The sequence below is a fragment of the Kitasatospora sp. NBC_00374 genome (assembly GCF_041434935.1).
Taxonomy (GTDB): domain Bacteria; phylum Actinomycetota; class Actinomycetes; order Streptomycetales; family Streptomycetaceae; genus Kitasatospora.
This window is the reverse complement of the sequence record NZ_CP107965.1, coordinates 171513-227579: the sequence shown is the minus strand read 5'-3', so window position 1 is coordinate 227579 and position 56067 is coordinate 171513. Positions and strand designations below refer to the sequence as shown.

At 71.5% G+C, this 56067-nt stretch carries 64 protein-coding genes (2 of these 64 running past the window's edge); 60 read left to right on the top strand and 4 right to left on the bottom strand.

Annotated features, from left to right (window positions below; all coding sequences use genetic code 11):
• The 40 genes from OG871_RS40595 to OG871_RS40400 all read left to right on the top strand — a co-directional run.
• Positions 1-299, top strand: partial view of a hypothetical protein gene (locus OG871_RS40595; protein ID WP_331727500.1) — the 3' portion only. It extends 178 nt beyond the left edge of the window; 299 of the gene's 477 nt are visible here — the last part of the coding sequence; the start codon falls outside the window, past its left edge; its stop codon occupies positions 297-299.
• Between the two features lie 328 nt (positions 300-627).
• Positions 628-795, top strand: coding sequence for a hypothetical protein (locus tag OG871_RS40590; RefSeq protein WP_331727497.1), 168 nt, complete (start codon positions 628-630; stop codon positions 793-795).
• A gap of 394 nt (positions 796-1189) precedes the next feature.
• The gene (locus OG871_RS40585) at positions 1190-3421 is read left to right on the top strand and encodes a hypothetical protein (RefSeq protein WP_371503570.1); all 2232 of its coding nucleotides are present in this window, start codon (positions 1190-1192) and stop codon (positions 3419-3421) included.
• A gap of 140 nt (positions 3422-3561) precedes the next feature.
• The gene (locus OG871_RS40580; protein WP_331727491.1) at positions 3562-3918 is read left to right on the top strand and encodes a hypothetical protein; all 357 of its coding nucleotides are present in this window, start codon (positions 3562-3564) and stop codon (positions 3916-3918) included.
• 143 nt (positions 3919-4061) lie between these two features.
• On the top strand, positions 4062-4463 hold the full coding sequence (locus tag OG871_RS40575; protein ID WP_331727489.1) for a hypothetical protein: 402 nt from the start codon (positions 4062-4064) through the stop codon (positions 4461-4463).
• An 82-nt stretch (positions 4464-4545) separates the two neighbouring features.
• The gene (locus tag OG871_RS40570; protein ID WP_331727486.1) at positions 4546-4899 is read left to right on the top strand and encodes a hypothetical protein; all 354 of its coding nucleotides are present in this window, start codon (positions 4546-4548) and stop codon (positions 4897-4899) included.
• A 53-nt stretch (positions 4900-4952) separates the two neighbouring features.
• Entirely contained in the window at positions 4953-5309 is a 357-nt protein-coding gene (locus OG871_RS40565) for a hypothetical protein (protein ID WP_331727485.1), read from the top strand.
• Positions 5310-5394: 85 nt separating this feature from the next.
• The gene (locus tag OG871_RS40560) at positions 5395-5562 is read left to right on the top strand and encodes a hypothetical protein (RefSeq protein WP_331727482.1); all 168 of its coding nucleotides are present in this window, start codon (positions 5395-5397) and stop codon (positions 5560-5562) included.
• Complete coding sequence (locus OG871_RS40555) at positions 5559-6692, top strand: hypothetical protein (RefSeq protein WP_331727480.1); 1134 nt, start codon at positions 5559-5561, stop codon at positions 6690-6692. The genes OG871_RS40560 and OG871_RS40555 overlap by 4 nt, the downstream gene beginning before the upstream one ends.
• 82 nt (positions 6693-6774) lie before the next feature.
• Positions 6775-7431: a hypothetical protein gene (locus tag OG871_RS40550; RefSeq protein ID WP_331727478.1), complete on the top strand. Its 657-nt coding sequence runs from the start codon at positions 6775-6777 to the stop codon at positions 7429-7431.
• A gap of 160 nt (positions 7432-7591) precedes the next feature.
• Complete coding sequence (locus OG871_RS40545) at positions 7592-8419, top strand: hypothetical protein (protein ID WP_331727476.1); 828 nt, start codon at positions 7592-7594, stop codon at positions 8417-8419.
• A gap of 81 nt (positions 8420-8500) precedes the next feature.
• The gene (locus OG871_RS40540) at positions 8501-9409 is read left to right on the top strand and encodes a hypothetical protein (protein ID WP_331727473.1); all 909 of its coding nucleotides are present in this window, start codon (positions 8501-8503) and stop codon (positions 9407-9409) included.
• 109 nt (positions 9410-9518) lie between these two features.
• Positions 9519-10439 (top strand): hypothetical protein, encoded by a 921-nt coding sequence (locus OG871_RS40535; protein ID WP_331727472.1) that lies wholly within the window; start codon positions 9519-9521, stop codon positions 10437-10439.
• Positions 10440-10521: 82 nt separating this feature from the next.
• Complete coding sequence (locus OG871_RS40530; RefSeq protein ID WP_331727469.1) at positions 10522-11034, top strand: hypothetical protein; 513 nt, start codon at positions 10522-10524, stop codon at positions 11032-11034.
• 140 nt (positions 11035-11174) lie between these two features.
• The gene (locus tag OG871_RS40525; protein ID WP_331727467.1) at positions 11175-11723 is read left to right on the top strand and encodes a hypothetical protein; all 549 of its coding nucleotides are present in this window, start codon (positions 11175-11177) and stop codon (positions 11721-11723) included.
• Positions 11724-11787: 64 nt separating this feature from the next.
• Positions 11788-12447, top strand: coding sequence for a hypothetical protein (locus OG871_RS40520; RefSeq protein WP_331727465.1), 660 nt, complete (start codon positions 11788-11790; stop codon positions 12445-12447).
• 118 nt (positions 12448-12565) lie between these two features.
• The gene (locus OG871_RS40515; RefSeq protein WP_331727463.1) at positions 12566-13012 is read left to right on the top strand and encodes a hypothetical protein; all 447 of its coding nucleotides are present in this window, start codon (positions 12566-12568) and stop codon (positions 13010-13012) included.
• A 165-nt stretch (positions 13013-13177) separates the two neighbouring features.
• Positions 13178-14005, top strand: a complete 828-nt coding sequence (locus OG871_RS40510; protein ID WP_331727462.1) for a methyltransferase domain-containing protein — start codon at positions 13178-13180, stop codon at positions 14003-14005.
• 194 nt (positions 14006-14199) lie between these two features.
• The gene (locus tag OG871_RS40505) at positions 14200-15681 is read left to right on the top strand and encodes a DNA cytosine methyltransferase (protein WP_331727459.1); all 1482 of its coding nucleotides are present in this window, start codon (positions 14200-14202) and stop codon (positions 15679-15681) included.
• Between the two features lie 58 nt (positions 15682-15739).
• The gene (locus OG871_RS40500; RefSeq protein WP_331727456.1) at positions 15740-16060 is read left to right on the top strand and encodes a hypothetical protein; all 321 of its coding nucleotides are present in this window, start codon (positions 15740-15742) and stop codon (positions 16058-16060) included.
• 87 nt (positions 16061-16147) lie between these two features.
• Positions 16148-16894 (top strand): hypothetical protein, encoded by a 747-nt coding sequence (locus OG871_RS40495; RefSeq protein WP_331727454.1) that lies wholly within the window; start codon positions 16148-16150, stop codon positions 16892-16894.
• 111 nt (positions 16895-17005) lie between these two features.
• On the top strand, positions 17006-17368 hold the full coding sequence (locus tag OG871_RS40490; protein WP_331727452.1) for a GNAT family N-acetyltransferase: 363 nt from the start codon (positions 17006-17008) through the stop codon (positions 17366-17368).
• A gap of 84 nt (positions 17369-17452) precedes the next feature.
• Entirely contained in the window at positions 17453-17821 is a 369-nt protein-coding gene (locus OG871_RS40485; RefSeq protein WP_331727450.1) for a hypothetical protein, read from the top strand.
• A gap of 167 nt (positions 17822-17988) precedes the next feature.
• Positions 17989-18822 (top strand): hypothetical protein, encoded by an 834-nt coding sequence (locus OG871_RS40480; protein ID WP_331727447.1) that lies wholly within the window; start codon positions 17989-17991, stop codon positions 18820-18822.
• Between the two features lie 37 nt (positions 18823-18859).
• On the top strand, positions 18860-19108 hold the full coding sequence (locus OG871_RS40475; protein WP_331727444.1) for a hypothetical protein: 249 nt from the start codon (positions 18860-18862) through the stop codon (positions 19106-19108).
• Positions 19105-19827: a hypothetical protein gene (locus tag OG871_RS40470; protein WP_331727443.1), complete on the top strand. Its 723-nt coding sequence runs from the start codon at positions 19105-19107 to the stop codon at positions 19825-19827. The genes OG871_RS40475 and OG871_RS40470 overlap by 4 nt, the downstream gene beginning before the upstream one ends.
• A 102-nt stretch (positions 19828-19929) precedes the next feature.
• Positions 19930-20391: a DUF6197 family protein gene (locus tag OG871_RS40465; RefSeq protein ID WP_331727442.1), complete on the top strand. Its 462-nt coding sequence runs from the start codon at positions 19930-19932 to the stop codon at positions 20389-20391.
• A gap of 194 nt (positions 20392-20585) precedes the next feature.
• Positions 20586-21101, top strand: coding sequence for a hypothetical protein (locus OG871_RS40460; protein ID WP_371503568.1), 516 nt, complete (start codon positions 20586-20588; stop codon positions 21099-21101).
• Positions 21102-21203: 102 nt separating this feature from the next.
• The gene (locus tag OG871_RS40455; protein ID WP_331727438.1) at positions 21204-22022 is read left to right on the top strand and encodes a hypothetical protein; all 819 of its coding nucleotides are present in this window, start codon (positions 21204-21206) and stop codon (positions 22020-22022) included.
• Between the two features lie 79 nt (positions 22023-22101).
• Complete coding sequence (locus OG871_RS40450; protein ID WP_331727435.1) at positions 22102-22596, top strand: hypothetical protein; 495 nt, start codon at positions 22102-22104, stop codon at positions 22594-22596.
• A gap of 97 nt (positions 22597-22693) precedes the next feature.
• A complete protein-coding gene (locus OG871_RS40445) occupies positions 22694-23020 on the top strand; it encodes a hypothetical protein (protein WP_331727434.1) in 327 nt (108 codons plus the stop codon).
• A 204-nt stretch (positions 23021-23224) separates the two neighbouring features.
• Positions 23225-24031 (top strand): hypothetical protein, encoded by an 807-nt coding sequence (locus OG871_RS40440; RefSeq protein WP_331727433.1) that lies wholly within the window; start codon positions 23225-23227, stop codon positions 24029-24031.
• A gap of 2 nt (positions 24032-24033) precedes the next feature.
• On the top strand, positions 24034-24486 hold the full coding sequence (locus OG871_RS40435) for a hypothetical protein (RefSeq protein ID WP_331727432.1): 453 nt from the start codon (positions 24034-24036) through the stop codon (positions 24484-24486).
• Positions 24487-24710: 224 nt separating this feature from the next.
• Entirely contained in the window at positions 24711-24878 is a 168-nt protein-coding gene (locus OG871_RS40430) for a hypothetical protein (protein WP_331727431.1), read from the top strand.
• Positions 24879-25471: 593 nt separating this feature from the next.
• Positions 25472-26854, top strand: a complete 1383-nt coding sequence (locus OG871_RS40425) for an SMI1/KNR4 family protein (RefSeq protein ID WP_331727430.1) — start codon at positions 25472-25474, stop codon at positions 26852-26854.
• Positions 26855-27089: 235 nt separating this feature from the next.
• Positions 27090-28241 carry a site-specific integrase gene (locus OG871_RS40420; protein WP_331727428.1) on the top strand — a complete coding sequence of 384 codons (1152 nt, stop codon included), beginning with the start codon at positions 27090-27092 and terminating at the stop codon, positions 28239-28241.
• Positions 28238-30832, top strand: a complete 2595-nt coding sequence (locus OG871_RS40415) for a hypothetical protein (protein WP_331727427.1) — start codon at positions 28238-28240, stop codon at positions 30830-30832. Before OG871_RS40420 ends, OG871_RS40415 begins: the two co-directional genes overlap by 4 nt.
• Positions 30829-31464 (top strand): hypothetical protein, encoded by a 636-nt coding sequence (locus OG871_RS40410; RefSeq protein WP_331727426.1) that lies wholly within the window; start codon positions 30829-30831, stop codon positions 31462-31464. The genes OG871_RS40415 and OG871_RS40410 overlap by 4 nt, the downstream gene beginning before the upstream one ends.
• Before the next feature lie 165 nt (positions 31465-31629).
• Positions 31630-32067, top strand: coding sequence for a hypothetical protein (locus tag OG871_RS40405; RefSeq protein WP_331727424.1), 438 nt, complete (start codon positions 31630-31632; stop codon positions 32065-32067).
• Positions 32068-32252: 185 nt separating this feature from the next.
• Positions 32253-33125, top strand: a complete 873-nt coding sequence (locus OG871_RS40400) for a hypothetical protein (RefSeq protein ID WP_371503566.1) — start codon at positions 32253-32255, stop codon at positions 33123-33125.
• A 24-nt stretch (positions 33126-33149) separates the two neighbouring features.
• Here OG871_RS40400 and OG871_RS40395 read toward each other — a convergent pair whose 3' ends face one another.
• Entirely contained in the window at positions 33150-34631 is a 1482-nt protein-coding gene (locus OG871_RS40395) for a hypothetical protein (RefSeq protein WP_331727420.1), read from the bottom strand.
• 142 nt (positions 34632-34773) lie between these two features.
• Here OG871_RS40395 and OG871_RS40390 point away from each other — a divergent pair, with 142 nt between their 5' ends.
• The 18 genes from OG871_RS40390 to OG871_RS40305 all read left to right on the top strand — a co-directional run bounded on the left by OG871_RS40390 (position 34774) and on the right by OG871_RS40305 (position 51178).
• Positions 34774-35361 carry a hypothetical protein gene (locus tag OG871_RS40390; protein ID WP_331727419.1) on the top strand — a complete coding sequence of 196 codons (588 nt, stop codon included), beginning with the start codon at positions 34774-34776 and terminating at the stop codon, positions 35359-35361.
• A gap of 87 nt (positions 35362-35448) precedes the next feature.
• Entirely contained in the window at positions 35449-35949 is a 501-nt protein-coding gene (locus OG871_RS40385) for a hypothetical protein (protein WP_331727418.1), read from the top strand.
• A 103-nt stretch (positions 35950-36052) separates the two neighbouring features.
• The gene (locus OG871_RS40380) at positions 36053-36778 is read left to right on the top strand and encodes a hypothetical protein (RefSeq protein WP_331727416.1); all 726 of its coding nucleotides are present in this window, start codon (positions 36053-36055) and stop codon (positions 36776-36778) included.
• Between the two features lie 129 nt (positions 36779-36907).
• Positions 36908-38422, top strand: a complete 1515-nt coding sequence (gene dndC / locus OG871_RS40375; RefSeq protein WP_371503563.1) for a DNA phosphorothioation system sulfurtransferase DndC — start codon at positions 36908-36910, stop codon at positions 38420-38422.
• Positions 38423-38445: 23 nt separating this feature from the next.
• The gene (locus OG871_RS40370) at positions 38446-38793 is read left to right on the top strand and encodes a hypothetical protein (RefSeq protein WP_331727415.1); all 348 of its coding nucleotides are present in this window, start codon (positions 38446-38448) and stop codon (positions 38791-38793) included.
• A gap of 84 nt (positions 38794-38877) precedes the next feature.
• Positions 38878-39591: a hypothetical protein gene (locus tag OG871_RS40365; protein ID WP_331727414.1), complete on the top strand. Its 714-nt coding sequence runs from the start codon at positions 38878-38880 to the stop codon at positions 39589-39591.
• A 78-nt stretch (positions 39592-39669) separates the two neighbouring features.
• Positions 39670-40386, top strand: coding sequence for a hypothetical protein (locus OG871_RS40360; RefSeq protein WP_331727412.1), 717 nt, complete (start codon positions 39670-39672; stop codon positions 40384-40386).
• Between the two features lie 244 nt (positions 40387-40630).
• Positions 40631-40978, top strand: a complete 348-nt coding sequence (locus OG871_RS40355; protein WP_331727410.1) for a hypothetical protein — start codon at positions 40631-40633, stop codon at positions 40976-40978.
• Between the two features lie 132 nt (positions 40979-41110).
• Positions 41111-41833, top strand: coding sequence for a hypothetical protein (locus tag OG871_RS40350; RefSeq protein ID WP_331727409.1), 723 nt, complete (start codon positions 41111-41113; stop codon positions 41831-41833).
• Between the two features lie 19 nt (positions 41834-41852).
• Positions 41853-42506: a hypothetical protein gene (locus OG871_RS40345; protein WP_331727407.1), complete on the top strand. Its 654-nt coding sequence runs from the start codon at positions 41853-41855 to the stop codon at positions 42504-42506.
• 234 nt (positions 42507-42740) lie between these two features.
• Positions 42741-44450: a hypothetical protein gene (locus OG871_RS40340; RefSeq protein WP_331727406.1), complete on the top strand. Its 1710-nt coding sequence runs from the start codon at positions 42741-42743 to the stop codon at positions 44448-44450.
• A gap of 378 nt (positions 44451-44828) precedes the next feature.
• Positions 44829-44978: a hypothetical protein gene (locus OG871_RS40335; protein WP_331727404.1), complete on the top strand. Its 150-nt coding sequence runs from the start codon at positions 44829-44831 to the stop codon at positions 44976-44978.
• A gap of 139 nt (positions 44979-45117) precedes the next feature.
• Positions 45118-46143 (top strand): phosphoadenosine phosphosulfate reductase, encoded by a 1026-nt coding sequence (locus OG871_RS40330; RefSeq protein ID WP_331727403.1) that lies wholly within the window; start codon positions 45118-45120, stop codon positions 46141-46143.
• Positions 46144-46291: 148 nt separating this feature from the next.
• A complete protein-coding gene (locus OG871_RS40325) occupies positions 46292-47320 on the top strand; it encodes a hypothetical protein (RefSeq protein ID WP_331727401.1) in 1029 nt (342 codons plus the stop codon).
• Between the two features lie 191 nt (positions 47321-47511).
• On the top strand, positions 47512-48144 hold the full coding sequence (locus OG871_RS40320; RefSeq protein ID WP_371503562.1) for a hypothetical protein: 633 nt from the start codon (positions 47512-47514) through the stop codon (positions 48142-48144).
• Between the two features lie 181 nt (positions 48145-48325).
• Positions 48326-49603 carry a hypothetical protein gene (locus OG871_RS40315; protein ID WP_331727397.1) on the top strand — a complete coding sequence of 426 codons (1278 nt, stop codon included), beginning with the start codon at positions 48326-48328 and terminating at the stop codon, positions 49601-49603.
• Between the two features lie 195 nt (positions 49604-49798).
• Entirely contained in the window at positions 49799-50719 is a 921-nt protein-coding gene (locus tag OG871_RS40310) for a replication-relaxation family protein (RefSeq protein WP_331727394.1), read from the top strand.
• Positions 50720-50749: 30 nt separating this feature from the next.
• Entirely contained in the window at positions 50750-51178 is a 429-nt protein-coding gene (locus OG871_RS40305; protein WP_331727392.1) for a hypothetical protein, read from the top strand.
• A gap of 167 nt (positions 51179-51345) precedes the next feature.
• On the opposite strand, the gene OG871_RS40300 is transcribed toward OG871_RS40305, so the two are convergent.
• The 3 genes from OG871_RS40300 to OG871_RS40290 all read right to left on the bottom strand — a co-directional run bounded on the left by OG871_RS40300 (position 51346) and on the right by OG871_RS40290 (position 54050).
• Complete coding sequence (locus tag OG871_RS40300) at positions 51346-51603, bottom strand: hypothetical protein (RefSeq protein ID WP_331727391.1); 258 nt, start codon at positions 51601-51603, stop codon at positions 51346-51348.
• Positions 51604-51786: 183 nt separating this feature from the next.
• On the bottom strand, positions 51787-53496 hold the full coding sequence (locus OG871_RS40295) for a hypothetical protein (protein ID WP_331727390.1): 1710 nt from the start codon (positions 53494-53496) through the stop codon (positions 51787-51789).
• Positions 53496-54050 carry a hypothetical protein gene (locus tag OG871_RS40290; protein ID WP_331727389.1) on the bottom strand — a complete coding sequence of 185 codons (555 nt, stop codon included), beginning with the start codon at positions 54048-54050 and terminating at the stop codon, positions 53496-53498. Before OG871_RS40290 ends, OG871_RS40295 begins: the two co-directional genes overlap by 1 nt.
• Before the next feature lie 928 nt (positions 54051-54978).
• On the opposite strand from OG871_RS40290, the gene OG871_RS40285 reads away from it, so the two are divergent.
• Both OG871_RS40285 and OG871_RS40280 read left to right on the top strand, forming a co-directional pair.
• Entirely contained in the window at positions 54979-56061 is a 1083-nt protein-coding gene (locus OG871_RS40285) for a hypothetical protein (RefSeq protein WP_331727388.1), read from the top strand.
• On the top strand, positions 56058-56067 hold the start of the coding sequence (locus OG871_RS40280) for a hypothetical protein (protein WP_331727387.1). The gene runs 329 nt beyond the window's last position; the window shows 10 of its 339 coding nt (coding positions 1-10); its start codon is at positions 56058-56060; its stop codon lies off the right edge, out of view. The genes OG871_RS40285 and OG871_RS40280 overlap by 4 nt, the downstream gene beginning before the upstream one ends.

Below are 56067 nucleotides of genomic sequence, written 5' to 3'. Positions count from 1 at the left end.
CGACGGACGAGGGTTGGTGGCACAACCTGTACGTGGCGTTCGGGGACGACCCGCGCGAGTACTTCGCTGGGCAGGCGTGGCGGGGAACCGTGGAGGAGTTCATCTCGCGTCGGTCCTACGACGACATGTTCGGGTTCGACCTGCGGAGCCGGTTCTTCCCCGTCGCCGATATCAACCCGTGCCGCTGCCGCTACGGCAGCGACCGCCGCTGCCGGTGCGGGCACCAGCTGGACAAGAACGGGTTCTGCGCAGCCGAGGAGGAGGTGTGGCGGGCGCTCTACGGCCCCGATTCGATCTGACGGACGATCCCGTCCCTGACGGCCCGTTGTTGAGCGGGCGGTCAGGGCCGGGACCGCCGGCCGCGGTCTGTTCGCCGGCCGCTGCCGCGCCCTGCCGGGCCCCGCGTTGCCGGTGCTGGCCAGCTCGACACGATGCCATATCTCTGGTAATATTTCTCATGTCAGGCCGGGTGGGACGACCGGAATGCCTGAACCGCTACAGGAAGGAAGTACGCCATGAGCTTCGATGGCTGGACCATCCCGCAGGGCCCCCCGACCGCCCAGTTCCATCTCCTCCTCACGGCGGTGGGCCCGGAGGGCTCGCCGATCACACTGTCCAAGGTCGTGGATGTCGAGTACCGGGAGAACGACGATCCGGTTCATCAGCGGGTACACCGAACTCCCCACCCACCAGGAGCTCTACGAGCGGGCCATGGCCGACTTCCAGGCGGCCCATCCCGGAACGGGCCGCCCCGCCGTGCTCCACTTCTCCGCCCACCCCAACCGCCTCACCTGAGCGCCGGGGGACCGGCGGGGTGCCGAACCCGGCCCGCTCCCCCGTCTCGCGGTACGGAATCTTCGAGGACAGCGGCGCACCGCGCCGCCCCTGTCCCGCCCTGACCGTCCCGCAGCATCGCCGGTTCGCACCAGGACCGGAGCCGGGCACACCTCTCCTTTTGATGGCGAGGTGTCCGGGCCACGCTGCGGGACCCGGACCGGCCGGGCACGACGTGCGACCGGTTCTGCGCCCAACGACTCGCTTCCCGTGCCCGGCCGGTCCACCCCCACCGCCCGGACAGCTGACCAGCACCACAACGACACACACCCCGGCATGCCGGATGACCCGGCCGGCGGGCGGCTCCCGCCCGGCCTTCGAACCGCACGTCACCGCCGCAGAAAGGCACCCCACCGTGAACACCCCGAACGACGCACCCACCACCGAGCATCCCCTCCCCCGCAACGCCGCCCGGCTGGCCGAACGCGCCGCCGGCGGCGGCTGGAAGGTCACCACGGAGACGGCCCCCACAAGCGCGAGCGTCACCCTGAAGGCTCGTGTCAAGGACGGCCGCGGGTCCCAGGCCGTCGAGATCTTCTGTCTGTGGGAGGCCGACAAGGCGAACGGGCTGCGCTGGCGGTACGGAAGCCTGCGCAAGGACGGCCGGCCGATCGCCGACCCGTTCGGCTGGCGGGACGTCGGCCATCTGTTGGGCACCTTCGCACCGGGCATGATCGACATGACCCGTGAGGAGACCGACCTCACCCACCACGGCCGCGAGACCCTGTGGTGGCAGCACGACGCCCGGGAGCAGGCCGCCGCGGCGGCCCGGGAGGCGTCCGGAGTGCGGCAGGTCCACAGCCGGCTCCAGGAGCAGCAGGCCGCTGGCGTGGCGTGGGCGGCGCACGCTCTGGCGTCCGTCACAATGGAGCTGGGCCGTGCCGACGATGCGGCGCAGGCCGCCCAGACGCTGTCCGCCGAGGCGCGGTCAGCCGGCGCCCGCCAGGCGTTCGAGCTGGCCGAGGAGGCGCGGGTCCTGGCCGAGGTGTGCGCGATGGCCGCCCAGAAGGCCCGGGCGGTCGCGCTGGGCGCGGAGGCCGACGCGGAGTGCGTGCCCTACGTCGCCGCACAGCAGGCCGCGGACGACGCCGAGGAGACCAAGTGGCGTGCGCAGCACCCCGACGGCGGCCCGGAGGAGTTCGCTCTGGCGGTCATCGAGGCGTACGAGGTGCCCGCCCGGGACTTCGCCCGGTGGTGGACCGAGAACAGCCGGCCGGGGTGGACCTTCCTGCAGGGGTGGGACGCCTTCCGGCCGGGCGGCGACCCGCGCGCCGAGCTCGGCGCGTACGCGGCGTTGGAGGAGGAGACCAACCGGGCGGTATACGCGCTCGGCCTGGCCGCCGCCGCCCTGCTGCGAGACGGCGACGACGCCCAGGCGCAGCAGGAGCGGGCGCGGACCTTGGAGGAGGAGTCGCTGCGCGGGCGGGCGTTGTACGAGCCGGGAGCGCGGCGGCGGACCGGCGAAGGCCACCAGGTGGCGGTGCGGGTGTGGTCGGCGCTGGTCGGACGCGGGTGGAACGTGTGGCTGTCCCTGGACGTGCTCCAGGACCTCGTGATCCTGGAGCGGTGGGAGAAGGCCGGGGCCGTGCAGGAGGTGGGGGCGCTGCGCCGGCTGCTGCTGGTCGACCACGCGCTGCGGGCCCGGCAGACCCGGCACGCCGCCGTTCGCGACGCGCTGAAGGCCGAGGAGAGCGCCCGGTACCGGGCGGCGGAGAAGGTGTACGCAGCGGCCCGGGAGGCCGGGGAAGACCAGGAGTCGGCCGAGTGGGCCCGGCGCGACGCACTGGCCCGGCTGGGCGCCGATGCGGCCGGCCGCCAGGAGGACGGGCGCGGCCGGTTCGCCCGTGGCGCGCAGGTGTGGGTGGAGCCGGACGCCGACGAGGCGGGGGCGGTGCGGTACGCGAGCCGGATCGCGGCATACCTGGGCCAGGGCCGCTTCCGGGTGAGCGGCCCCGTGGGGCTGGTCGCGCGGGAGGTGCCCGTGCACCGGATGTCCCCGGCCCAGGCCGAGGAGGCGGCGGCCGACCGGGCTCGGCAGGAGCGGGACGACGCCGAGCGGCGCGAGCGGCGGACGGCCGCGGCGGCCGAGGAGGCCGAGCGTGCGGCCCTGGCGAAGGCCGAGCGGGACGCCGTCCAGGCCCGGCTGGCGGCGCGGGAGCGGGCGGCCGCCGGGACCATGGCGCCGGTTGCCGAGGGCGGGCAGTGGCAGCCGGTCCATCCGGTGCCGCGGTCGGTCGGCGAGCTCTGGGCGGCGGCGGCCCGGGGCGGCTGGCGGATGACGTGCCGTACCGGCACCGACGGGCGGATGCTGGTCGTGCGCATCAGCGGGACGACCGGTCAGGGCCGGTGGGTGTTCGAACTGCTCTGGCTGGGCTTCGACGGCCGGTACGGCGTCAGCCAGCATCACAGCCTGGCCAAGTGGGCCGACGGCCGGTCCGGCCCGCGCGGCGGGCGGATCAAGCCCACCGTCAGCGATGTCCTGTCCGTCATGGCCACCGAGACGAAGGAGGGGGCGGCGGCGCAGCTGGGCGAGCTGGTCGGCGGTGCCGGTCGGGTGGAGGTGACCGGCCGGGGGGTGCAGGCCTGACGGTACGTCGGGGGGTCGGCCGCACACCCCCATGGGTGCGTTTTTCGTGGTATTCTTTTTCTTGTCGGAAGGTTCGCCCCGGATTGACCCTCGGGGCGGACCTCCGTGAAGATCACAAGAACTCCGAAGGGTGCGTGACCATGGCTGCTGCCGCCGCCTACTGCACGAACTGCTCCGCCATCACCGCCGTCGACAACCCCGCCGGGCCCCTGCACTGCCCGCACTGCGGGGGCGCCGACCACGCCACCATCACCCCCGCCATGGTCGGCGCCGCCCAGGATCTCGCCGACACGGTCGGCGACGGCTACCTGCTCTACGACGTCAGCGACAGCTCCGCCGGACTGACCTGCGGCGAGGCGGAGGCGTTCTGCGCGTTCCTGCGCGCCTACGGCCGCGAGTCGACCGCCGACAGCCTCCTGCTGGACCACGCGGGACACGACGACGAGGGCGACTCCCACGGGATCGACGCCGAGGGGAAGGTGTTCATCAGGACGTGACCGAGCGGCGCGGGCGCGGCGGCAGGCGCCGCGCCCGCACCAGGGGGCCACACCCCGAAAATGCCATTTCCGTGGTAGTATTTCTCTAGTCAGGCCGGATGGCGGCCGGCAGGGATCGAACCGTTCCGAGAGGACGATCAACCGTGACGAACCCCCGCGACCCCTGGCCGTGGTCCGACCGCAAGGCCGAGTACCACAGCCTGTTCCCCGCCGCCGTGGAGACGGTGGCCGAGATCCTGGAAGTGGCCCAGCCCGGCACGGGAAGCCAGCTCCGCGACGCCGGTGTCGAACCCGCTCCCACCCCATGGCCGGTCGGCGATGGCCCCGCTCCCGAGACCGCGGCCGGGAAGCTCATGGAGCTCTGGAACAGCCTCCCCGCCACGTGCATCAGCCTCCCGAATCCGGAGCAGCGCGACGCCCAGCACCTGGTGGGACTCCTGAATCAGGCCGTGTGGCACGCGAGCCACGGGGAGTGGTACGAGGCGGGCGAGAGCCTCAAGAAGGCGTTGCGCAGCGCCTGGATCGTCACCGGGTACCGGTACTGACGATCCGGCTCCCAGGCCGCCGCCGGAGCCACCCGGAGCCCGGCGGCGGCCCTCCCATCCCCTTCTCGGCAAGGACACCGTCATGCCCCTGAACACCACCACCATCACCCTGCACGTCGTCAGCGCCAGCGACCTCGACCGGTTCGTCGAAGAGGTGTACGGGACGCCCTACTGCACCCACGCGGCTCTGGAGGCCCGCAACGGGGACGACCACGCCGCCGACGCGGTCACCGAGCACCGCGGCTTCGAGGACCCGGAGGACCCGACCTCCCCGCTGGTGAGCCGCCCCGGGCTCGACCCCTACGACCAGGAGAAGCTGACCGCGTGGCAGGCCGGACGGCCCGGCCAGGACCCGCGCCCGGAGGTCGTCCTCAGCGACCTGGCCTGCAAGGGGCTGATCCCTCCCGGCCGGTACCTGATCCAGATCCGTTGGTAGCTCCGCCGCCACCCGCCGCCGGCCCTACGGCCGCCCAGCAGCACAAGGACTCCATGCACGTCATCATCAACGCCGGGTCCGGGCCCGTCCCCGACACCGACCGCACCACCGCCGCCGCCGCCGCCGAGAACATGACCCAGTTCGTCGCCGACCTGGCCGGCCTCGGAACCACCGTCGCCGTCTGCACCGCGACCCCGGATGGGGACTCCGGAGACGGCCGCTACGCCTTCCGGCTCGACCTGGCCGACGGACGGGCCGTGGACGTGGAGATGCCCGGCATCCCCCTCGACCAGGTCCGGTACATGGGGGCCGCCGGACAGGACATCTGGGACTTCCCGCGCCTGTACGTCGACGGATCTTCCTGGGTCTGGCGGTACGCGCTCGGCGCTTGCGGCCCCGCCGAGGACTGACCGCCCCGCTGGTCGGCCACCCGGCCCGCCGCACGAGCGCTTGCCCGCGCGGCGGGCCCAACTCCCATTCCTTCAAGGAGACTTCGTGAGCACCCACTACGTGAATCGCGACATGTCCGTGTCCAACCTGGGCAGCATCGCCGAGGCCGGCGACGTCGCCGCCCTGATGGAGGCCGCCCTCCGTGGCGACGGATACCAGGTGATGGCCACCGCCGAGCCGGGCGCCTTCCCCCACGAGGCGGGCACCCGGTGAGCGCTGCGGAACACGGAAGCCGGCCGGAACCGCCGGTCGGCGACACCCCGCCGGCGCAACTGGGCGACGAGGCACTGTCCGCCGAACTCCGGGCGCTGGACGACTACCAGCACGGCCCGGGAGGCGGACGCGCAGTCCCCTGGGAGATCCTCAGACAGATCGGCAACCGGCGGGGCGCCCTCACCCGGGAGCAGACCCGGCGCGAGCACGAACGCGCCAAGGCCGCGCGGGCCGCCGCCGAGCACGAACGGCTGCTGGCCCGCCAGGCGCGCACCAGGATCGGCCGGCGCGACGCGGACGGCCGCCGCCCGGTGGCCGTCGACGGGCGGCCCTGCGGCCAGGTGTGGCGCAGCGGCCATGGTCGCGACTGGTGGTGCCTGGTGGACGGCGCGCAACAGCGGACCCTGTGGGGCAGCCAGTGGGAGGCGGCCGACGCCGTGGTTCAGGCGGTGGACGCGCGGGAGGCGGCTGCCGTGCAGCGGCAGCGGCGGGCGGCGGCGCCGCCCGGGTGGGTTGCCGCGGCGGCGGGTGAGGTGTTCGAGGTGCTGGACGTCGTACGTCTGGCAGGTCCGGAGAACGGCCCGGCGTGGGGCCGACCGTGGCGGGTGACCGGCCGGGAGGAGCACCGGGACGGACGGGTGTCGTTCCGGCTGGAGCTGGCCGACGTGGACCGCCCCTCGGAGGGGACTGTGCTGTTCGGGGATCGCCTGCCCCGGTTCGCCAGACCCTCCGCCACCGCGCTGGCCGAGCTGCCGCCGGCCCCGTTCCGGGTGCTGCACCCCGAGGAGTACACGGAACGGCGGTTGCTGAACGTCGGTGACGAGCTGTCGTCGCTGTCCCGCGTCGAAGGCTGCGCCGAGGCCGCCAGGCGAGCCCTGGTGCTGCTGGCAGGCGTGGAGGAGGGGCGTAGCGCGGACCCGGCGGCGGACATGGGCGAGATCGCCGGCTTGGCCGAGGAACTGGCGCGGATCGTGTCCGACCCGGCCCATCCGGATGCCTGGTCGGGAAGGTACGACCGGGCGAATGCGGAGCATGCGGCCCGCTGGGCGAGGCGGGCGTCGGGGCGGTTCGCGGAAGGCGGCCGGGCGCTAGCGAAGGAGTACAGGGAGTGGCTTCACCAGCCCCATTGATGCTTTATTTATGGTAGTCTTTCTCTTGTCCGGGCGGGTGGCCCCGCCGGGATATCGGACCGCTAACCGAGGAGAGCACCGCATGCGCTACACCATGACCTGGGCCGACCCGCTGACCGCCGAGGAGGAGGCCGAACGGCTGGAGATGCAGGAGGCCGTCAACACAGCGACCAACCCCAGCGCGATCCCCGACGGACCGGAGCGGGAAGCGGCCAGGGCCGCATGGGAAGACGCCTGGACCGCCTACGGCAGGGCCACGCCCCACCTCTTCTACCTGAACACCCGGTCCATGGACGGGGTGCTCACGATCATGGACCGGCTGGGGATGCTCACCGAGCAGGACCACCCGGACTTGCCCCGCCCCGGTGACTTCGGCCTGACCGAGGACGACATGGACGACCTCGCGGGCAACCTCGCCCCTGACGAGAAGGGGGGCGCGGACGCCAAGGGCAGCGGTCAGGACGACGATCCGCTGACGGAGGCCCGCGAGCGGTTCAAGCGGGCACAGGACGAGGTCACCGACGCCGAGCCACAGCCCGTCACCGGCATCCCCTGGCACAAGCTGCGCAGCAACGACGGCTGGCTCGTGACGCCGACCCAGATCGGGGCCGCGCTCGCCGCATGGGAGGCCGCCGACGAGCAGGAGCGCCAGGAGGCCACCGGGGAGCACGACCGGTTCCCCAGGTGGATCGAGTGGATGGGCAAGGCGAAGGAGCGCGGCGGCTTCCGCGTCTTCTGAGCCGGTCACCGGGCCGCCCACGCGGCGGCCCGGCCCGGCGCCCCTGACCCTGCCCCTAACCGCACGGCGGGCACGAACTCCGCGAGGCCAGCCGAAGGGTCCGTCGCGCCCCCGTGCCTGCCCGTGGTCCGCTAACCCATCAGGAACTCCGGAGTCTTCTGTGGACACCACCTTGCCCATCCCCGGCCTTGAGCTGGACCAGCCCTCGCGAGCGGACTGGCCCGCGAAGCTTCTGTCGCAGAACAACACCGACGTCTGCCGCCGCCCCGACGGGAGCGAGAAGCCCCGGGTCTTCACGTGGACCGTCCCCGCCTGGTGGGTGCGCCTCAGCACCGGGAAGTACTTCAACACCTGCCCCGAGGCGGGGGTCTGCGGGCGCAGTTGCTACGCGTTTGGCCGGGGCAGCTCGTACAAGCGCTTCCCGAGCGCGCGGACGCGGCACCTGCTCAACCTCGAACTGGTGCTGACCGAGCCCGAGGAGTGGGAACGCCGCATGAAGGCGGAGCTTCGGGGGCGTAGCTTCCGGGGCGGGAACGTCTGGGTCCGTATTCACGACGCCGGCGATTTCTGGTCGGACGAATACGTGCTCAGTTGGCTGGCCATCGCCAAGTCCGCCCCGCACGTGCGGTTCTACTGCTACACCAAGGCCATCGACCGGTTCCGTCGGCTGGTGCTCCCGAAGTGCCCGCCGAACTTCCTGTGGTGCTTCAGCCTGGGCGGCACCGAGGACGACCTGATCGACCGCCAGAACGACCGGCACGCCGACGTCTTCCCCACCGTCGAGGCGCTGGAAGCGGCTGGCTACAGCGACCAGAGCGACTCAGACCTGCTGGCGGTACTCGGCTCCCCGAAGGTCGGCATCCCCGCCAACCGCTACCCCGCCATGAAGGGCACGGCTTCCTTCGGCGAGCTCCAGCGGCAGGCGGAGGAGAAGAAGCGAGCCCGGGCGGCCGAGCGGGCCGGGCGGCTCGCACTCACCGCCGCGTAACGGACCCGGGCGGGGCGAGAGCAGCGCCCCGCCCGGGCCGCGCAGTGCCACCCCACGTCCCGCCCCACGGAGAGCGACCTCATGACCATCCACCTGACCCGGGGGGCCGCGGCCGACCCCCAGCCCGACGCGGCGCCCCTGCATGGGGCGGGAGGATTCCCGGCCGGCCGCCGCGAGCGAGGGACTGCACCACGGCGCACCGTGTTCTACCTCGGCGGGCCGCCGCACTGGGCGCAGGACTCCCAGGTACCGCTGATGATCTCCGCGAACGCCCTGATGAACCGCCAGGTTGGCGGCCCGCGCTCCCCCATGGCGCGATGCCGGTACGCGCTGGACTCGGCCGGCTTCAGCCAGGTCGGCAAGCACGGTGACTACCTGCTCGACCCGGACGAGTGGGGTGGCATGGTCTACCGGCTCATGGACCGCTTCGGCGCGCCGCCGGAGTTCGCCAGCTGCCAGGACTTCATGACCGAACCGCAGATCACCGCGCGCACCGGCTTCACCGTGGCGCAGCACCAGACGTTCACCGTCGACTCCTACGTGTACCTGGTGGAGCAGTTCCCGGCGGCGCCGTGGGTGCCCGTGCTGCAGGGGCAGCGGGTCGGGGAGTACCTGGAGCACTGCGCGATGTACGAGGCGGCCGGGGTCGACCTGGCGGCGCTGCCGCTGGTCGGCGTCGGATCGGTGTGCCGCCGGCAGGGCACCCGCGAGGCCGGGCACATCCTGGCCGAGCTGGCCGGCCGGGGCCTGGCCCTGCACGGCTTCGGCTTGAAGCTGTCGGGCCTGCGGGCGTACGGGCACCATCTGGCCAGCGCGGACAGCTACGCCTGGTCGTACGGGGCGCGGCGCCGCCGGGTTCGGCTGCCGGAGTGCACCCACCGGGCGGCGGACTGCCGGACCTGCCGGCGGTACGCGTTGCTCTGGCGTGATCGGGTCCTGGAAGCGCTGGACGCGCCGAAGCAGCTCACGCTGTGCACCACCCCCCACTGATTCCTTATTCGTGGTATTCTTTCTCATGTCAGCCCGGGTGTCTACCGGGTATCGTCTTGCGGCCCACGGGCCCCGCCCCATCACCTCACCCCTTCAAGGAGACGTCCGGATGAACTGGGATCTCACCCCCGGCACCCACATGAGCCGCGCCGAACTGCACCGCCGCTTCGGCGGCCGCATCCACCCCCGGATCAGCCCCTCCAAGTCGAGCCCGAACGTGCTGCTGTTCACCACCAGCACGGCGGGCAGTCGGTTCGACGGCTGGACCGGCCAGCACGTCCACTTCCGCGGCGAGGGTGCCGACGGCACCGACCAGAAGCTCGCCCAGGGCAACAAGTCCGTGCTCAGGCACGTGACGGAGGGGCGCGCCCTGCGGCTGTTCCGCCAGCCCGAGACGGGCCCGACCGGCACGGTCGAGTACCTGGGCGAGTGCCGGATCGACAGTGACAGGCCGTTCGTGTGGGCGGAGGCCCCGGGCGATCCGCACCGGCCGCTGGAGGTGCGCCGGGCGCTGGTCTTCCAGCTCCTCCCCTTGGGCGAGCCGCCGCGCGGCCTCCCGACGGCGGCCCCGGCCCGCTTGGAGCGCACGGTCACCGCGATCAGCGCGACGGCGCTCGCCAACCACCTCTCCCGGGAAACCGAGGTCCCCTCCCGGCAGGCGGCCGGGAACCTGATGATCCGGTACGCGGCGTTCCTGCGCTGGACGGAGTCCGCCTCGATGGCGCACTACCGGATCACCACCGGCCACAGCGTCACGCCGCTGTACGTGGAGTTGCTCAACCTCACCCGCAACGAGCTGGTGGTGCCGCTCGCCAGCTGCGCGCGGCCGGGCGTGTGGGAAGCGCTGGGAAGGCTCCGGGACCAGGCCCGCTACTTCGAGACGAGCCCGCGCGGCGCGCTGCTGCTGCCCGGCGCGCCCGATCCCGATCTGGCCGAGCTGCTGCGCGGCCAGGACGTGACGGCCGTCTGGCCGTGCGGACCGCTCGACTTCACCCGGGCCGACCCCAAGGCGGCGGACGCCGGGCTCTGACCCCCGGGCCGGGTGCCGCCGCTGATCCCTGCGGAGCCCGGCCACCCCACCGCATCCACCACCCAGCAAACAGGGAGGGCTCATGGGAGCCGCCGACTTCACCGCCTACCAGACCGGCACCGACGCCGCGCAGGCCTTCCGCGACGCGGTCGAGCAGGCGCAGTACGAGTACGGCCACAGGGGCGGCACCGGCACCATCGCCGAGAAGGACGGGTACCAGGTCGTCAGCGACACGCCCCAGTCCATGGACGAGGCCGAAGCCCTGGCCGCACGGATCATGTCCGACCACGACCACCCGTTGCAGGACAAGTGGGGGCCCGCCGGCGCCATCCCGGTCCTGACCGGTGAGCGGCAGGTCACGGTGACCATCCCCTTCACCGCCGCCGGCTACAGGACGACGGCCGAGGCGGCGGCCGCCGTTCTCGCCCAGGAGGGGAAGCTCTTGCCCGGCGAGGACGTCGCGTACGGCATCACGGGCGTCTACGAGACCTGTCCGCGCACCGGGCGGATCCGAAAGGGATTCCTCACGGTCCCGCTCAAGGGCGGACCGCTGGAACACCGCGGCTGGCTGTTCTTCGGATACGCCTCCCACTGACCCGCACGCAGCCCTGCCGCCCCCTCGGGACTGGAGGGCCGACACCCCACCATGAATGCGTTATTCATGGTAGTATTCTCAATGTCGGATCGGTTGGCTGCCGGACGACGTCGAACCGTCTTCACCAGAGGAGATGAACCGTGACCACAGACACCAACGAGACCCCCAACCCGCCCGTGCTGGACCGCAACGGCGTCGCGATCGAGTCCGGCGCGGTGGTCTGGCTCCACGGCACCGAGCAGGGCCGCGTGCCCGCCATGGTGACCGGGTGGGACAAGGCCACCGGCCATCCCCGCGTGGCGGTGGCCGACCCCGCACAGAACGTCTGGGAGGTCACCGTCGCCGACCCGCAGAGGCTGGAGATCATGGCACCGGACCCCCGGATCGCGGAGGCCGAGCACAACGGCGAGCCGTCCGATGCCTGGCTGATCCTCGACAAGCACGACCAGGTGCTCGGCCGCACCGTCGGCGAGCGGATGGAGGACGCCCGGAGGGCCGCCGAGCGCCTGCCGAGCGTGCGGCACGTCGCCGGCCGCGACGGCGGGTTCGCGCTGCGCCGCCTGAGCGAGAACAAGCTGACCGCCGGTGACCGGTCCCGGCTGGAGGCGTACCGCGAGGCCCTGAAGACCGCCGGGGCAACCCGACCGGTGGGCGAGGCCGTGTCCGTACCGCCGCAGCCGCGCGCGTAGCACCCCGGGTGGCCGGGCGGTTCCCCGCCCGGCCACCCACCCCAGATCGCGGAAGTGAGACCAGATGACCGAGGCCGAGGAAGCCGAGCTTCACCGCCGCTTCGACGCCCTGGGGCGGGATCTGGCGGCCGCGCTCGACACCGATCCCACCAAGGAACCGGGGTGGTGGCACCAGGTGCAGCGATGGGTCTACGGGGCCGTCACCCTGTACCACCCGACCGGCCTTGCGCTGCGACTGGAGCACCGGCAGTCGACCGAGGCCGCCCGCGGCCGGCTGACCGTCCACGGAGTGACCCCCCGGGGCTGGTCGGGCAGGAGGACCTTCGAGATCGGTGTCTCGATCCGCCGACCGCCGGGCGACATCGCGCGGGAGATCCGCCGGCGGCTGCTGCCGGAATACACGGCGGCCATGCCCGGGGCTCTGGCCGAGGTCGCCGAGGCGGAGCGCCTGCGCCTGGCCCGCATCGAGGCGATGCGCTCGCTGATCGAAGCACTGCCGGCCCTGCACACCTACGACTGGGACAGCGAGCAGAGCGCCGGATCGTTCTACCCCGACCCGTACCACCGCCCGCAGCGCGCCCACGCCAGCGGCACGGTCCGCGTGAACCAGTCCGCCGACTCCGCCGATCTCAAGCTGACCGGCGTACCGCTGTACCTGGCCCGCGCGATCCTGGCGCTGCTCCGGCGCCCGGACGCAGCCCCGCCGGACGACCCGCCGACCTGAATCCAACACGGCCAGCACCTTCCGGTCTCCCCCGCGCCGCCCGCCGGGGAGACCGGCCCAACTCCGAGGACCCGCGGCCGCTCCGCCAGCCTCCCGCCCACGAACCCGAGGAACACTGATGCAGACCCCCCTTCTCTCCGGTCCCGTTCCCGCGCTCTTCGCCGAGTCGTCGTTGCGCTCCGCCCCCGCGGGCACATCAGCCGCCATGGCGCAGGATGCCGACGACGAATCGGCGGAGGAGCAGGCGATGGGGACCGACGTCGCCCCCGGGCGGCCCCGCACCAGCGCCGTGGTGCGCCGGGTCGGTCCTCCCGCCGCCGGCACGAGCTCCGTCGACTTCCCCGAGCACCCCGGCCTCAAAGGAATGCTGCGCTACCTGGGCCACTTCCCTGCCTGCCTCTACGAGGTCACGGACCACCTCGACCAGCCCGTCACCCCGGACCCGGTGGCCGGGGGCCTGGAGGCGGTCACGGCCCTCGCCCGGCACTACGGGCTGCCGCTGGACATCCAGGTGATTCCGCGCGGACCGCGCGGTCACGCCTCTGCGGCACGCGGGACGGCCTGACGATCCTGCAACGACTGGACGCAGGCCTCCCGTGGCGCCCGGCCCGCCTCGAAGGGGCTATTCCAGCCCCACTGATGCCTTATTCGTGGTAGTCTTTCTCATGTCAGGCCGGATGGCTCCCGGTAGGCGATCGGACCACTCACCCCACACGGAGGGACCCCACCCATGTCGAACCTGCCCAAGGACCTGGCCAAGTTGCACCGTCAGGCCCAGGCCCTAGTGGACCTCGACCGGCCGCTCACCTGGTCGGAGCGGGAGTTCGTGATGGAAAACTGGCAGGCGTCGGAGGAGGCCGCCCACGGCCTGGACGGGGCGTTCTTCACTCCGACCGGGCTGGCCGTCGACATGTCCGTGGAGGTGAGCGGCCCGGAGGTTCAGCGGGTCCTGGACCTGTGTGCCGGGATCGGCCGCCTGGCCTGGGCGTCCATCAACGACATGGGCGCCCCCGATCGCGAGATGGTCTGCGTCGAGCGCAACCCGGAGTACGTGAGGGTGGGCCGCAAGGTGCTCCCGGAGGCCCGGTGGATCTGCGCCGACATCTTCGACCTGCCCGAGGACCTGGGCCGGTTCGACATGGTGATCAGCAACCCGCCGTACGGCTTCACCGAGCGCAGCGGCGACGGGCCGGGAGTGACGAGCCGCAGGTTCGAGTACCACGCGCTGGCCGTCGCCGCCGAGGTGGGGCGGTGGGGCGTCTTCCTGATCCCGCAGCAGTCCGCCCCCTTCCGCTACAGCGGCAAGCAGCGCTACGAGGAGGCGCGCAGCGCGGAGTACGAGCAGTTCGAGCGGGACACCGGCCTGTGTCTTGAGATGGGGTGCAGCATCGACACCTCGTTTCACCTGGACCAGTGGCGCGGGGTGTCGCCCGCGACCGAGATCGTGGTGTGCGACTTCACGCGCACTCCCCGGACGGCCCCGGCGCCGGTCCCCGCTTCGGCGCTGCGGGGCCGTCAGGCCACGGCGGCGGTCGAGGCGGTGGCGACCCTCTTCTGACGCACTCCCCGGGGCCTGCCTCTCTGGCGGGCCCCGGGGCCGGGCCGACGGCGCGTCAGGAGGCGTCGCACCCGTGGCGCAGGCAGCGGCCAGGGCCGCCGGGCGATCGGATGCCGCATCCGGGCCGACTTTCTTCCGCCGTTCGGGCTGCTTCCCGTTCGGCTTCGGACCGCTCCGCACTGCAGGGGACTTCCATGGATCAGCTGTTCTTCCCGCTCGCGGAGCCCGCCGCGGCGAACGTGGTGACGCCGTACGTGGCCGGCGACGACGGCGACGACTGGCTCAACAAGCACGGGCACCGGGTGCACCTTCGCGAGGAGGCCGGCGGGGGTTGGTCGTGGGGGTGCCGGGCCTGCGGCCTGTCGGGCCTGGGAGGCGACCGGGACGAGGCGTTGGGGGATGCGGAGCAGCACGGCGGGTACCTGGAGAAGCTGACGAAGGCCCCGCCGGAGGCGGAGGCGCTCAGCGCCGAGGAGCGTGCGGTGCTCGCCGGCCCGTGGCCGGTGCGGTGGCTGCGGAAGCGGATGCCGGGCGATCCGATCCGTGTGATCAACTTCTTCGCCGGGTGCGGGGGTTGGTGCGTCGGCATTCGGCGAGTGCTGGGCGTCGAGGTAGACATGGTGTGCGTGGAGATGAACGCGGACGCCTGCGCGACGTCGCGGGCGGCCGGATGCACGGCGATTCAGGCCGACGTGCGGGATCTCGACCCCGGCCACATCGCGCTGCGGGACACCACGGGGGTGATCTTCAGCCCGCCGTGCGTCGACTGGGCCCTGGTGGGCAAGCGGCTCGGCCATCTGCCGGAGAACCTGCGCATCCTGACGAGGGCGTTCGACGACGTGCGGGAGGCGGCGGGCAACATCCCGGCCACCGGCATGCCGGGCCAGCCGATGACCTACCGTGCGCCGTCCCTGCTGTCGTGGGCGGAGGTTCGGGAGTCCCTGGCGGGGATGACCACCAAGACTGCCCAGCTGATGCTGGAGATCCCGATCTGGACCCTCGGGCTGCAGCTGGCCGGCGCCGAGCTGGAGTTCGTGTCGGTGGAGCAGTCGGCCCACCTGCCGGAGGAGATCCGGATGGAGGTGTGGTGCGACTTCGAGCTGGCCGGGTGGCAGTTCGCGCAGTGGACCGTGCTGGACGCGGCCGACTACGGCAGCCCTTCCCACCGCCGGCGGCTGTTCCTGGCCGCGTCCCGGTCGGCTACTCCGACGCTGCCGATCCGTCCCGAGGAGCCGATCGTGACCGGGGCGCCCGAGGCGCTCGGGCGCCCGGTGGGCCTGGAGGTCACCACCCGGGGAGCCCGTAAGACGAGCGGCGGCAACAAGTTCGTCCTCAAGGCGGGGCAGCCGATCCCCGGAGTGACGTCCAAGGTCCGCAGTTGGGACGTGGGCGAGCACGGTGGCCGGTTCACTCTGCGGGAGATCGCCCTGCTGGTGCAGCTTCCGGGCGACCATCCGGGTGTCGGGTCCCGGTCGAGCGTTGCCCAGCAGGATGCCGACATCGTGGCACCCGGCTGCTCGGCGGCGGTGTGGGGTCACCTGTTGGGGGTGCCGTGGGTGCCGGGGTTGCGGGCGTACCTGGCGGAGCAGTACCCGGCCGTACACGGCGTCGGCCGGGCCGGGGTTCCGGTGCAGCGGGGGGCCTCCAACACCCCTTCAATGCCAACTTTGTGGTAGTCTTCTTCCTGTCAGGCCGGATGGCTACCGGCCGGACCCGAACCGCCTGGAGGCACACATGAGCACCCCCGAAGGCCCCCTGACCATCAGCGCCCTGCGCGCGACCTTGGATCACCTGATCCGGAAGGAGAAGTTCAGCCCCCACACGCCCGTGGTCCTGTCGGCCGACGCCGAGGGCAACCGCTTCGCGCCCGTCAGCGGCTGGAACGACGCCCTGTACGCCGAAGGCGAGACCTACAGCCTGCCGGGCTCCGAGGGGAGCAAGAAGGAGGAGGAGATCGGGCACGTCCCCCCGAAGGACGCCCGCAAGGCGGTCGTCCTGTGGCCCATGGACATCTTCCCCGGCTTCGACCCGTTTGCCGCCCCCGCGAAGGACTGACCGCCCGCCGCGCCGGATCCGGCCCCGCCCGGGGCCGGATCCGGCGCCACTCCGCCGAAGCCAGAGCCACCACTCCGAGGAGGAGACATGGGCGTACTGCGCCTTTCGACCGGCCGCATCGTCGGCTACCGCCTCAGCGGCCGGGACTACCCGGTCACCATGGCCAACGCCCAGCGGGCGCGCAACGTGGCCCACTGCGTCGAGAGGTTCGGCCGCGACAGCAACTTCACCGCGTACGAGCTGAAGAGGTTCGGCGACGAGACCGGCATGGAGCCGTACGGCCGGTCTACCTGGTGGGTCGTCCGCGGCATCAACCGCTACCTCAGGGGCGAGGCCAACGCCGTCGAAATGGCCATCACGGTCACCGAGGCCGAGGCCCCCGTGCCAACGGTCAAGCGGCCGGCCGCCCGGGCCTACGACGCGCTCACGGAGGCGAAGAAGAACTACGAGCCGACCCGCCGGATCGCGGAGGCGGCAGACTTGGCGGTCACGCGCGGCGGGGGCCGCGCCCTGGAAGGCGCGAGCAAGACCCTGGGCGTGGAGCGGGCAGCCGAACTCATGGCGGCCCTGGAGGAACACGCCCGCCAGGCCAGGGAAGCGGCTGGCGCCACCCGGGCCCTGTTCATCAAGGCCTGCGACGCCGCCGACGAGGCGCACCGGGCGGCGGAGCGTCTGGACGTCATCAAGGAGGGGTGGGCCGCAGAGCGCTCCCTGGGCCTGGTGGAGCAGGTGACGCGGAGCGCCGCCGCAGCTTTCGAGCAGCTTCACAAGGCCGAGGGCATCCAGCACCAGCTGCGCCATGAGGCCGATCGCTGGGGAAGCCGGGTCCGATAGCGGACAGGGGCGCGGGCGTGGGCTCCCATCCCCGATGAATGCGTTATTCATGGTAGTATTTTTCTTGTCAGTCGGGTGGCTCCCGAGAGCAGTCGAACCGCAGGAGAGAGCATGAGCATGTCCACCATGGCCGCACCGCACCGCCTCACCAGGGCGGCGGCGGGGCCCGTGCCGGAGATCGTCTACCGCAGCGTCCGGCACGCGCCCAGCCGCCTGACCGAGGGGCTCGCCCCTGCCAGCGTCTACGCGGTGACCGCCGAGACCGCCGACGGACGGCTGGTCGGCCGCCTGCTGTGGGACCATCACGACGGGATGGTCTGGTGGGTCGGCGTCGAGCGCGATTGGCGCCGCCAAGGCATCGCCACGGCGATGTGGCAGATCGCCCACCGCAAGGCCGACACCGTCGGCTGGACCCGCCCGGTCCACAGCACCTCCCTGCTCCCCGACGGCCGAGCCTGGATCGCCTCCCTGTGAAGCCCCCGGGCGGCCCGCGCAGCGCGGGCCGCCCGGCCCGCACTGTCCGCCGAGGGCGGGCACCCCCATCCCGATCGGAGTCACATGTCGATCACCGCCGAGATGGTCCTGGCCGCGCTGGCCGAGTTCGCCCGCCCCGATGTGGTCCACAGCCGCTTCGAACAGGGCGTCAACTGGGCGGCGTCCGCCGTCCGCCGGGCCTTCGCCGAGAGCCGCCTCCGGGACGGCGCGGAGCGCGACCTGGAGGCCGTCGAGACACTCCTGCGGGCCTGGCTGGCCAAGGGCCCCGACCAGGACAGCGACGACTACGACCGAGGCTGCGAGTACGGCCAGCAGATCATCAGGCTGCTCCTGGACCGCGACCCGGTTCACGTCTTCCGTGAACTGGACGACGCCGCCACGAACGCCGTCCTCCTCGCCAAGACGCTCTACCCCGACTGGGCCGGTCCCTGACCGGAACTCGGGCCGCCGGTGCCATGCCCCGGCGGCCCGAACCCGAGGTGACGACTCCCATGCCTTCGCCGCCCGCCCCGCCCACGAAGGGTTCTTCCAGCCCACCCGCTACCGGTTCGCCGGCCGCGCCCGGCCCCCCACAACCGGCCCCCGAACGGAACCCCGTCATGCCACTGCACCTCCCCGGCCCCGAGCCCGTCCGCCCCGCGGGCGGCTGGAACCGCTTCTCCCTCAACGCCCACATGACCACCCCGGACGCACAGTGCGCGCTGTGCCCACGGAGCTGGGCCGCCCTGCTGGACAGCCGCCGGGACACCCGGCTGTGCGCGTGGGGACCCTACGGGTCGTGCGTCGCCGCGACGGCGGCCCCCGACTGCACCGCCTGCCCGGTCTTCGCCGCCCGCAACGACCCCGGCCGCTCCGTCGAAGCCGGCGGGGACCACGTCTTCGTTCGCATCGACCGGCGGATCGCGGGCGAGATGTTCACCGCCTTCCCCGTGGACCGGATGTGGCTGACCGCCGGCCCCGGGGACGCGGACTTCCGCACCGGCGAGCCCTGGACATGGGACCAGGTTTCCCGGCTCACCGCCTGGACCGTGGGCCGCCGTGTCCTGGACGAGACCGGCGAGGGATTCTGGCTCCACCGCACGCCCACCGGCCCGACGGCGCCCGCCGATACGGCCACCGCCCCGGAGGAGAACGCCGGGCAGATCCTCTGCCTTGCCCTGTCGGCGCAAGGCCACGCGGCCGCCGTCATCCCCACCGGCGGCAACTGCACGGCGGTGGCGGTCACGGTCCCCGGCGGCGAGATCCTCGCCACCGACGACGCCTGCGCCGACCACCAGGCCGCCGACCACGACCGCTGGTTCGCCGCCTTCTACCCCGACCACGATCCGGGCGACAGGACCGACGTCTACACCGGCATCGGAACGCTGGACGCCCACCAGGACGCGGCGGCCTGCGCCGCCGTCATCGCCGACTGGATCAGGGCGAACACCTGACCCACCCGGACCTCCCGCTCCGCCGACCAGGAGATCAATGCCTGCCACCTGCGCATCCGCCGCCTACACCACCCGACCGGGGGCCTGCCCCTCCCCCGCCACCACCCTGCTGACCATCACGTTCGCCGAGCGCCGCACCCAGCGGTGGGCGATGTGCGACCGCCACACCGCGGGCGTGCACGAGGACCTGGGCGACCCGCTGTTCGCCTACCTGCGCCACACCTCGGTCACCGAGACCCCGATCGAGGCCGTCAGCGTCAACGCCACCGAACAGGAGTGCCGATGACCAGGACCCGCGACCGGGGCGGCGACAGCACGCCGCCGCCCCGGGCCGTCCGCGGCCAGCTCGCCGTGCTGGAGACCTGGCGACCCGGCCAGGGCGGAGCGGGTGACAACGCCGACTACCAGCCCGTCACCGTCGCTTCCGTGCGGGCCGACGGCCGCCCCACCGCGTTCGTCCTCCCCGACGGGCGCACTCTCGCGGTGGACGAGCTCACCCACCCCACCGTTGTCCTGCTGACCACCCCCGGTGCCTACGACCCGCACGCCGCGCTCACCGCTGCCCGGGCCGACGGCGCCGGCGGGATGTTCACGGCCATGGGCGACGTCGACGAGCTCTTCAAGCGCTACCCCGCCGCCGCACCGGCGCCGGCTGGTGCGGCCGGTGAACCGGCCGTCCTGGTGCTGCACCGACCCGCCGCCCCCTACGCACCGGCCCCCTGGAGCGTGCTCCTGCCCGGCCGCCACCGCATCGCGCTGGCCACCGGGTGCGGCACCAAGGCCCGCGCCCGCACCGTGGCGGCCTGGCTGGAGGCCACGGGCCTGGATTTCGCCGACCGCGACGCCGCGCTGAAGGCCAGCGACCTGCTGATGGAGTTCTACCGGGAGTGGGAGGCGTGCGTCCATGCGGCACTGGCCGGCACCGCCCCGTGGCCGGACCGCACCCCGGCGCGGTTCACCGGCATCCTCGCCGCGCTCTCGGACGCCGCCCGCACGGAAGCGTGAGAGGGGTAACCCACCCATTGGTGCGTTATTCGTGGTATTCTTTTTCTTGTCAGGCCGGGCGGCTCCCGGCAGGCATTCGAACCGTTCACCGCAGGAGGAACCATGTCCCGCCGTACCCGTATCACCCGAACCCAGCTGGTCATGGAGCTGACCGCCCGCCGTCTCCAGGAGAGCGGACTGCACCAGGGCGCAGCGCTCAGCGACAAGGAGTGGGAGTCCTACCCGCCGTCGACCTTCGCGCCGGGCGAGCCCTGCTCGGTGCTGCACGCCTTCGACCGCGCGCAGCGGAAGGTGGCCGGGCGGACGATCCGTACCAAGGGGCGGCAGCTCGGTGTGATCACGCCGCGTCGCTCCGCCCACCACCCGGGGGAGTTCTCGGAGGCGCTGCGGGTGCTGTCCGACCACCTGGCGGAGGAGCCGATCACCCCGGCCGTGTACGGGCCGCTGGGCCTGAGCGAGACGGACTACCGGCGGACCGTCATCGCGAGCTGGAGCAAGACGGAGGGGCTGACGGCCAAGGCGGCCGCCCAGGCCATCCGCTCCGCTGTCGGCAGCCACCGCTGATCTTCCTCGTGGATCGGATTGAGATGACAGCGCATGCGGGGGAATGCCCCACGCCGTGGAAGACGCAGTTCGCCACCGTGTCGGCAGCCGGGCGGACCATTCGCAGGTTCGTCCATCACCTGAGGACCTATCCGTGCGTGTGCGGGTGGCTCCACTTGACGAGCAAGGTCATCGAGCCTGCCAGTTCGCTCCCGGTGACTGATCAAGTCGCGGCGCTCGGGGACGTGGAGTTCGCGACGCTGGCCGTCCAAGACGTCCAGCAGGCGGTGACGCCGGTACAGGCCGGTGCGCTCCGCGCCCCGGTCAACGTGGACCGGTGGCTCTGCGCGCTGACCCAGCTCCTGACCGGGCTGGAGGTCCAGTTCGAGAACCGGGCTGCCGACCTGTCGCCGGAGGCGGAGGCGTGGCGCAAGCGGTCCACGGCCTTCCGTTCGGCGGTGCTTGAGCGGATCGGGGAGGCATCCGGGCTCGTACGCGAGATCCGGCTCGCCGAGGCGGCCGAGCCCGCCGGGCGGGGGGCGGGCGAGAGCGTGGCCGAACTGCGCGCGCTGGCCGAGCAGCAGGCGGTCAAGCGCCTGGCCAGCGCCTACGGCTCCCAGTTCAACGCGCTCCTGATTGAGGAGTACAAGGCGCTGGGGCTGGCCGTGCCGCGACGTCTCAGCCGCCGCCAGGCCCGTGACGCCGCCGTGACGGTCTCCGTCTCCTGGTGACCGGCCCGCCGTCCGGCCGCACGCGCTTCGGCGTGCGGCCGGGCGAGGCCGGGAACGACGCGCCCTCCACCTGTTCCACACCACGACCGAAGGGGCCTGACCATGGCCGACCCGACCTACTGCGATCCGATGTCCCTGGGGTGGCTTGCCGCCGATGCCGCCGCCGAGCTCCCCAGCCGCCACGGCAGCTGGGAGGCCAACCCGGCTGGCCTGAACGCCGCTGGGCAGTACCAGGCGGTGCTGCACGACAAGATCCGGCGGCTGCTGATCACCGCCGTTCCCGAGGGGATCGCCGTCAGCTCCTGGCCCTACGGCGGGGAGTCGCCGGCGGGCCTGCCCCCGAATCCGGCGGGCGTTCTTCCGACGCGGCACGTCACCGCGCTGAATCTGGCCGCAGAGGCGGCCCGCAGCCACCTCGCACCGGCGGCGGGGACGAGGATGGCGGCGGACCGGACCAGGCTCCGCGAGGCCCTGACGGTATCCGAGCTTCTCGGCCTGCTGCCCGAGGAGGCACGTTCCTCGGCCGCCTTCCTGCCGCGCAGCGACGTGGTCGAGTGGGAGCACCGGCCGGGGGTGAGGCCGACCGTCCAGGCCTGCGCGCCTGGCCGGGTCCTGCTGGAGGTCCGGGCCCGGCTCGCCGCCGTGGAGAGGGCGCTGCGCGTCGCCCTGCCGCCGCAGGACCCGGCGGTACACCGGTTCACCACTCCGGGGGCCTACGTGCGTGTGGTGAACGCCTTCCCGGTGCTGACCCCGTACAGCCAGTGCGAGCCGGGCACCGACCTGCTCACCGGCCTCGGTGTCGGCCGGACAGTCGTCAACGTCTTCCTGGCCGACAACGCCCCGGACTCGGACGACACCGAGGCCGGTCTCGCCGTCGAGGCCGACCTCGACCTGGCCCTCATAGTCCTCGGGCAGCTCTAGCCGCCCGAGCTCCCCCGTCCCGGCGGCGAGCCGCCGACCGCCGGGACACCCTCCCCCTCAGAACGATCACTGGAGCAGCGTGACCGCGCAGACCATCACCTTCGACCCCGCCTCTCTCGACGCCTTCCTGACATCGCCGGCGTTCGCCGCCGTCCTGCCGGATCTGGAGACCGAAACGCTGTGGCACTTGTCGTCGCTGATCCCCGACGAGGAGGACCGGCGCAGCGTGGCGTCGATGCACGAGGTCCTTCGGGACGAGCTGGGGTGGCTGTACGGGGATCCCGACCCGTCCGGTGTGAGGCTGGAGCGGATAGAGGTGCCGGCCATTTCGTGGGACGACGGGCTGTGGTGGGAGCCCGAGTTGGCCGAGTTGGTGTTCAGCGACGGGACGAGGCTGGAGGAGGACCTGTCGGACCTGCTTCACGACGAGCTGTCCTCTCTGGCCTCCAACGAGCGCCCGACGGACCTGAACGAGGTGTTCACCTTGGCCGTGCCCGTACCGGATGCGGCTGGTACGGAGGCGGGGGCCGCTGGAGCCCGGGTAGAGGACTGTCAGGGCGAGGGAGGGGCGTAGCACAGCACATTGATGCGTTATCCATGGTAGTATTCTTCTTGTCGGCCAGGGTGGCTTCCTGGTGGCAATCGAACCGCTTCCAGGAAAGGACCACATCATGTCCATCCGACTTCTCGTTGTCGCGGTCGACCCGGCGGACTGCGGCTGCACCGAGTGCATCATCGGCGAGTACGTGCCCCTGCGGTATGCGACTGCGGATCAGATCGTCCGCCTGCTGAAGGGCGAGCTGGTCAACAACACCTCCACCGAGTTCACGGTCGAGGTGAAGTGGTCGCTCCCCGGCGACTTCCGCCCCACCGAGGCGCGCGTGGACTCGGTCCAGGTGACGGCGCATCTCGGTGACGACGTCCAGACCTGGGAGATCGGCCCGTACCTGCCGATGTACCGCTCGCCCAGCTTCACCGACCTGTTCGAGGGCCGGTAGGTAGGGCCTGGTCCGCGCCGCCGGTTGCCAGACGACCGGCGGCGCGGACCGCCCACCGCCCACCCACTGCCTGATCCCGCCCCGGCTCAGCCCGGCCGGTCAGGCCGGACCGGCCAGCCCGCCGAGGGCTCTCGTACCTCGGCGCATCGGCCGGCACTCCGACAAGCCGCCCCGTGCGGCCCCTCCCACGCCTGTGAGGCTTCCATGCAGTACACCGAGGCGCAGTTCCTGTTCACCGGCGCGACGGTCCTCCACGAGCTCACGCCGCTTCGCGTCACCGAGCTCACCCGGTGCGCGGGCGGCGACCTGGCGGCACTTCTGGTCCCCGCCGACGGCGGTCCTGCCGGTCGCGCCGCTCGGCTGCACGTCTTCGACCCGGAGGACACCGTGTCGCTGAGCACCGAGCACACGGTCCGCTGGACCGTCCACTACCGGGAACGCTCGCACCGCCGCTCCGGGTACACCTCAACGGAGCTGAGCGCCCCGTACACCGTCCGGAGTCACTGGCCGTACAAGACGCCGCACATGGTCGTGACGCGGCTGGTCGAGCATCACCGGACCATCGCTGCAGTACCCGTCGCCCTCGCCGACCTGCCCGGCCCGGGCGTGCCCCGCGAGGTCACCCCCGAGGGCGGCAAGGTCTTCTACCGGCGGCTCAACGGCGGGCCCAGTGTCCTTGCCACAGGCGACGACGTGCGCTTTCACCTGACTCACATGCAGGACGTCCACGACGGCGAACACCGCCGCCAGAGGCGGCTCCCGGTCCACGACCCGCAGATGAGCCGGTGCCGGCTGTGCGTGCTCCACCCTTACGAGCTGACCGTGCTGCGGGTGACGGTGACCGGATCGAACCACGACATCGACGTCGAGGACCTCCCGGACTGCCAATACGCGCTCGACCCCGAAGCGTCCTACCGGCGGGTCACAGGACAACCGGTGGCGCAGCCTCCCCAGCCGGCCACGGGGCGCCCGCAGGCCAGCGCCTTGTCATTCTCCAGCGAAGGGCACTGACCATGAGCATCGAGGCAACCGGGTTCCCCTGGACATCTAGAACCCCTTCCCCGCCCGTGCTGTACGTCCACCTGCACCTGCCGACGGGTGCATCGGGCGCATCGGAGATCTGGGCGCTTCCCAACGGTGCGCCGACCGCCGGCCACGGCTACCGACTCCTGCAGCCGGACACGCCCGCCCCGGACGAGAGCGATCGCCCCTGGTCGGTCCGCACGACGGACGCGGTCGACCGCGCCCTGGCTGCGCACGGCTGGGCGGCAGTTCCGCGCAGGGAGGCGCGCTGCGCCCTGTCGGCCAGGTTCGGCCTGGAGCGAGAGGACGGCATCCTGCAGGCAGTCCGGGGCGAGGAGACCGTGTGGCAGTTCAGCGAGTTCGCTGCGGTCGCCTTCGCACTGCCCATCCCCGGCACCCGAGAGACGGCGCAGGCCGGACCCGGACACGGCGGCCAGCCGTGACGGGCCGGACCCCCGGCAACGGGGAGCAGCTGCGGCTAGACCTGCTGGACCCGGCGTGGTGCCAGCGGTGGACCGATCGGCGCCCGGGCTGGCGGCGCACCAGCGAGGGCGGGTTCGACCCGGGCCTGTACCGGTGTGTGCCTTTGGAGGCCGGACCGGCGCGGCGGTTCGTGGAGCGGCATCACTACAGCGGTTCGTGGCCGGCGGTGAGGATGGCGTTCGGAATGCAGCTGCGCACCGCTGAGCCTCGGGTGGGCGAGCCGGACGGCGGCCGCCTGGTTGGTGTGCTCGCGCTCGGGGTGCCGATGTCGCGGGCGGTGCTGACGCGGGTTTTCCCGTCGTTGGTTCCTTCTGTGCACGCGCTCAACGCGTTGACTCACTCGTACCGCTAGCCGATGGAGCGCTCAGTGAGTCAACCATGCTGACGGTAGGTTGACCGACTGGCTCATGGCGGGACAGCACGCCGAATATGTAGGCCAACCGACAGAATCGACTGACCTGCTGTGATGTCCGAATCGACTGACCTGCTGTGATGTCCGATCCGCGGGTCTCTGTTCCCGACGACCTGATGATGAATTCCCTGGCCCTCACTCGTGGCTTGACCAAAGGGTCCTGCCCGGTGGAGAAGTCCGGTGACGAGAATGGGCGGCCTTGTCCGCCCGCCTTGCGTCAGCGGATCGGTAAGGGAGGCCCTGACCGTGGTCGCCCCGGTCCGCCCTGCTGCCCGTCGTCAGAGCGCCAGCCGACGACCGTTGCCGTTGCCGGACCCGTTCAACCGCCAGGGCAGCAGCGGCCGATGACAGGCGGCAGTGGTGCAATCCGGGCGCGGCAAGGTTGGCCACCGGCCGCGGTAGGGACAGCGGCCGAACCGGCGGGGTACGACTTTCTGGGCCGCCTCTGTCCCGTGCTCGCCTGTCGGTGGGGTTGTCGCAGGTGGCGGGCATAATCGCCGACATTGCGATCACCGCACCAATCGGAGGCCGACTTGTCCTCGCTGTACGACTTCGAGACCTGGGAGCCGCTGCTGCGGCTCCTGCGGACCGCGCACGCGCAGGCGCTTGCCGTGCCGGGCGGCCAGGTGTCGGGAAACATCGGCCGCGGCTCGTACAGCGTGCCCGTGAAGTGGCGGTACCCGCCGCCCGGTCGGGCCATGCTGCTGTCGGACAACCAAGAGGAGCACGACGCGATCGAACGAGTGCGGGACACGCTCGCCGGGGCCGGAGTGACCGACATCGCCTTCACCGTGGAGATCCCTCCGAACGGAGCGGCGGTTCTGCGGTTGTTCGATCGCAGTCCGGCAGTCGATCCCGGCATCGGCAGCAGTGTGGGCGCGCTGACCCTGGTCGAGGGCGCCGTCCCCGAGCCGTGGCGCCGCCTGCCCGAGCCCGCAGCCGGGGCCCGGCCGGCCCCGGCCGTGGACGCGGCACTGCTGGAACGGACACTCCGCGAGCGGATACCCGACGCGATCGGCGCCACCGAGGAGGAGATCGCCGCCGCCGAGGAGAGGCTTGGCCTTTCGCTTCCCGAGGAGGTCAAGGCGCTCTACCGGGTGACGCGCGCACGGTGGGAGGACTGGCAGGACGACTACGAGGCAGGGGAGCGTGTCCTGGGCGCGGTCGGCTTCGAGCTGGGCTCCCTGGAAGACATCGCCGTCGCCGACCTGTCCTATCGTTCGTACTTCCGCTGGGAGCATGCGGCAACGGGGGCAGTCCTCACGGGACCCAACGACGCCGTACAGGACCTGGTCGGTTCTCCGGGGTGGATCGTTCTCGGCGGCACCGGCGGAGGGGACATGGTTGCCGTCGACCTGACGCCCGGCCCCCGCGGCCACCTCGGCCAGGTGATCGTGCTCGACCACGAGCAGAGCATCGGCGCGTCGCTGTGGGCCGAATCGCTCACCGACCTGGTCCTCGGCCCCGAACGGAACTGGTACACCGGACACAGGTGGGACAAGCGGCCGGTCACGGCCATCGTCCACGACCAGAGCATCGGGAGTATCGAGGCCGCCGCCCATCCCGCGCTGGAAGTCCTGAGAATCGGGGCGTGGAGTGGAGAACCACTCAGCCTCGCCCCCGTCGTCGGGCTGCCCCGCCTGCGCACGCTCTGCGCCTACCCCGGCACGCTTGCCGACCCGCTGGAGATCGCTGCGCTGACCGGACTGGAGTTCCTCGAACTCGCGCCCGGGGACTGGCGGGTCCTGCTCGACGCCGGAGCAGTCCCGCGCAGCCTTTCGGCTGCCTCCATCCAGACGTTCGGGAGAGAGGACCCGCGGCCCATCGTGGCCCTGGCCGACGAGATCCTCGCCCTCTGGAACCGTCCCTTGATCACCGAGACCGTTGTCAACGGCGACCTCGGCCCCTCGTCATAGCCCACCTGACCAGCGGAAACGCCATTGCTCCGTCACGGTCGCGTGAGGGACCAACGGCGTTCCTTCACAGGAAAACGGCTGGTCAACTCGACATAGTGTCGGGTTGACCAGCCGCATTGGGTCGGTTGCCCTATGTACGAGATGGGGGCTCCTACCATGTTGTGGTGCTGGAGGTCCTGAGATTCCCCTTTCCGAGAGTCTGTCCCGGCAGTGCACGTACTGTTCCGGTGTGGTCATGCTGGCGCCGATGCACGCGGAGATCGTGCGCGTCCCGGTGAGCGATGAGCTCGCCTACTGGACGGTCCTGGCTGGGCCCACACTGGCCGTGGTCGGCGATATCGACGATCACCTTCGTCACCTGCGATTCGGCCGGGCACGCGAGGAGTCAACGACCAAGACCTACGCTGGCCACCTGAAGCGGCTTCATGTCTGGTGTGACGAGCGCGGACTCTCCAGGAGCGAAGCGGCTTTGCGGCTGTCGACGTACGTGATGCACCTGCGGACCACACCCCGGGCGACCAGCGGCCGCGGGTACGGACGGCTGCCGGAGGAGTCGACGCTTGCGCCGGCTCTGGCCGCGATCCACGGGTTCTACCTGCACCTGGCCGACCTCGGGCACGTCGAGGCCGCCGCCATCGACGCGCTGTTCACGACGGTCCCCGCTCAGGTCGGCGGCGGGACCGTCGTGGTCAGGCCGCGCATCCGCGTCGACTCTCGGCCGAGTCACGCCTCGGCGCGGCGGCCGGCAGCGACGCACGAGGAGTTCACCGCTGTCCTGCGGGCGGCAGAGACCGCCCGGGACCGGTGCATGGTGGCGGTTATGGCCTGCTGCGCACTGCGGGTGGGGCAGCTGGTGTCGCTCAGGCGCGAGGACATCCACTTCGTCCCGGCAGGCCGAACGGTGCCGGGGTGCTCCTACATCCAGGGTCCACACCTGCACCTGCGCAAGCGAGGCGGGCATCCGAAAGGGGCGGCCAACAAGAACCGCGGAACCGTCATCCTGCCGGTGCCCAGCCCGGTGGAGATGCTGTACGCCGACTGGCTGCGGGAGCGGATCGGCATCCGGCGAGCGGCCGACAGCCCGTGGGCCTTCGTCACCTTCCCCGGGCCTATTGGCGATCCGGGCGGCGAAGCACTCAGCGCCCGGCGGGTCCAGGACCTGCTGGCCGACCTCTCCGCACAGGCCGGCCTGCGGCACCTCCACCCCCACATGCTCCGGCATACCTTCGGCGAGACGGCCGCTGACCTCGACATCGCGCGAGACGTCCTCCAGCGCCTGCTCGGCCACAGCGACGTCGCCAGCCAGGACGTCTACCGCACGGTCGGCGACGCGAAGATCGTGATCGCCGCCAACGCCATCTCCGACCAGTTCTTCGGACCGTCATGACCTCACATGCCTCCAACCCGCTCCCCAGTGCTCCGGTGCCCGAGCCGGACTGGCCGTACCTGATCGAGCACGGACTGGATCGCGAGACCCTTGAACTGCACTTCCCGCTCGGCGCCGACTGGCACACCCTGCGCGCTTGCGCCCACCCCGCCTGCGACCGCCCCGCGGACAAGCACCCCTGGCTGTGCTGGCAGTGCTGCACCGCGTGGCGGAAGGCCGGCTCGCCCGGCGACGTCGCGTCCTGGTGCGCCGCCGCTCCCGCGCCTCCCGCCCGCCGGGTGTACGGCGAGAAGCGGTGCGCGGTCGGCTGCCCGCGGCCGGCGGAAGCGAGCGGGCTGTGCAAGAGCTGCGTTAGTGCCCGCAAGGCGACGGGACTATCGGTAGAGGAGTACCTAGCCACGGGCCCGGCTCCGCGTCCGGGCCTGGGCGAATGCGTCGTACGGGTGTGCTCACGCTGGGCGGTGCAGAAGGGCAGGCGGTTGTGCTTGCCGCACCAGCGGCAGTGGGCCGATGCAGGCAGACCCGACCTGCCCCGGTGGGCACTGACGGCTCCGGCGGTCTACACCACGATGGGCCTCGTCCCCCTGGGCGACCTCGGCGAGACCCTGCGCATCCAGGTCCTGCGCGGCTACGAGACCCAGCTGCGGCAGGGCGGCCGCATCAGCCCCACACAGGTCAAGGCCGCCATCCGCTGGCTGGTGGACCACTCGGTGACCGATCTGCTCACGGCCGACCTCCCGGCCAAGGGCCAGACCACGACCTGCCTTCGTCTGTGGCAGCGATCCGTACCCCTTCTGGACGCCGACCGCGAGTCGGAGCACCGGCGCACGGTGATCCGACTCAACGTCCTCAATCCCCGCTACGCCGGTCGCATCGTCGACCTCAGCGACGTGCACGCCCCCTGGCTGCTGCGCGCCGTCCAGGAGCACATCCTGCTGCTGTCCTCGTCCGGCGCCTCCACGGCGCGATTGCAGTCCGCCGGCTACGCGGCTCGCTGGTTCGCGATGTTCCTGCGAACGCTGCCGGGCGAGGGACGCCAGCCGGCGAAGGTCGGACGAGCGGGCATGACGATGTACCTGAGGTGGCTGGCCGCCCGCGCCCGCGACACCAGTGACTACGAGTCCCTCGCCGCCGCCGACCCCCGGCGCGAGGTGATCGCCGAGCGTCTGCTGCCGTCGCTGGCCGGCGCCGGCCCGCTGCTAGTGACCCCGCAGCGGCACTGGGGCCTGGTGCACACCCTGCGCGCCATCCTCGACCAGAGCCGGTCGGCGCTGGCCGAGGCCGGCGCCGCCGAGGTGCACCTGCTGGCCCAGGAGGTCCCGCCGTTCCCGGAACGCGACGACACCGACAGCGAACTGGAGGGCCGCTCCCAGGACGCCCTGCCGGAGACAGTGTTCCTCCAGCTGATGGCCGAGGAGAATCTCGCGCTGCTCCAGGACGGCACGCCCCGTGACTTCGTCGAACTGTCCCTGCGGGTAGGCCGACGCCCGTGGGAGGTCCGGCACCTGGAGTTCGACTGCGTCCAGTGGCACGACGTCGACATCGAGGCGCCCGACGGCAGCGTGCAACGCCGCCGCTACCCGTTCCTCGTCTACTGGATGCAGAAGGTCCGCCGACGCCACAAACTGCCGCTGCACCTCACCGACGTCGAGGTGATCACCCGGCAGCAGGACCACCTGCGCCGGGAGTTCCCACAGTGGTTCGACACCGACGGGCAGCCCCTCTCGCCGCAGCTGCTGCTGTTCCCCACACCGCGGCTGACCCGCGCCAACAAGTTCGGGGAACGCCCCTACGACAGCAGCACCAGCGGGTACTGGCTGGACGTATGGATGGACCGCTTCCCCCAGCTACTCGACGAGCACGACCAGGACTTCGACCGCTCCCGCATCTTCCCCTACGCCTTCCGACACACCTACGCCCAGCTGCGCGCCGACGCCGGCGTGCCGCTGGAGATCCTCCAGGTCCTGATGGCTCACCTGGAGCCGTCCACGACCCAGATTTACTACCGGGTCTCGCATCCGCGCCGGGTGGAGGCCGTCCGCGCCATCGCCGCCAAGTACCAGTTCGACATCTCCGGCGGCCGGCTCCGCGCCCGCGGCCCAGCCGATGACCTCGCCGACCGCGCCCGCGCCGGCGTGGGCCAGGTGCCGGTCCCCGGCGGGACCTGCCACGAGATGAACAACGTCCGCGCGGACGGGCACGGCTGCCCGGTGTACTACCGGTGCTTCTCCTGCAAGTTCTTCACCACCGACTTCACCCAGCTCCCCGAACTGCGCCAGCTCCGCGACAGCAAGGCCGAGCAGCTCGTCCGCCTGGAGGCCGCCTACGGCAGCCTGCTCGTGCCGGGGCCGCTGAGCCGGGCGAACACGGAGCTTCTGCGCCAGGAACTCGCCCAGATCGACGAACTCATCAGCAAGTGCGAGACCGACCTCGGCTCGCTGACCGAGGAGGACAAGGCCACCGTCGAGGCGTGGCTCCACAGCCGGGACCGGTTCCTCACCGTGATCCCCGTCGCCGCCGTCCTGGCGGGCCGCCAGCAGCTGGCCCAGCCGACCATCGACCCGATCCTGCTGACCTGGGAAGCGAGGTGACCGGCCGCCTCAGCCCGCAGCGGCAGGCATCGAAGGGCCTGGCCCCCGAGCGCGCGACCGTCCTGGACGCGGGCCGGCAGGCCGCCGCGGCTCGCCGCCGTGCCGACAGCGAGGCGTGCCGACAGCGCGTACTGGACGTCATCGCCGGCATGCGCAAGACCCGCAAGGCGCTCTCCGACGCGGAGATCACCCGGCGCGCCGCGGTCAATCCCCAGTACCTGCAACGGCACCGAGACCTCAAGGCCGAAGCGGAAGCCGTCCGCGCGCACCTCGCCGACGACCGGCCCCGGGCCGCGGCCGCCGCAGCGGCCCGCCAGGACGCGGGCCTGGCGGTGGAGAACCGCATGCTGCTTGAACAGAACACAGCCTTGCGCCGGGACCTCGAAGCGGCGAGAACCGAGCTGCGCGCCGTCCGCGTACGCGACCTCGCTGCCGGCGTGCTGGGCGACCTCGCGTCGACGCCGGGCCGGGACGCGGAGGTCGAGGCTCTGCGCGGGGAGCGGGACCAGGCCCTGGCTGCGGTGCGGCGCGCGGACAACGAGCTGCTGGCACTGCGCAACGTCGTTCAACGCCTCATGGTGGAGAACACGCGGCTGCTCGGGAGCGGGCATCAGCCGCCCGGCGACAGCTGAGCCGGACTTGGTTCGGGGGGGTGCGTGCGGTCTGACTCTCGGTGCTCGACCGCCATCGGCCATGCCCTGCGAGCGGAGCGTCTCCACGATCCACAGAGCAAGACGAGAAGTGCACGGATCGCAATCCATTGCGACCATCGCAATTCCTGGTGCATACTGCAAGGCATGAGCGTATTCACCGACATCGCCGCGATCTGCCACCCGATGCCCACGCCCGGGGATGTGCCCGAGGACATCTACAACGACGTGTGCCACTCCATCCACGCTCAACGGGAGGAGATGATCCACAACCTTGAGGCCGCCGCGGACACGGACTGGGAGGAGAACGAACCGCTCCTGTCCGCGATCGGCATCGCGCGCTACCGCAAGGAGCAGGCCGAGGGCGAGATCCGCCGGCTGATCGCCTACGGCCGGGAGTTCACTCGCCCCCGCCCCTACAAGCTCTCCGACCTGGCCGCCGCCTCCGGCATGTCCGTCTCCGGAATCCGCACCGCTTACGGCCCCGGCGAAGTCGCGGACGTGGAGCAGACCCTCGGTCGCGCAGCCCGCGAACGGCGCGTGCCCTCGACGGACGAGGCGTCCGATACGGACAGCGCCTCGTGACCCGCCGACGGTCCAACGCGAAGAGCGTCCGGGCAGGAGGGCCCCGCCCGGACTCGGCAGGCGGCTCCGCCGGGCACCGCGACCGTCTCCACGCGCAGGCATCCCGGGGCCTGACCCAGGCCGATGCGATCCGCCTCAAGGCGGCCCTGACGGGGTGGTTCGGCTCCGATCACTGGAACCGCTACTTGGCCGCCGACGGGCTCCCCGACTACGGGAGGCTGTTCTGGCCCGAGCAGTGGCCGACGGCCTCGCTCAAGGAACGGATGGCGCTCCTCGCCGAGGACGAGTCGAACCCCCTGGAGGCGTGGCGGAACGCCGACACCATCTATGCGGACGCGCCGATGTGCGACATGGTGACAGCCGCTGCCCAGACCTTCCCGCAACAGCGTGTTCGGAGCGACGAGTTCATCGTCCCCATGGGCTTCTTGTTCTTCGCCAAGCCCGTCCCGTCGACCGCCTTCGCGCGCTCGCTCCCGGACCAACCACCGGTCAGCGCCATCACCTGGGCGTGCGCGGACGGAGGCATGAACGCCTTCACCTGGATTCGCCAGCCACCTGGGGCGTACGAGATCAACGGCGTCACGGTCCAGCTCGCACCGCTCTTCCCCCACCTCGCCTACTTCGTGCCGTGGGACAAGCCAGCGGACGCGGGTACGCACAGCGTCTCCATCCTGCGGGCTCTGTCGGCGCTCGCCAAGCAGCCCCTGACCTGCGAGGACTCCCCGACGATCCACCAGTCGGTCCGCGCCATCGCACGCAGCGCGGGAATCCGTCAAGAGAGCTTCCGGCGCATCGCACTGCGCCGCCCCGAGGCCGCCGCCCACGAACTCTCCGCAGCCCGCGCCGTCGCGGAGGGTCGCACGCCCGCCGGCCACTGGGTCCGCGGTCACTGGCGCAACCAGTACTACGCCAGCGTCGACGAGCACCGGCCCATCTGGATCGAGGGGTTTCCTCGCGGGGACTTCACCCAGCCTGCGGACCTCGGCGAGCGTCTTCTGATAGCCCGCGGGGACCGTGAAGGTGACAGGCCTGCTGTTTCGGATCTTGCCGGGCGCTGATCCGACAAGATCCGAAAATGAAGGCTAGCTCTCAGCTGCGGAGGGTCCCCACCCTGAAGAGAGGCTCGGGCGCGGCCGAGGGCGGCGTTCCGTCAGGCTCAGGGTCTCCCCCTCGGTCTCCGCGTCGGGTGTGTCGGTTGGCCTCCAGGCTGGCGGTGTCGACGCGTAGAAGGCGTCGATCGGCTTGATCACGTTGTTGTGCCTGATGGCGTCGGACAGGGTCGCGCCGTCCAGGACCTTGGGGACGTCCACGATGTTGTCCTCGCTCGTGGCGATGATCAACCAGCGCAGCAGGCTCTGGAACGCCACGTGCCGCAGGACCGTCAGGTCCACTTTGTCTTTGGGCTTCTCGCCGATCTCGTCGCCGTGGACGTACTTGGAGCGCGCGTTGTAGGCCTTCTTCAGTGTGTCCGCTACCACCTGGCGGGTCCTGTCCGTGCGCCATAGGGTCGCGGCCCGGATCTGCACCTTCCGGCTGAGGTCGAGGTTGTCTTCGTCAGCCATCAGGGCCTCGATGGCGATGACGTAATGGAGCAGGACTTCCTCGATCTCCTCCTCGGGCACGTACTCCCCTGTATAGGTCCGGTGCATCGCCCGGACGAGGTGCTGGGCGGATCGGCTCAGGCGGCGGGACCGCTTCCCGCCTTTGGTCTGCACCTTGCGTATCCGGTTATCGGCCCAGTCGCAGAACGCGGCGAAGCGCTCCTGGTCCTCTAGGACGACCTCGTAGAAGCCCTCTTCGTGGACCTCGTACTCGATCATCACGTCATCGTCGGTTGCGGCGGCGTGTGTTTCGATGCCTGGTGCGCCATGGTCAAGGCTGACTCGTCGGCCTGGTTCCACCTCGTAGCTGGCCTGCATTCTGGTCAGCTCACTGGACCAAAGCATCAAGATCAGCAGGGGCTGCCAGTGCAGCAGTTCAGGCCGGGACCGCATAGCCAGGGAGAGCCGCGCCCCTTTGAGAGGCTTGCGCTCCGCATCGGGGCGGCGCAGGAACGCGGCTCCCGCCAAGACATCAGCCGGGAAGGACGAGTGGAAGGGCAGGTCGTCGACGCTGGGCAGCGCCTGCAGTTGCCGCAGCTCCGATTCGGTGAAGGTTTGCAGGACGTAGTCCCCTATGGGGATTCGGGTGCCCCGAGGGAAACTCGCCTCCAAGAGGACCCAGTCCTCGGAGACGGGAGCGGGAGCAAGGCAGAACTGTTCAAACTCTCGGGCGACGATGTCCTGGGTTCGGAGGTCGTCAGGGGCGGTCCTCTGTGCGAACGCAGCGAGCCCGGTGATGTCGAGCAGGACGCGGTCGTGAAGCCGGTCCGGGTTCCGCGTCATGTAGAGGTCGGGTCGTGCGGTGGCGGGCGCTGCGCGGGCGACCGCTTGACGAACTACGCGCCAGGAGGGCTGCGTCGGGAACCTGTCCCAGATGAACGATCGCCGGGACTCGGGCGCTATCGTGCCGACCTGTTGGAGCCAAGCACGTACCGCACCCTTGATGTCGATCTCTGATGTCATGCCGTCACGCTAGTGCTGGCCACTCTGTTGGTGGGCGGATTCGCGCACGCCGAGGGCCAATCCCGAGATCGGAGCTCTGGCGGAGACCTCCCAGTCCATCAATGCATCAACTCACAGGTTGCGCGCGATGTGACCTGCGACGGTGACCGCGCCCGGTGCGCAGAAGGAGCCCTACCGCGAGTCGGTGGAGCTGAGCCGGCTGGTGTTGCTGGACGAGGTGCCCAGCAACGGGGAGTCGTGGCTGTGTGCGGCCAGTTTCGCGCTCGCGGCCCGGCGGGGTGTTCGGGGGGTGGTGGCCTACTCGGATCCGCATCCGCGCACCAGGGCAACGCCGCAGGGCCTGGAAGTGGTCACGCCCGGACACGTCGGACACGTCTACCAGGCGCAGGACTTCGCGTACCTGGGCCGGAGCCGGCCGCGGCGGTTGGTGCTCCTGCCGGACGGGACTGTGCTGACGGACCGGGCCGCGATGAAGGTGCGCCGGGACGAGAGCGGGCATCAAGGGGTGGAGCGTCGGCTCCAGGCGTTCGGGGCGCGGCCGCGGCGTGAGGGCGAGCCCGGCGGACGGTGGCTGGAGGAGGCGTTGGAGACCGTCGGGGCCGGGCGTTTGGATCACGGCGGCAACCACCTGTACGCGAGGTCCATCGGCCGGCATCGGACACACATCACTCTGGCGCCGATGTCCTACCCGCCGCCCCGGCGCTGGCAAGGGCCGCACCAAGCACCGTAGATGTTTTATCTGTGGTAGTATTTCTCTTGTCAGAACGGGCGGCTACCGAACTGATGTCGAACCGCGACTCATCCCCAGGGAGAAACCATGGACAGGACCTCGGCACTCGAAAGCTGGCAGTCGGCCACGCGTGAGGCGATCGGCCGCGCGGCGAGCGCACTGATGGAGGCGGCGCCGTCGCTCCGCCTGCGAGACGGCTGGCAGCAGTTGGCCTCCGGCAGCGTGGCTGTGGCCGGGCCGCTCGGCGGCGGTCAGGTGGTCGCCCTGGTCTCCTGCCCGACGCACGTCGGCATCGCGGCGCTGGGCCTGCCGACGGTGAGTGCCGACCGCCTCGCCCGAGCCGTCATGGAGACGGGGACTACCGCCTACTGGGCGGGAGCCGAAGTCGCCGAGCTGACGGATCTCGACACCAGCACCCTGGGCCCCGGCTTGCACCTCCCCGTCTCCTTCCCGAACCCGTCGGGCGGACCCGACCACAAGATCAAGCTGTACGCGCATGGCGTGGCCGACATCGACCTGGCCCAACTCACCGTGCCCGCAGCCGAACGGGCGCTGCGGCTGCTGGCCACCGCCCCGGCGGCAGCCTGACCGACCGCCCGGATCGCTGCATGCCTCCCCGGAGGTGCGTAGCGGGCCGGGCGGCGCTCCGCCCCTCCTCCGCACAGTCCCGACGCCAAGGAAGTGACCCCCCGTGAGCATCGACACGCTCCCCCTCGACAGCAACGGCCACATCATCACGTCCGAGGACGACAGCACGGTGACGGTCTACCGGTTCGGGGAGTTCGGTGACCTGGCCCCCCACTTCTCCGGCACCTACTCCACCTGCGTCCAGTGCGGCGAGACCCCGAAGCTGACGGTCACCGGCGACACCGTGCGGGCGCAGGGCCCCTGCCCGTACCCGGAGGGGATCACCACCACGGTCACCCTGGAGGCGCCCTCCGGGAAACTGATCGTCAGGGACCACCTGGGCTCGGCCTACACGTGCGACACCGACGCCTTCGCGAGCTACAACTCGGCGCGCGGCCAGGCGCAGGTGATCGAGGCGATGGCAGCGATCGGCTGCGCGTACGGCCCCGTCGGCAACTCCTGCCCGGGCCTGTACCGCACCGGGGCGGACGCCTACGTCATCGCCAGCCCCCGATACGACGAGGACGACAGCCCCTCCCTCCCGGAGGAGGACTGCCTGGCCAGCATCGTCACCGATCTGTGGGCCTACTCGATCGCCGACCTGGAGGACTTCAAGCGGCGCGGCGGCGACCTGGACTCGCTCGGCTGGTCAACGACCATCGTGGACGTCCCCCCGGGCACCTACCGCTTCACCCACCACACCGGCGAGCTCGGCTTCGACCACGACAGCGACGACACCGTGGTCTTCGCCCACATCGAGCGCATCGCGGCACCCAGCACCGCCGACTGACGGGCCGACGGAGCCACGCCAACGCAGCCGTCCTTTTTGCCCGGGCCACTCGGCCCGGGCGCCACCCCCGCAGCACTTCGCTGCCGGCCCGCCACTCCGGCCGCGCCGGCACCCCCTGAGGAGTTCACGGTGAACCAAGTCGTCATTCCGGGGCTGGGCCCCACCCGCCGCAAGTCGTGGTTCGGTGACCTCAACGCCCACGAGGCCATCGACCGACTGCTCCAGGAGATCCGCGCGCTCTACACCGAGGACGACGTGCCGTGGGTCATCGGCTACTCCGGCGGCAAGGACTCCACCCTGGTCCTGCTGCTCGCCTGGCTGGCCGTGGCCGGCCTTCCGGCGGAGCAGCGGCGCAAGAAGGTCTACGTCATCAGTACCGACACCCTGGTCGAGAACCCGGTCGTCTCGGCCTGGGTCGGCGGGCATCTGGAGGCGCTGCGGTCGGCCGCCGCAGAGCAGGACCTCCCGTTCGAGGTGCACCGGTTGACGCCGGAGGTGAAGGACTCGTTCTGGGTGTGCCTGATCGGCCGCGGGTACGCGGCGCCGAGGCCGAAGTTCCGCTGGTGCACCGAGCGGATGAAGATCAAGCCGTCGGGGAAGTTCATCCGCGACGTGGTCTCCCGGCACGGGCAGGTGATCCTGCTTCTCGGCACGCGCAAGGCGGAGTCGCAGGCCAGGGCGCGCACGATGGCCCGGCACGAGCGGGGCCGGGTGCGGGACAAGCTGTCGCCGAACGGCTCGCTGCCGAACTCGCTCGTCTACACGCCGATCGAGGATCTGACGAACGACGATGTGTGGGTGTCCCTGATGCTGCACTCCCGGCTGCCGTGGGGTCGGGACGCGAAGGAGCTGCTGGCCCTGTACCAGGGGGCTTCCCCGGACGCCGAGTGCCCGCTGGTGGTCGACACGACGACGCCTTCCTGCGGGGACAGCCGGTTCGGGTGCTGGACCTGCACGATGGTGACCGCGGACAAGTCGATGACGGCGATGATCAGCAACAACGAGGACCATGACTGGATGCGGCCGCTGCTGTCGCTGCGCGACGCCCTGGACGTCGAGGACGACCGGGACCTGCGCGAGTTCACCCGCGCCAGCGGCCGGCTGCACGTCCACCACGGCCGCCTGGTCCATGGCCTGTACACCCAGCAGGCCCGCGCCGACTGGCTGCGTCAGCTGCTGACGGTCCAGCAGGCGGCCCGTGAGCGGGCCCCGCAGGAGTTCCGGGAGATCGAGCTCATCACCCAGGCGGAGCTGGAGGAGATCCGCCGGATCTGGGTGCTCGACAAGCACGAGATCGAGGACCTGGTCCCGCAGATCTGGGAGGAGAGCACCGGCGCGCCGTGGCCGGGGATGCGCAGCTTCGACGAAGCCTTCGCGATCCCGAAGGACTCCCTGGACATCCTGGCCGAGGTCTGCGGGGACGACACCCGGATGTACGAGGCGACGCGCAACCTCCTGGACATCGAGCGGCGCTTTCGCGTGATGGGCCGCCGGGCGGGCCTGTACGGCGAGCTGGAGAAGTGTCTGAGCCGGTACATGTTCGACACCGAGGAGGAGGCCCTGGCCCACGCTCTGCAGCACCAGGAACCGGCACCCGACGAGGACGAGCAGCTGAGCCTGTTCGAAGGCCGGCTCCCCCTGTGATCCCCGAGAGGAACACCCCCGCCGTGAACACAACCGCGCCTCCCGGGCCCCCTGGGCCTGCTGGGGCCGACGCCGCCGTGGAGCTGATCGGCGCCCTGATCGAGGAGGCCGGGGAGTGGGCGTGCGACGACGCCGACTACGCCACGCTGGGACTCCTGGACGAGGCGGGGCCCGGTGCGGCCCTGGAGATCCTGTCTTCCAGCACGCTCGTCCCCAGTCACCTGCTCGCCGCGGTCGTCTCGGCCGCCCGGGTGCTCGCCCCCCAGCTGCTCCGGGAACCCGGCGTCGGTCCGGACAGTCGCTCCGGCCCCGGCCGCCCGGAGGACGGCGGCGGGCGGCGTCCCGGAGGAGGGCTCACACTCCCCAATTGATGCCAAATTCGTGGTAGTCTTTTCTCTGTCAGGCCGGGTGGCTCCCGGAAGGCACTCGAACCGCTGACCCGACAAGGACTTCCCGTGACCACACCCCTCTCACCTACCCACGCCCTCGCGAAGGCCCTCGGCCGGGCCGGCGTCCCCGCCCGCGCCGAGCACCTCGGCGACGGCTACAGCGCGGAGATCGAGCTGTCCGTCGACGGCCGCTACCACCGCCTCTACCTGCGCCCCGAGTACCCGGACCACGCGGTGCTGTGGATGCTTCTGGACTCCCACGGCGAGGAGGTGGACAGCGGCGTGTGGAAGGTGCGGCTCCGGCCCCGTCTCCTGCGCCACCACCGCACCGTGACCCTGCTGCGGCGGTGGCTGCGCGAGCGGTACGCCATCCCCGGTCCGATCCCCACACCCACCTGGGAGCGGCTGGTCGGCGAGGAGACCAACTGCTGGATGTGGGTCTTCGACACCACCGCTCACCGGTACGCCACCGCCCTGGTCGAGGGGCGGGCGGGTGCCGACGCGACGCCGCAGGACCTGGCCCGGCTCTACCCGGACTTCACCGCCGAGCACGGGCTGATGGACGGGGACGGCTGGGAGTCGGGGATCGACATCATCCACGCCTTCGCCCACGGCCGCGTGTTCGAGGAACACGACACCCCCCGCACGGGCGACTACATCATCACCGTCTCCTGCGATCTCGCCGAGCGATTCGGGCCGCAGGCCCTTGCCCGGCTCCAGGTCGGGTTCGGGGGCGACGTGGTCGCCGCTGCCCACGCCTTCCTGGCCCGCCACCGCTGACCGCCACCGGGCTGGCGGCGCACCGCCGCCAGCCCGCGCACCACCCCAACACCGCACTACCGAAGGCGAAGCACACCCTTGACCTGCACCACGCTCACGCCCGAACCCAAGCTCTACGAGGCGCTGGAGACCGTCCTCGCCGAGCACAGCATCCCCAACGACTTCTGGCACACCGGCGGCGGGTACACCGCCCTCAAGGTGCCGCTCGGCACCACCGAGATCTGCATCACCGACGTCAACGCCCACGTGATCGAACCGCTCTCCGAGTACAGCGGCATCGCGGTCTACTTCTACCCCCACTACGAGCACGAGGGGGTCCTGCTGTACGAGTCGCCCGACCTGGGCATCGACCGCAAGCCGGAGGCGTTCCAGCACGAGGTCGCGTCCGCCGTCGCGGCGATCCAGGTCTGCCGCAGGCTCGCCGCCGCCCAGACGGGCATCACCGAGCTGGACCGCCGTGAAGTGCTCGCCCCCGGACAGGTGCAGACGCGGGCGCGGCTGCGCAGCCACGCCGACGGCCAGGTCACCGCGACGGTGACGTCGTCGTTCCAGCTCGACCGCGAGGAGATCGCCGCAGCGCTGGTGTGCCACTTCCGGGACGAGGCCAGGGGCGGCCGCAGCCTCCCCCAGACGCTCGGCCGCAGCGAGCTCGCGGACATCCTCTCGATCCACGCAGCGCCTTGCCCGTTCGGGGAGCATGACCAGCTCCCGTCCGCCGACGCCGAAACGCCGCTCGGCCAGTGGGTACTGGAGCAGCTAGGCGCCCTGACGGGCGCACCGGAGTCGGAGGACTGAACCGCCCGGCTGCCCCGGACAACACCGTCCGGGGCAGCCGCCGCGCCGCCGCCCATCCACCCCACCCGACGCCGGCGCATCCCGGACCACCACGCGCCAAGTCAGCCGGACACGCCCCGTCCAGCGCATAGGGCGGACCACCAATCCCCCGGCTATGCGTTATTCATGGTAGTATTTCTCTTGTCAGTCCGAATGGCTTCGGACTGACATCGGACCGCATCACCGCAGCTCAACTGGAGGCACCGTGTCGCTCGCCGACGCAACCGACTTTATCCTCACCACGGCCACCGAGACGGACCTCGACCGCGTGATCGACGCGGTGCGGGACCGGCACCGGACTCTGGGCAAGATCAGCGCCGCCGCCGTCACCGTGGGCAGCACGGTGACGACCAAGAACCTCGACCGCAAGTTCCTGGTCGGCCTCACCGGCGCCGTCGCGACGATCCGGGGCAAGTTCGCCGACGTGACGCTCGACGAGGCGTCGACCAACCAGCTGCGCCGGGCACGGCAGACCACCATCAGGGTCCCCGCCGACAGCAAGAACTTCCTGCTGACCGGAATCCCCCTGGTCTGCCTCAGCATCTCCGACTGACCGCCAGGTCTTCCCACGCCTGTGGTCGGGTGCAACCAGGTCCTGGTGCACCCGGCCACAGGCCCGCCCGGCGACGCACTCACACGCCGCCGCCGGCCTTCCGCAGCACCACACCTGAAACGAACGGGTTCCATGAGCCACCCCCTCACCCCACGCCAGGTCACCTCGCTTCACACCGGGGCCTACCTCCTGCCCTCCGACCCCGACTGCCCCGAGAGCATCCCCGTCCTGGCGGCCGCCGGCCTCCGAGTCGGCGTCCAGATCCAGGAGGACGGCACCGTCTACATCGGCATCAACGCCGAGGAGGCCGACCCCTCCCTCCGCTCGACCGACGGCCGGCTTCGCGGGATCGAGGTGGACGTGCCGGGTGAAGCACAGGTCCGCCGCCAGCGCGCCGCCCGGCCGTGGTCCGGCATATGGAAGCGCCTGCTGCGCCACAGCGGCACCCGGCCGGGCACCAGCAGCCTCCACCAGATGACGGACATCGCCCTGGAGCTGGTGATCGAGGACGCGCATTCCGAGCTGCACCGCCGCGCAGTCCTGGCGATCGCCCACGAGCTGACCATGGTGTGCGCCGAGCGCGGCTGGCCGGCCCCCGTCGAGCTGCGCACCGCCAGCTCCTACGACGACTACGACAGCACCACCGCCTGGTCCCCGAACGGCGTTGAGATCACCTTCGCCGACCAAAGCCGCCGCGTCGCCGACTTCGGGCGCCGCGAGCTGGGCGAGAGCCTGGCGACCGAGATGGTCCGCGCCTACCTGGCCGAGGCCAGCGAGCACCAGGACCCCCCGCAGGACGCCGAACTGGTCGTCACCCTGCGGCCCTCGCCCGGCTTCCACATCAACCGCTTCTGACCCGGCAGGGAGAGCACACATGCCCGTCTCCGAACGCCTCCGCCGCAAGTTCCACCGCTCCGCCCGCTTCCGGCCCGCACGGCGGGACGAACCCGGGACCCTCCCTGCCGTGACCGTCGCGGGGGTGATGGTGTTCACCTATGTCGACGAGCTGGGCCAGCTGCGGGTCAGCGTCGACCTGGACACCACCCACCGCGCCCTGGTGGAACGGCCGGCCGGGCGCGGCACGGTGCCGCTGCGGGTCGACGTGCAGGACGACACGGTGTACTACGAGCCATCCGAACGCGCCGGGGTGGAAGCCTGGGCGGTCTCCAGCGAGTCCGGCGGATTGGAGTTGTTCGCGGATGACTCGCAGCGGGCCGAGCGGGAGGCCGAGCGCCTGCGGGGAGTGCTTCTGAGTCGACTGCCCGGTGAGCGGGAGTGGCTGACGGTGCACAACTTCGGCCAGGACCACCGCCTGAACGCGGCCCTCGGGCTGATCGCCGCCCTTGTCGAGGAGGCCCGGAACTGGGCGTGCGACGACACCGGGGATCTTGCTGTTCTGGAGCGACTGGACTCGGCCGAGCCGGGTGAGCAGTTGGAGATCCTGGCCGGCGTCACGCTGGTTCCCGATCACCTGGCCGACGCCGTCACCGAGGCGGTGCGCGTGCTCGCGCCGAAGTTGCTCGGGTAGATCGTGGCCTCGGCGGCACCGCCCGGGGCCGCCGGCCCGCCGCACCCGCCTGCCCAGGGCCCTGGCGGGTGCGGCGGGGCCGGGACGGCGACGTGCAGATGGTGCTGGGCTGACCGATGCCGGATCCGGGGAGGCGCTGATCCGCCCCATCGATGCGGTATTTATGGTAGTCTTTCTCTTGTCAGACCGGATGGCTACCGGATGGCATTCGAACCGCACGTAAGGACAACACCCATGACAACCATCGCAAACGCGCCCCTCCCCGAGACCCGCACGGCCAACGGCCTGCGATTCCGCAGCATGGGCCATCACCAGTACCTGGACCCGCGAATCCTCGTACTGGACGAGTACAACGTCCGCACCGAGGATGCCGAGCCGGACCAGGCAATGCTGGACTCGGTGGAGGCCGACGGAGTCGGAGTGTCCCTGCTCGTGCGCCCGCGCGGGGACGGCACCTACGGCGTCCTGACCGGCCAGCTCCGCATGCTCAGCGCCCAGGCCGCCGCCAAGAAGTGCATCGACGAGGGCCGTGAGGACGACATCGTCGCCGTCCCCTGCTGGATTCGTGATGACCTGGAGGACCAGACCCCGGAGAAGATCGCGACCGCCATCGCCAAGTCGCTCCAGGAGAACGTTCTCCGCAAGGCGATGACCTCCTCTGACGTGGCCCGCGCCGCCGAACAGCTCGACCTGCTCGGCCTGTCGGAGCGTGAGCTGAAGAAGGCGGCGACGACCGCCGGTCTGACGGTGGAGCAGATCAAGGGCGCGCACCGCGCCACCTCCCTTCCCAGTGAGGTCAGGAAGCAGGCCGCCCAGTACGAGTTCGACCTGGAGGAGCAGATCGCCCTCGCGGAGGTCGCGGACGTGCCGGACGCGATGAACGAGCTGAAGCGCGCCCGCAAGGAGGACGCCAAGTCCGGCTCAACGGACAAGGGCAACTGGAAGCACGCCATGCAGCGACTCCTGAAGGAGAAGGAGGAGATCGCCGCACAGAACGCGCTCCGCGCGGAGTGGACGAGCAAGGGCCTGAAGGAGGTGCGGTACCGCTCCTGGTACGAGCCGGGGTCGCAGGACCGGATGCTCTCCGACCTGCTGGGCCCGGACGGCAAGCCGATCGACCCCGAAAAGCACAGCGCGGAGTGCCCCGGCAAGGCGTTCGCCTTCCACTGGTCCGGCGAGCTGGTCTTCGGCTGCGCCGACTGGAGGACGAACGGGCACAAGCGGGCCGACCTGGCGCGCAGCTCGAAGCCGGAGGGTCCGGGGCCCGCAGAGGTGGCGAGGAAGAACAAGGACGAGGAGAACGCCCGCGTCGTTCGGGGGAAGTTCGTCAAGCAGCTCGTCCAGGCCAAGCTCTCCGACGCGGCCGTTGTTCTGGCCATGCAGGTGGTCACCGAGATGCCGCTCTGGTACGCGGACGCGGTCTCCCCGGGCAACGCCGAGCTGCTGGCCGCGCTCTTCGACGAGCCATGCGCGCCTTCCTCCAAGCGGGCCCGAGGCTTCTTCAACGCCCTGAACGCCCGCCTGCGCCGTAACCGGCGCAACTTCAATGCCGTGTTCGCCCAGGTCGCCATGGGCTTCGAACTCCACATGAGCCGCAAGAAGCACTGGGCGGTCGCGGACGGCTGGACTGCCGACTGGCTCCGCTTCCTCCAGGCCCAGGGGTACGCCCTCTCCGCGATCGAGAAGGAGATGGTGGCCGCCGTCGAGAAGAAGGAGAAGGCCGAGGCCAAGGCGGCCACGGCGCGCAAGCCCAAGCAGCCCCGCACGGAGGAGCCGGAGCAGCGGGACGGCGCGGGCCAGGTCGAGGACGACCCGGCGGAGCAGGACCAGCCCGACGTTCCGGTGAGCGCCCCCGGCGGCGGTGGGACGGACGTGGAGGGAGCCGAGGAGGCGGAGAGCCTGGAGGGCAGCCAGGTGGAGGAGTCGGAGCCCGAGGAGGCGTAGGGCGGGCCGGGGGCGGAGCGGCACAGCTCCGCCCCTCGCCTCTGCGGCGGCCGGCGGTGGTGTGCTCGGGGAACGCAGAACGGCGCTGCCCTTGCGGGTCCCTTACGGGAGGGGGCTAACCCAGCGCCGTTCCAATCGAACCGCTCCACAGAGGATGACCAAGGCCACGCTCGCCGAAGCAGGTGCAACCACTCTAGCGCACCGGCCGTGGCCCCTTGGGCCCGATCGTCCAGTCCCGCTCTGCCGCCCGCCGGTGCCCACGGGGTTCTCCTGGGGCGCGCAGAGTGTTTGAAATGCTCTTTTCTGGGTATTTATTCTCATGTCATCGCGGGTGGCTCTCCGATGGCATTCGAACCGCAACGCGCAAAGGGGCACCCCATGACCGAGCAGCCGCAGGACTTCGAGGGCGACGACAACGACCCCGTGATCTCGCACACCGAGCTCCCGGGCCAGCGCCCGCCCCTCCCCCTGCCGGGCAGCACGCCCTGGATCCCGGCCCAGGCTCGGGGCACCCGCCCCGAAGGCTGACCCCACCCAGACAGGGCGCGGCCGGGCGCGATGAGCGCCCGGCCCGCTCGGTCCGGCTTTCGTGCGGCCGGAGCCGCCGGCACACCCCCCGGCCGTCCCGCTCCCGCCGCTCCGCAGGACACCAACCCCGAGGAAGCTGATGACCAGCACCACGATCACGCCCGGCCTGGCTCCGGATCTCACCCAGTACGACATCATCTGCGGCAACCTGTCCGGCGGCGCGGACTCGCGCGCCATGCAGCACGTCCTCATGGAGGCCGCCGGGGCGGCCGGAGTCGCCGACCGCGTCTGGACCTTCCACGCCTCTCTGGGGCCGATGGAGTGGCCGGCCGTCAACTTCGGCGGCCACCGCTACGCCAGCGTCGCCGAACTCGCCGCCCAGCAAAGCCGGGAGTCCGGTGTTCCGAGCTCGCGCCACATGGAGCGCACCAAGACCCGCGACGACGGCTCGGGAGGGCAAGAGCCCTACGACCTGCTGACCTACACCGCGCTGTACGGCCGGTTCATGCGGCTCGGCACCCGCTACTGCACCAAGGGCTTCAAGGAGCAGCTGGAGGAGGCGTCGCACACGCCGGAGGTCCGGCGCCTGCGTCCGCTGCTGGGCCAGCCGGTGCGGATTCTGAAGGTGCTCGGGCTGCGGGGCGAGGAGTCGACGGACCGGGCCCGGCGTCCGGCCTACCGCTGCGTGAAGTCCAACGGGTCGCGGCACGTGGACGAGTGGCTGCCGGCGAAGGATTGGACGAAGGAGGAGGTTCGCCGGCTTCACGCGGACCGCGGCTACGCGTGGCACTGGTGCTACGACTCCGAGCCGGGCGCCGGTGACTGGCTGGGGTCGAGCCGCTGTTCGTGCTCCAGCTGCTTCCTGGCCAGCCGGCGCGACAGCCTGCTGGGGGTGCTGCGCCGGCCGCGGATCGCGGAGGCGATCGCCCTGGTCGAGGAGGTCCGCGGGGACAGTTTCCGGCCGGACGTCAGCATGGCCGACCTGATCGCCCTGTCGAAGCGGCCCGGCGCTCCGGTTCCCGGCATCGTGATCGAGGACGAGGGGAAGGACTTCGCGCGGATGATGGCGGGGCTGCAGTCGGCTCTGGAGCAGGAGCCGCGGCGGCTCCCGGAGCTGTCGGTGTCCGCCCCGCCCCGGCGCCTGCTTCCGATGATCACCCCCTGATACGCAGTCCGAAGCGTCGGCCGGCCCGGCTCCGTCCGATGTGAGTGCACTGCCCGTCGCCACATTGATTGCTAATCCGTGGTATTATTCTTCATGTCGAACCGGTTGGCCCCGGTCCGGCTCGAACCGCTCGCGCAAGGAGGCACCCATGCCCGCACCGACCAGCACTGCGGCCGTCACCGACCAGGTGCACCCGGTTCAGCGTCAGCGCGACACCTCGAACGACCTGCTGGTGCTGCACCTGCGGGTCTCCGAACGGACGGGGGTGGTGTCCACCCTGACGATGTCCGTCCCGGCACCGCACCTCGATGCGATCGGCTGGCAGCTCGCGCACCTGGCGGCCTACCTCGGCAAACTGCAGCGCGACGGCCAGGACCCCACCGGCGCGAGCGCCTGCGAGTTCCTGAGTTCGCGCACGGGCTGGACCTGGTACCCGTGGCAGCCGCTGCACGACGCCCGGGTGACCTGCCAGCTCGACGTGCTGCTGGGCCCCCTGGACGAGACCGGGTGGCCCGCAGTGTCCCTGGTGGTGCTGGAGTCCGAGGACGGCAAGTGGGGGTTCTCGCGCAAGCGGCGGCGCCAGGGCGCGGCGGCCGTGGTCGCCGTCGCCCTGGAGGAGATCTACGGAGCGCACGCCAACCTGTGCTCCCGCGCTGCCCGTGACAAGGAGGCCGAGACGCTGCGGCGGCGCGACAAGGCGGACGGCCTGCTCGCCGAGGTTCGGGAGATCGACGGGCGGTCGCAGGCGGCGGTCAACTCGAAGGGCGTGCGCAAGGCCCGGGCCGCGTTGCACAGGGCCGCCGAGCAGGAGCCCGGTACGTCGGCGTTCGCCGAGCTCGACCCGGTGCCGGACCGGCTGGAGACCTTCACCGGCCGGATCACGGAGATCGAATCCCGCACGAGCAGCGAGGGGGAGGTGGCTCTGCTGTTCACCATCGCCCACGAGCAGGGCCGGGCCGGGACGGGCGGCTTCGAGGTGCCGGACCGGCTGCGGTGCACCCTGCGGGGTGAGGCCGCGAAGGCGGCGGCCTCCCTGCCGGTCGGCCGCCGTGTGATCGCCGTCGGCCGCCTGGTCCAGCAGATCTACACCCCGAAGGAGCAGGCGATCCCCCGGAGCCTGGTCGTCTTCGACGTGAAGGCACTGGGGGCCGACCTGCTGACCCCCGGCCTCTCCTGATCATCCGTCCGGCGGCTCCCCGCGGGAGCCGCCCCTCCGTCCGGCCCGAGGCCGGTTCCCCTCGACAAGGAGTCCCACCTATGTCCCCCTCCCACCTCCCGGCCGCCGCCGGGCATGGCGACTGCCACATGCTGGCTCGCGCGGTCGCCGCTCACCTGCCGTCCCGCCCGGGGCGGACCTGGAGCAGCCGCATGGAACCGAACGTCGTCTTCCGCGGCCGGCCGGTCGCCTCCGTCAGCGACGGGCGTCGCTCGTTGCTGGTGACGGTCCTGCCGGAGGGAGCGGCCATCGCGCCCTGGCCCTCCGTCGGCGACCGGTTCGAGGAGGTGCCAGGCACCGACGGATTGCCGGCACGTCTCGCGGATGCTGCCGTTCGCCGGCACCTGCCCGCCCTCGACTCCGCCCTCGCGCGCCGGATGACGGTGGAGCAGGGGGAGACCGTTGTCGCCGGCTATCTGCGGGACCTGGCGGCCGCGGTCCCGGGGCACCTCGTCCGTCCGGGTTCGGGCGGACGGCTGGTCCTGGACCTGCCGTCCGGCCGCCTCGTGGCGGAGGTGGACCCGCGGTCGATGGAGGTGACGCTTCTGGTCGGTATTGCCGGGCTCGCCGCAGCCGGCCCCCCGGCCGGGGTGGGGCCTGACCTGACGGTCGGTGGGATCGCGGCGCTCGCTCGGGCGCTGCGGGGGCTGGACCCTGGGCAGTCGGTCGTGGAGGGCGGCCCGGAACGTGTGCTCCCGGCGCGGTGCGGCCTCGATCTGGCCATCATGACGATCGCCCTGCTGGCCGGGGCGGGCGCATCCGGGCCGGACCTCGCCACTTCATGATCTTTCCGGGGCCCGTACCCGGCTCGGCGCGGTCTTGGCCTGGCGTTTCCAGGGCGGGGCGGCGTGTCGGCCGATGGCCCGGGCTAAGCCGGAGTAGCCTAAATGAGAAATTCGTGGTAAACATAATCACGTCAAGGCGGGTTGCTCGCCTATCACCTACCCAGTCCTTCAGGAGGACATCATGATCCCGCTCGGACGGAGCGTCATCGACCGCGACGACCTGGCCCACCAGGCCGACTGGAGCGCCGGTGCCATCAACAACAAGGGATACTTCAAGACGCTGGACGTGCTGGCCGGCGGAGGCCGCGGCACGAAGGTGCTCTTCGACCGGGAGCAGGCCGAGGTCCTCATCGGAAACCTGCGCAAGCTGAAGGCGAAGAAGGGGAAGGCCCCGGTACAACTGGAGACGATCCCGAGCCTGCCGGACTACAGCACCTTCACCGAGGACGAGCTGCGCGGCCTGGTCCGCACCTGGCTCGCCAAGGAGGAGGAAGATGGCACCGTCGTCGACCTGTCGGCCGACGAGCTCGACGCGATGAGCGAAGCGGACCTGCAGGACTGGATCAGCGGTCACGAGCTGCTCGGCCTGGAAGAGGCACGGCTGGCGGTCCCGAAGGAGCGCCGGCTGGAGAAGTCGACCTGGGAGTCCTACTACCGCGGCAGCAAGACCCAGCTGCCGGACCCCGACCGCACCTTCTACGGTGTCGACTTCTGGTTCCGCGCCACGATCGAGCGGTGGAACGCCGAGGAGCGCCGCCGCGTCGGGGCCCCCAAGGGCTTCGGCCGGCCGAAGGGCAGCACCGGCGGGTGGACGCCTCGTTCCGAGGCCGCCCAGGAGCTGGTCCGGGTGAGTGCGGAGCGGCGCGCCCTGGCGAACGCCATGTACGAGCGCGAGCGGATCCCGCCCTACACGCCCGCTGAGATCGCGGACGAGATCGGTGTCAGCGAGCGGACGGTGCACCGTTACCTCCAGGAGGTCATGGGGCCGCGCACGGACGAGAACGCAACGAAGAACATGCGCGAGGCCGTACGCACGCTCGCCGAGGAGAACCCGGGCATCAGCGGAGGTGAGGTCGCCCGGCGTCTGGGGATCGGGCACACCACGGCCAACACCCACCTCAACGAGCTGGGCCGCGGCGACGCCCGCCCGGAGGCGCAGGCCGCCGGGCGCCGGGCCAAGGCCGCGAAGCTGCTGCAGGAGAACCCGGACCTCACCGACGCGGACCTGGCCCAGGAGCTCGGAGTGAGCGCCGAGACCGCGGCCTCCTACCGGCGGGACCCGTCCGAGCCGGCCGGACCGACCAAGCGCCAGGAGGCCGAGCAGCGCCTGGCCCGGACGAAGAAGCTGCTGGGCAAGAACCCGGACCTCACCGAGGACGAGCTCGCCGCCGTCCTCGGCGTCACCCCGGTCACCGCGGCCAAGTACCTGCGCGAGGCCTCCGCGCCGGAGCAGCCGTAGACCTTGGTGCCCGCGACCGCCCAGGTCAGGGCCGCTGGGCCGGAAACCTTGGTGACGGGGTGGACCGGCCTCGCGGAGGCCTTGGTGGCCGGCGTTGCGCAGTCGTGATCCTGCGCAGCGCCGGCACCAAGGTTTCCGCCAAGGCTCGCGGGGTTGAGTGGCGTGTTCCGCCGACAGCCCTTGGAGAGGATCTTGGTGAACTCGACCTTCGCGCCCAGTGCCCTGGCCTACATGGTCCTGGCAGCGCTGTATCAGCACCGCTCCGCCACGACGGCGCAGCTACAGGAGATGCTGTGCCCGGACAAGGACATCAGCTACGTCCGCGACCAGGTCCGCAAGCTGCGTCAGCACGGCCTGGTGGAGTCGGTGGCGCTTCGCGAGCCGCGGACCGCGAAGCTGAGCTACCTCACCGCCGCCGGCATGGCGATCGCAGCGGAGATGCCGGAGGTGAGCGACCGCACCAGCCCGCTGCAGAATCTGGCCGACGTGGCCGCGCGGATTCTGCTGCCCCACTCGCAGGCCGTGCTGACCACCCATCTCGCGTTCCTGGCGGACTCCCGGCGGCGGGGGGACGACTACTACCCCCTCGACTGGGCGCCGGAGACCATGCACCGCCTGTCCGACCGGAAGACGGACGCGGTGCGGCCGGACGCCCTGATGCGGTACACCGCCCACAGGGCGGACGGGCGGGTGCACCTGCGGGCCTTCGTGGAGGTTGACCGCGCGACCTACGGGAGCGAGAAGCTGGTCGGCAAGCTCACCGCCTACGCCCGCTTCTGGCGACTGCGCCCGCTCCAGGGCGGCGGGCGGCGCCCCACGATCGAGAGCACCCAGGCCGAGCCGGCGTGGTTGGAGTTCTACCCGAGGTTCCCGCGGCTGCTGTTCGTGTTCGCGGGCGGCTCCAAGACGACCATGGAGCGCCGCATCGAGGACCTGCAGGCCGCGACCGCCAGCAACCGCCGGGTCCGCGAGATGCTCCAGGAGGTCAAGGCTGGCGCCGCCCTGCTGGAGCAGATCTCCCCCGGCAAGGACCGGCCCGACCGCGGACCGTCGGACCCGGTGTGGGTGTCCCTGGCCGACCCTGACCGGCCGGCCTGCGGCTGGATGGACCTGTAGCCCGCCCGAACCGCCCCGATTGGAGAAGCCATGCCCCAGGCCCTGCAGATCGAGACCGACGGCAGTGTCGAGACCTTCGCCCTGCCCGATGACCGCACCACCCGCGACCAGTCGCTGAAAGCCCGCCTGTCGGGGACGCCCGACCCGGGCTACTACCACCGGCGGGCGACCATGTGGGTCCACGACAACGGCCACCGCGAGCAGTTCCAGGGCAACCTGGTCGCCACCGCACTCGCGTGCGCCTGGCGCGGCCTGGACATCACCTACGACGCCACCTACTTCCTGCCCGGACGGGTCGTCGTCACCTGCAACGAGGCAGACCTGGACCTCGCCCCCGAGCTCATCGAGGAGGTCCACGCCGTCGCGGCCGCCGTCCGCAAGCTGCTCACCGGCGGTGCCCCGGTCGCGTGGGGCGACGTCGTCGCCGTCTCGGGCACCGCCCGCCAGCAGGCCGGCTAGGCCAGCCCGACACACCAGCTTGAAAGGGCCCGGTGGTCCCTCCCCAGAGCGCTTGGGGAGGGACCACCGGGCCCTTTCGTCGTTGCGGTCCAGGGTCTTCACCTGCCCCGCGCGCCGGCCGACATTGTCGGACATCCGCTCCGCCCGGCCGCCGAGCGCATCCGGCATCAGCCCGGATGTACCGTGATGATCAGCGAGTAGGGCGGAATGCTGTCCTGCGCCTCGTGGAGTCGGACAGCCCGGATCACGTAAGGGTCCGTCAGCTCTTCGTTGGCTGAGGACCACTGCGCCAGAGCAGCGATCGCCTCCCCCTGCGTCTGCCCACCGAATCTGAGCGACGTCTCACGCCAGGCGTCCCCGTTCGACACTGCGGCGGCAAACGACTCGACCGCCCGAAACTCGTGCTCGAACCGCTCATCAGCCACGCGCTGCCTCCTGCGTCAAAGGCCGGTAGTGATCCGGCCCGGCCCCGGAACCCTTGGAGCCCGGGCCAACCCTACCGAAGCCCTGCGGGCCGACAGCCCCGGCCGCCCACCCCCGGTGCCGAGCGCCGGCAGGTGGGCCGGGGCCCAGCCGGTTCACGAAGGGAAGACCAAGGGCGCCGGTGATCAGCGACCCAGTGCTCGCTGAAGGTCGTCCAGGCAGTCGGGGCACATCGGCAGGGGCGGCGGCGTCCCGAGGCCCGGGCGGCCGCACACTCCCGTGCCGAAACCTCCCGGCCCGGGTGCCTCGCACCTCCAGGTGGCCTTCGCGTTGTGGCTGCGGTCAGCAGAGCCTGCCGAAGGCCGCTTCCCCGACCGTCCGCCGGAGCCGGCGGCCGCCGCGGTCTGCGCCTCCAGGTGGCGGCGGGCCCGGTCCGCCTCCCGCTCTGCCGCGCGCAGCCCGCAGGCCTGGCACTCCTCGCCCGACCCGAGGATGAGGCCGCGCTCGCAGTCGGGGCGCTCGCAGTCCTGCCCGCTCAAGACCGTGGCGAGGTAGCCGACCGGTCCGCGGATCTCGCCGCTGGCGACCCGCTCCGGGGCCCCGGCCCGCCACCAGCCCGCGTTGATCCGGGCGAGCGCGTGCTCGGTGGTGCGGCCGGCGGACAGCAAGTCGCGTACCGCCCGGCGCAGCGGAGGCACTCGCAGGGCCGGGTGCTTGCTGACCCCGAGGGCGTCGATGGCCGCGAAGACGATCTCCTCACCGGGGACGGGTCGCGACGGTGCGGTGCGGATGGTCGTGGTGCGAGTCTTCTTGGTCCGGTCGGCGGCGGAGCCGCCCTTGCCGGCCGGCTTGGCGGCGCGGGCCGCGCGCGGCTCGCGCGCCTTACCACCTGAAGATGCCCTTCGGGCGTCCGGAAGGAGCTCGCCGCCACGGTTCTCACTACTTCTATTAGAGATGTCCGGCTGGTGGGGAGACCCCTGTCCGGCTGATGGGTAGACCCCCGTCCGCGTGGTGGGGAGACCCCCGTCCGGCTGATGGGTAGACCCCCCGATGAACTGGGCGATCTCACGGTCTTCCCGGGCGGCTGCGCGGGCCCGCCAGAGCCGGCCGTCCAGGAGGGCGTAGCTGGAGGCGAGGCGGCCGCCGCCCTCGTGGTCGGGGGCGTACTGGTCCCGCGTCACCAGGAGGCCGTCGGCTCGCATCTGGGCCAGGGCGTCGGTGACGGCGGTGCGGCCGAGGCCGGTGCAGGCCATGAGTTCGCGGATCGTCGGCGGGCGCTCGGTGATGGCCCGGCTGTTCAGGTTCACGAAGGAGGCGACCGCGGCGTAGACGGCCTTGTAGTTCGGGGAGCGGCCGCCGAAGCAGGCGATGCGGGCATCCAGCTTGATGAAGTCGATGCCGGGGGTGCGCAGCACCCGGGGCACCGGCCGGCCGTCGGCTCCGAGGAGGGGTGTCGGCGGCGTCGGGTTGGAGGCGCGTTCGAGGACCTGGCGGGCCCAGCGTTCGCGGTCGGTCAGGCGGTAGAGGTTCGCGTCGGGGGCGCCGGGGTGGTCGGGGTTCTGCTGGGGCTGGACGAGCAGGAAGTCACGGCCGACCAGGTCGACGACGGCTCGGTCGAAGGTGTTCGCGGATCGGCCCATGCAGGCGGCGATCGTCTTTCGGTAGGGCAGCATGGCGGAGCGGACCTCGGTCGACCAGCCGGCCACGGACTCGGCGGTGAGCGTGATGTGGAGCTCCATGTCGGCGAACGCGGCCAGGGCCATGTACGCGGCCTTGCTCGCTGACGGGCAGGAGGGGTCGCGGGCGATCCGGACGTCGAACTCGATGTAGTCCAGTCCGTTGCAGGACAGGAGACCGTCTGCTCCGGTGGAGAGCTGGGTGAGGAAGTCGGTCATCAGTTCACCGCCGCGGCGAAACCGGCGGGCGAGGGGACGTACACGCTGGCCTGGTCCGGGTTGGCCGGGGCGCTGAGGAGGATCTCGGCGAGCAGGTCCCAGGCATAGCGGGCGTATGGGTGGTCTGCGCCGAAGTACTTCGTGGCGTCGTCAATGAGGCCGGTGACCCGGCGGCGGGCGATGTCGGTGCGGCCCTCTGTGAGGGCGGTGCGAGCCCCGTCGTACTTGCAGCGGAACCAGTCCGGCGGCACCGGCGGGTAGGTCGGCCGTGGCGGTGCAGAGGTCTTCGGTGCAGGTGGGGTGTTCTTCGGCCCTGCTCGGTGGGCCCCGCGCGGCCGGGGTGCGCGGAGCTCACGGACCGCACGGAGCACAAGTGGGACCGGCCAGAGCGCGAGGAGGAACAGCCAGGCTGCCGTGACTGCGGACCTTCCCTCGGCGTCTCGTCCGTTGCGAAACCACGCTTGCGTGATCCCGGTGGTCGACAGAGCACCCAGGCCGGCCGAGAGGTAGGCCGCGGTTGCCAGAGCAGGGGCGGCGTTCGGCAGGGTGGTCATGGTGGCTCCTCGGGTCGTGCGGGGATCGACGACAGAGGTAATCCCGCGACCCTTGGTGGACCCCTTGGTGCTCGGGCCGTCGTAGGTAACGGCTTCACAACTGTCGAGATCAAGGGGTCCGGGCACCTTGGAGACCGGTCCGGGCCAACGTTGGTGACGGTCCGGCGGACGCGTGCGCAGAGATGCCGATCCTGGTTCGGCTCCGGTTCTGCGCATGCGCAGAACCGGAGCCGGGGCCGAGACGTTGCGCATGCGCAGAGGCCGGGGATTGCGCATGCGCAGACGAACACCTGTGCGCATGCGCATCGCGGGGGCGCCGCGCATTCCATCGGATGATCTTGCGCAGGGTCAGGCCCGGTGGCCCGGTTCGCGCTCTGCGTGGGCGGCCCGCTCACCCGCCGTCCGGCTCTGCGGCCGGCGGTCGCTGGCGGTGCTGCGCGGCGGCGGTACTTGCGCTGGTGGCAGGCACAGGCCTGTGAGCGGCGGTCGCCAAGGTCTGCGCACGGGCGCTGGGGCGGCTTCCAAGGTGGGCGGGCGCGGCGGCGGGCGGCTACCAAGGTTCACCGGACGGGCGCGGGGTGGCCGCCAAGGTTGGCGGGCTCGCCCGGGATGGCCACCAAGGTTGGCGGGCTCCGCCTGGGGGGCCGCCACCAAGGTTTCGGGGGCTGCCGGCGCCCGGTCTCCAAGGTTTTCCGGCGGGCCCGGCCCCCGGTCTCCAAGGTTGGCGCCGACCGGTGCCGTGGCGGCACCAAGGTATCCGCGCAGGTCTCCAAGGAATCCTTGGAAGCCGCAAAACCGCAGGTCAATGCATTGGTGAGGGCCGTTGCGGAGGTGTTATCCCAGAGCCTGCGATCACCAAGGTTTCCACCAAGGGTCGCGGGCTTTCCTCGGTCATCAGCTGATCCGCTGACGACCAAGGAGCCCTTTCGTGAGTCCTCTCTCCACCCGGCGCGACCGAGCGCCGGCCCCGTCCCTGATTGCCGACGGAGGTGAACTTCGCCGGGCCCGGGTCTGGACGGCCGTCCTTCGTACTGGCGCCCTGGTCGCGCTGGCGGCTGGCCCGATCGCCTTCGCGGTGGCACTGCTGGGCGTCCAGAGCACGGCCGCGGCCCCCGCCTCCGCACCCGCCGCCCCCTCGGCGATCGCACCGCCGACCGGCTACGCCGAAGCCTTCGTCGACCTGTGGCTGCGCAGCTCGCCGGCCGACACCACCACCAATGCGCTGCGCCTGATGGCGCCCGGCGTGAGCCTGCCGCAGCCGAAGAGCGCTGCGCGCCTCACGGTCCAGAAGTCCATCGCCGTGCGCAGCCAGCCGATGGGCGGGCGTACCTGGCAGGTGACGGTGGCGGCCACCGTCGTCGTCCCGCCGAGCGATGCGCAGAGCGGCCAGCCGGGCGCGGGTGCTGCGCAGAGTTCTGCGCAGCCGTCTGCGCAGAACTCTGCGCAGGGCCGCGGCACCCAGGCCGGGTCGGTCGAGGTCCGCTACTACGCGGTCCAGGTGTCGATGACCCGCGCAGCCGGGTCGGGCGGTGCTCCGGACGCGCTCGTGGTGTCGGCGGCCCCGGCTCAGGTGGCGCCTCCCGCCACGATCGCGGACCCGGACCCGGCGGTGCCGGTGTACGGCTCGCAGGTCGGTGACGGACCTTTGCGGGAGACGATCTCCGGCTACCTGGGCGCCTACCTGACGGGCGTTGGGGACAGCTCCCGCTACGTCTCGCCCGGGGTGAAGATCCCCGCACCGGGGGCGACCTACACCCAGGTCACCCTCAAGGCCCTGTCGACGACGTCCGCCGTCCCGTCCTCACCAGCGGACGGCACGGTCCTCCAGGCGGAAGCCGTGGTCCAGGCATCCGACGCCACGGGCGAGTGGCCGCTGTCCTACCCGCTGGCCCTGACCGCTCGGGCCGGGCGCTGGGAGATCACCGCGCTGGCCCCCACCTCCTCCCTCCTTCCCGGCACGAGCACCAAGTCGTCGCCGGCTTCCTCCGACTCGAACGGGGTACGGCGATGACGCAGA

Bases quoted from the DNA above. Each gene is read 5' to 3' on its own strand.
- OG871_RS40405 (WP_331727424.1), top strand. From the start codon at position 31,630: ATGAGCGTATTCACCGACATCGCCGCGATCTGCCACCCGATGCCCACG.
- OG871_RS40535 (WP_331727472.1), top strand. From the start codon at position 9,519: ATGAACTGGGATCTCACCCCCGGCACCCACATGAGCCGCGCCGAACTG.
- OG871_RS40475 (WP_331727444.1), top strand. From the start codon at position 18,860: ATGCCTGCCACCTGCGCATCCGCCGCCTACACCACCCGACCGGGGGCC.
- OG871_RS40320 (WP_371503562.1), top strand. From the start codon at position 47,512: ATGGAACCGAACGTCGTCTTCCGCGGCCGGCCGGTCGCCTCCGTCAGC.
- OG871_RS40515 (WP_331727463.1), top strand. From the start codon at position 12,566: ATGCAGACCCCCCTTCTCTCCGGTCCCGTTCCCGCGCTCTTCGCCGAG.
- OG871_RS40340 (WP_331727406.1), top strand. From the start codon at position 42,741: ATGACAACCATCGCAAACGCGCCCCTCCCCGAGACCCGCACGGCCAAC.
- OG871_RS40570 (WP_331727486.1), top strand. From the start codon at position 4,546: ATGCCCCTGAACACCACCACCATCACCCTGCACGTCGTCAGCGCCAGC.
- OG871_RS40385 (WP_331727418.1), top strand. From the start codon at position 35,449: ATGGACAGGACCTCGGCACTCGAAAGCTGGCAGTCGGCCACGCGTGAG.
- OG871_RS40530 (WP_331727469.1), top strand. From the start codon at position 10,522: ATGGGAGCCGCCGACTTCACCGCCTACCAGACCGGCACCGACGCCGCG.
- OG871_RS40350 (WP_331727409.1), top strand. From the start codon at position 41,111: ATGAGCCACCCCCTCACCCCACGCCAGGTCACCTCGCTTCACACCGGG.
- OG871_RS40505 (WP_331727459.1), top strand. From the start codon at position 14,200: ATGGATCAGCTGTTCTTCCCGCTCGCGGAGCCCGCCGCGGCGAACGTG.
- OG871_RS40465 (WP_331727442.1), top strand. From the start codon at position 19,930: ATGTCCCGCCGTACCCGTATCACCCGAACCCAGCTGGTCATGGAGCTG.
- OG871_RS40290 (WP_331727389.1), bottom strand. From the start codon at position 54,050: ATGACCACCCTGCCGAACGCCGCCCCTGCTCTGGCAACCGCGGCCTAC.
- OG871_RS40500 (WP_331727456.1), top strand. From the start codon at position 15,740: ATGAGCACCCCCGAAGGCCCCCTGACCATCAGCGCCCTGCGCGCGACC.
- OG871_RS40580 (WP_331727491.1), top strand. From the start codon at position 3,562: ATGGCTGCTGCCGCCGCCTACTGCACGAACTGCTCCGCCATCACCGCC.
- OG871_RS40510 (WP_331727462.1), top strand. From the start codon at position 13,178: ATGTCGAACCTGCCCAAGGACCTGGCCAAGTTGCACCGTCAGGCCCAG.
- OG871_RS40420 (WP_331727428.1), top strand. From the start codon at position 27,090: ATGCTGGCGCCGATGCACGCGGAGATCGTGCGCGTCCCGGTGAGCGAT.
- OG871_RS40485 (WP_331727450.1), top strand. From the start codon at position 17,453: ATGTCGATCACCGCCGAGATGGTCCTGGCCGCGCTGGCCGAGTTCGCC.
- OG871_RS40330 (WP_331727403.1), top strand. From the start codon at position 45,118: ATGACCAGCACCACGATCACGCCCGGCCTGGCTCCGGATCTCACCCAG.
- OG871_RS40435 (WP_331727432.1), top strand. From the start codon at position 24,034: ATGAGCATCGAGGCAACCGGGTTCCCCTGGACATCTAGAACCCCTTCC.
- OG871_RS40520 (WP_331727465.1), top strand. From the start codon at position 11,788: ATGACCGAGGCCGAGGAAGCCGAGCTTCACCGCCGCTTCGACGCCCTG.
- OG871_RS40295 (WP_331727390.1), bottom strand. From the start codon at position 53,496: ATGACCGACTTCCTCACCCAGCTCTCCACCGGAGCAGACGGTCTCCTG.
- OG871_RS40440 (WP_331727433.1), top strand. From the start codon at position 23,225: ATGCAGTACACCGAGGCGCAGTTCCTGTTCACCGGCGCGACGGTCCTC.
- OG871_RS40315 (WP_331727397.1), top strand. From the start codon at position 48,326: ATGATCCCGCTCGGACGGAGCGTCATCGACCGCGACGACCTGGCCCAC.
- OG871_RS40550 (WP_331727478.1), top strand. From the start codon at position 6,775: ATGCGCTACACCATGACCTGGGCCGACCCGCTGACCGCCGAGGAGGAG.
- OG871_RS40345 (WP_331727407.1), top strand. From the start codon at position 41,853: ATGCCCGTCTCCGAACGCCTCCGCCGCAAGTTCCACCGCTCCGCCCGC.
- OG871_RS40565 (WP_331727485.1), top strand. From the start codon at position 4,953: ATGCACGTCATCATCAACGCCGGGTCCGGGCCCGTCCCCGACACCGAC.
- OG871_RS40455 (WP_331727438.1), top strand. From the start codon at position 21,204: ATGGCCGACCCGACCTACTGCGATCCGATGTCCCTGGGGTGGCTTGCC.
- OG871_RS40480 (WP_331727447.1), top strand. From the start codon at position 17,989: ATGCCACTGCACCTCCCCGGCCCCGAGCCCGTCCGCCCCGCGGGCGGC.
- OG871_RS40395 (WP_331727420.1), bottom strand. From the start codon at position 34,631: ATGACATCAGAGATCGACATCAAGGGTGCGGTACGTGCTTGGCTCCAA.
- OG871_RS40490 (WP_331727452.1), top strand. From the start codon at position 17,006: ATGAGCATGTCCACCATGGCCGCACCGCACCGCCTCACCAGGGCGGCG.
- OG871_RS40305 (WP_331727392.1), top strand. From the start codon at position 50,750: ATGCCCCAGGCCCTGCAGATCGAGACCGACGGCAGTGTCGAGACCTTC.
- OG871_RS40335 (WP_331727404.1), top strand. From the start codon at position 44,829: ATGACCGAGCAGCCGCAGGACTTCGAGGGCGACGACAACGACCCCGTG.
- OG871_RS40430 (WP_331727431.1), top strand. From the start codon at position 24,711: ATGCAGCTGCGCACCGCTGAGCCTCGGGTGGGCGAGCCGGACGGCGGC.
- OG871_RS40590 (WP_331727497.1), top strand. From the start codon at position 628: ATGTCGAGTACCGGGAGAACGACGATCCGGTTCATCAGCGGGTACACC.
- OG871_RS40415 (WP_331727427.1), top strand. From the start codon at position 28,238: ATGACCTCACATGCCTCCAACCCGCTCCCCAGTGCTCCGGTGCCCGAG.
- OG871_RS40495 (WP_331727454.1), top strand. From the start codon at position 16,148: ATGGGCGTACTGCGCCTTTCGACCGGCCGCATCGTCGGCTACCGCCTC.
- OG871_RS40445 (WP_331727434.1), top strand. From the start codon at position 22,694: ATGTCCATCCGACTTCTCGTTGTCGCGGTCGACCCGGCGGACTGCGGC.
- OG871_RS40470 (WP_331727443.1), top strand. From the start codon at position 19,105: ATGACCAGGACCCGCGACCGGGGCGGCGACAGCACGCCGCCGCCCCGG.
- OG871_RS40540 (WP_331727473.1), top strand. From the start codon at position 8,501: ATGACCATCCACCTGACCCGGGGGGCCGCGGCCGACCCCCAGCCCGAC.
- OG871_RS40325 (WP_331727401.1), top strand. From the start codon at position 46,292: ATGCCCGCACCGACCAGCACTGCGGCCGTCACCGACCAGGTGCACCCG.